Source organism: Streptomyces sp. NPDC046197 (genome assembly GCF_040646295.1).
In the GTDB taxonomy this organism is placed as follows: domain Bacteria; phylum Actinomycetota; class Actinomycetes; order Streptomycetales; family Streptomycetaceae; genus Streptomyces.
Map to the genome: position 1 here is coordinate 114,743 of NZ_JBEYZY010000005.1, position 53,961 is coordinate 168,703.

Annotated in this window: 46 protein-coding genes, 2 tRNA genes and 1 pseudogene (1 of these 49 running past the window's edge); 35 read left to right on the plus strand and 14 right to left on the minus strand. The window is 71.4% G+C overall.

Translation table 11 applies throughout. The annotated features are described in order from the left end of the window. The 4 genes in view from AB0A61_RS09200 to AB0A61_RS09215 are tightly spaced (at most 17 nt apart) and all read left to right on the plus strand, a layout consistent with a single transcriptional unit that may run on beyond the window. Window positions 1–525, plus strand: partial view of a carboxyl transferase domain-containing protein gene (locus tag AB0A61_RS09200; RefSeq protein WP_361288578.1) — the final stretch only. The gene continues 1,092 nt to the left of window position 1, outside the view; only the last 525 of its 1,617 coding nucleotides appear in the window; the start codon falls outside the window, past its left edge; the stop codon is at window positions 523–525. Between the two features lie 17 nt (window positions 526–542). Continuing rightward, a complete protein-coding gene (locus AB0A61_RS09205; RefSeq protein WP_361288581.1) occupies window positions 543–2,528 on the plus strand; it encodes an acetyl/propionyl/methylcrotonyl-CoA carboxylase subunit alpha in 1,986 nt (661 codons plus the stop codon). After that, window positions 2,525–3,472 carry a hydroxymethylglutaryl-CoA lyase gene (locus tag AB0A61_RS09210; protein WP_361288584.1) on the plus strand — a complete coding sequence of 316 codons (948 nt, stop codon included), beginning with the start codon at window positions 2,525–2,527 and terminating at the stop codon, window positions 3,470–3,472. The genes AB0A61_RS09205 and AB0A61_RS09210 overlap by 4 nt, the downstream gene beginning before the upstream one ends. Window positions 3,473–3,478: 6 nt before the next feature. Continuing rightward, window positions 3,479–4,639 carry an acyl-CoA dehydrogenase family protein gene (locus tag AB0A61_RS09215; protein WP_361288587.1) on the plus strand — a complete coding sequence of 387 codons (1,161 nt, stop codon included), beginning with the start codon at window positions 3,479–3,481 and terminating at the stop codon, window positions 4,637–4,639. A 131-nt stretch (window positions 4,640–4,770) separates the two neighbouring features. On the opposite strand, the gene AB0A61_RS09220 is transcribed toward AB0A61_RS09215, so the two are convergent. Continuing rightward, window positions 4,771–7,014 (minus strand): hypothetical protein, encoded by a 2,244-nt coding sequence (locus AB0A61_RS09220; RefSeq protein ID WP_361288590.1) that lies wholly within the window; start codon window positions 7,012–7,014, stop codon window positions 4,771–4,773. Window positions 7,015–7,398: 384 nt separating this feature from the next. Here AB0A61_RS09220 and AB0A61_RS09225 point away from each other — a divergent pair, with 384 nt between their 5' ends. The 6 genes from AB0A61_RS09225 to AB0A61_RS09250 all read left to right on the plus strand — a co-directional run bounded on the left by AB0A61_RS09225 (window position 7,399) and on the right by AB0A61_RS09250 (window position 14,589). Next, window positions 7,399–8,451 (plus strand): ABC transporter substrate-binding protein, encoded by a 1,053-nt coding sequence (locus AB0A61_RS09225; protein WP_361288593.1) that lies wholly within the window; start codon window positions 7,399–7,401, stop codon window positions 8,449–8,451. 140 nt (window positions 8,452–8,591) lie between these two features. Further along, on the plus strand, window positions 8,592–9,455 hold the full coding sequence (locus AB0A61_RS09230) for a siderophore-interacting protein (RefSeq protein WP_361288596.1): 864 nt from the start codon (window positions 8,592–8,594) through the stop codon (window positions 9,453–9,455). Window positions 9,456–9,532: 77 nt separating this feature from the next. Continuing rightward, window positions 9,533–10,999, plus strand: a complete 1,467-nt coding sequence (desA, locus tag AB0A61_RS09235; RefSeq protein ID WP_361288599.1) for a lysine decarboxylase DesA — start codon at window positions 9,533–9,535, stop codon at window positions 10,997–10,999. Beyond that, entirely contained in the window at window positions 10,983–12,275 is a 1,293-nt protein-coding gene (locus tag AB0A61_RS09240; protein WP_361288602.1) for a lysine N(6)-hydroxylase/L-ornithine N(5)-oxygenase family protein, read from the plus strand. Before desA ends, AB0A61_RS09240 begins: the two co-directional genes overlap by 17 nt. Continuing rightward, entirely contained in the window at window positions 12,272–12,820 is a 549-nt protein-coding gene (locus tag AB0A61_RS09245) for a GNAT family N-acetyltransferase (RefSeq protein ID WP_361288605.1), read from the plus strand. Before AB0A61_RS09240 ends, AB0A61_RS09245 begins: the two co-directional genes overlap by 4 nt. Continuing rightward, window positions 12,817–14,589, plus strand: a complete 1,773-nt coding sequence (locus AB0A61_RS09250; protein WP_361288608.1) for an IucA/IucC family siderophore biosynthesis protein — start codon at window positions 12,817–12,819, stop codon at window positions 14,587–14,589. The genes AB0A61_RS09245 and AB0A61_RS09250 overlap by 4 nt, the downstream gene beginning before the upstream one ends. A gap of 246 nt (window positions 14,590–14,835) precedes the next feature. Here the strand turns inward: AB0A61_RS09250 and AB0A61_RS09255 are convergent, their stop codons facing one another. Continuing rightward, complete coding sequence (locus tag AB0A61_RS09255) at window positions 14,836–16,413, minus strand: beta-N-acetylhexosaminidase (protein ID WP_361288610.1); 1,578 nt, start codon at window positions 16,411–16,413, stop codon at window positions 14,836–14,838. Window positions 16,414–16,540: 127 nt separating this feature from the next. Between AB0A61_RS09255 and AB0A61_RS09260 the strand changes: the two genes are divergently transcribed. Then, window positions 16,541–17,425: a DUF4429 domain-containing protein gene (locus AB0A61_RS09260; protein WP_361288613.1), complete on the plus strand. Its 885-nt coding sequence runs from the start codon at window positions 16,541–16,543 to the stop codon at window positions 17,423–17,425. A gap of 88 nt (window positions 17,426–17,513) precedes the next feature. On the opposite strand, the gene AB0A61_RS09265 is transcribed toward AB0A61_RS09260, so the two are convergent. Beyond that, a complete protein-coding gene (locus tag AB0A61_RS09265) occupies window positions 17,514–19,094 on the minus strand; it encodes a metallophosphoesterase family protein (protein ID WP_361288616.1) in 1,581 nt (526 codons plus the stop codon). A 165-nt stretch (window positions 19,095–19,259) separates the two neighbouring features. On the opposite strand from AB0A61_RS09265, the gene AB0A61_RS09270 reads away from it, so the two are divergent. Both AB0A61_RS09270 and glmS read left to right on the plus strand, forming a co-directional pair. Then, on the plus strand, window positions 19,260–19,517 hold the full coding sequence (locus tag AB0A61_RS09270; RefSeq protein ID WP_361288619.1) for a hypothetical protein: 258 nt from the start codon (window positions 19,260–19,262) through the stop codon (window positions 19,515–19,517). Window positions 19,518–19,531: 14 nt separating this feature from the next. Then, window positions 19,532–21,349: a glutamine--fructose-6-phosphate transaminase (isomerizing) gene (gene glmS / locus AB0A61_RS09275; protein WP_361288622.1), complete on the plus strand. Its 1,818-nt coding sequence runs from the start codon at window positions 19,532–19,534 to the stop codon at window positions 21,347–21,349. Window positions 21,350–21,525: 176 nt separating this feature from the next. On the opposite strand, the gene AB0A61_RS09280 is transcribed toward glmS, so the two are convergent. Both AB0A61_RS09280 and AB0A61_RS09285 read right to left on the minus strand, forming a co-directional pair. Further along, a complete protein-coding gene (locus AB0A61_RS09280; RefSeq protein WP_361288625.1) occupies window positions 21,526–22,089 on the minus strand; it encodes a GPR1/FUN34/YaaH family transporter in 564 nt (187 codons plus the stop codon). Window positions 22,090–22,251: 162 nt separating this feature from the next. Next, entirely contained in the window at window positions 22,252–22,779 is a 528-nt protein-coding gene (locus AB0A61_RS09285; protein ID WP_361288628.1) for a universal stress protein, read from the minus strand. 357 nt (window positions 22,780–23,136) lie between these two features. Between AB0A61_RS09285 and AB0A61_RS09290 the strand changes: the two genes are divergently transcribed. From AB0A61_RS09290 to AB0A61_RS09310, 5 genes are all read left to right on the plus strand, one after another. Further along, window positions 23,137–23,466 (plus strand): hypothetical protein, encoded by a 330-nt coding sequence (locus tag AB0A61_RS09290; RefSeq protein ID WP_361288631.1) that lies wholly within the window; start codon window positions 23,137–23,139, stop codon window positions 23,464–23,466. 378 nt (window positions 23,467–23,844) lie between these two features. Further along, window positions 23,845–25,077 (plus strand): helix-turn-helix domain-containing protein, encoded by a 1,233-nt coding sequence (locus AB0A61_RS09295; RefSeq protein ID WP_361288634.1) that lies wholly within the window; start codon window positions 23,845–23,847, stop codon window positions 25,075–25,077. A 670-nt stretch (window positions 25,078–25,747) separates the two neighbouring features. Beyond that, window positions 25,748–26,350: an oligoribonuclease gene (orn, locus tag AB0A61_RS09300; RefSeq protein ID WP_361288637.1), complete on the plus strand. Its 603-nt coding sequence runs from the start codon at window positions 25,748–25,750 to the stop codon at window positions 26,348–26,350. A 117-nt stretch (window positions 26,351–26,467) separates the two neighbouring features. Continuing rightward, window positions 26,468–26,543, plus strand: a tRNA-His gene (locus AB0A61_RS09305). Window positions 26,544–26,694: 151 nt separating this feature from the next. Further along, on the plus strand, window positions 26,695–27,003 hold the full coding sequence (locus tag AB0A61_RS09310) for a hypothetical protein (RefSeq protein WP_361288639.1): 309 nt from the start codon (window positions 26,695–26,697) through the stop codon (window positions 27,001–27,003). 41 nt (window positions 27,004–27,044) lie between these two features. Here AB0A61_RS09310 and AB0A61_RS09315 read toward each other — a convergent pair. Continuing rightward, a pseudogene (locus AB0A61_RS09315) lies at window positions 27,045–27,631 on the minus strand (hypothetical protein); the annotation flags it as partial. Window positions 27,632–27,824: 193 nt separating this feature from the next. On the opposite strand from AB0A61_RS09315, the gene AB0A61_RS09320 reads away from it, so the two are divergent. The 3 genes from AB0A61_RS09320 (at window position 27,825) to AB0A61_RS09330 (ending at window position 29,216) form a co-directional block, all read left to right on the plus strand. Continuing rightward, on the plus strand, window positions 27,825–28,397 hold the full coding sequence (locus AB0A61_RS09320) for a hypothetical protein (RefSeq protein ID WP_361289140.1): 573 nt from the start codon (window positions 27,825–27,827) through the stop codon (window positions 28,395–28,397). A 145-nt stretch (window positions 28,398–28,542) separates the two neighbouring features. Next, entirely contained in the window at window positions 28,543–28,797 is a 255-nt protein-coding gene (locus AB0A61_RS09325; RefSeq protein ID WP_361288642.1) for a type II toxin-antitoxin system VapB family antitoxin, read from the plus strand. Further along, window positions 28,797–29,216 (plus strand): PIN domain nuclease, encoded by a 420-nt coding sequence (locus AB0A61_RS09330; protein WP_361288644.1) that lies wholly within the window; start codon window positions 28,797–28,799, stop codon window positions 29,214–29,216. Before AB0A61_RS09325 ends, AB0A61_RS09330 begins: the two co-directional genes overlap by 1 nt. A 321-nt stretch (window positions 29,217–29,537) precedes the next feature. Here AB0A61_RS09330 and AB0A61_RS09335 read toward each other — a convergent pair whose 3' ends face one another. Next, window positions 29,538–31,031, minus strand: a complete 1,494-nt coding sequence (locus tag AB0A61_RS09335; protein WP_361288647.1) for an MDR family MFS transporter — start codon at window positions 31,029–31,031, stop codon at window positions 29,538–29,540. Between the two features lie 222 nt (window positions 31,032–31,253). On the opposite strand from AB0A61_RS09335, the gene AB0A61_RS09340 reads away from it, so the two are divergent. After that, a complete protein-coding gene (locus AB0A61_RS09340) occupies window positions 31,254–31,829 on the plus strand; it encodes a helix-turn-helix domain-containing protein (protein WP_361289143.1) in 576 nt (191 codons plus the stop codon). A 91-nt stretch (window positions 31,830–31,920) separates the two neighbouring features. Here AB0A61_RS09340 and AB0A61_RS09345 read toward each other — a convergent pair whose 3' ends face one another. Beyond that, the gene (locus AB0A61_RS09345; protein WP_361288650.1) at window positions 31,921–32,970 is read right to left on the minus strand and encodes a LacI family DNA-binding transcriptional regulator; all 1,050 of its coding nucleotides are present in this window, start codon (window positions 32,968–32,970) and stop codon (window positions 31,921–31,923) included. A gap of 448 nt (window positions 32,971–33,418) precedes the next feature. Here AB0A61_RS09345 and AB0A61_RS09350 point away from each other — a divergent pair, with 448 nt between their 5' ends. The 4 genes from AB0A61_RS09350 (at window position 33,419) to AB0A61_RS09365 (ending at window position 38,235) form a co-directional block, all read left to right on the plus strand. Next, entirely contained in the window at window positions 33,419–34,777 is a 1,359-nt protein-coding gene (locus AB0A61_RS09350) for an extracellular solute-binding protein (RefSeq protein ID WP_361288653.1), read from the plus strand. A gap of 5 nt (window positions 34,778–34,782) precedes the next feature. Further along, on the plus strand, window positions 34,783–35,808 hold the full coding sequence (locus AB0A61_RS09355; RefSeq protein WP_361289146.1) for a sugar ABC transporter permease: 1,026 nt from the start codon (window positions 34,783–34,785) through the stop codon (window positions 35,806–35,808). A 12-nt stretch (window positions 35,809–35,820) separates the two neighbouring features. Then, a complete protein-coding gene (locus AB0A61_RS09360; protein WP_361288656.1) occupies window positions 35,821–36,732 on the plus strand; it encodes a carbohydrate ABC transporter permease in 912 nt (303 codons plus the stop codon). Between the two features lie 66 nt (window positions 36,733–36,798). After that, the gene (locus AB0A61_RS09365) at window positions 36,799–38,235 is read left to right on the plus strand and encodes a GH1 family beta-glucosidase (RefSeq protein ID WP_361288659.1); all 1,437 of its coding nucleotides are present in this window, start codon (window positions 36,799–36,801) and stop codon (window positions 38,233–38,235) included. Window positions 38,236–38,321: 86 nt separating this feature from the next. On the opposite strand, the gene AB0A61_RS09370 is transcribed toward AB0A61_RS09365, so the two are convergent. The 3 genes from AB0A61_RS09370 to AB0A61_RS09380 all read right to left on the minus strand — a co-directional run bounded on the left by AB0A61_RS09370 (window position 38,322) and on the right by AB0A61_RS09380 (window position 42,003). Further along, window positions 38,322–39,788 carry a cellulose binding domain-containing protein gene (locus AB0A61_RS09370; RefSeq protein WP_361288662.1) on the minus strand — a complete coding sequence of 489 codons (1,467 nt, stop codon included), beginning with the start codon at window positions 39,786–39,788 and terminating at the stop codon, window positions 38,322–38,324. Between the two features lie 110 nt (window positions 39,789–39,898). Beyond that, the gene (locus tag AB0A61_RS09375) at window positions 39,899–41,302 is read right to left on the minus strand and encodes a HAMP domain-containing sensor histidine kinase (protein ID WP_361288665.1); all 1,404 of its coding nucleotides are present in this window, start codon (window positions 41,300–41,302) and stop codon (window positions 39,899–39,901) included. Further along, complete coding sequence (locus AB0A61_RS09380; protein WP_361288668.1) at window positions 41,299–42,003, minus strand: response regulator transcription factor; 705 nt, start codon at window positions 42,001–42,003, stop codon at window positions 41,299–41,301. Before AB0A61_RS09380 ends, AB0A61_RS09375 begins: the two co-directional genes overlap by 4 nt. A 108-nt stretch (window positions 42,004–42,111) precedes the next feature. Between AB0A61_RS09380 and AB0A61_RS09385 the strand changes: the two genes are divergently transcribed. Beyond that, window positions 42,112–42,636, plus strand: a complete 525-nt coding sequence (locus AB0A61_RS09385) for a hypothetical protein (RefSeq protein ID WP_361288671.1) — start codon at window positions 42,112–42,114, stop codon at window positions 42,634–42,636. A 73-nt stretch (window positions 42,637–42,709) separates the two neighbouring features. Here AB0A61_RS09385 and AB0A61_RS09390 read toward each other — a convergent pair whose 3' ends face one another. Then, window positions 42,710–43,579 carry a fused MFS/spermidine synthase gene (locus AB0A61_RS09390; RefSeq protein WP_361288674.1) on the minus strand — a complete coding sequence of 290 codons (870 nt, stop codon included), beginning with the start codon at window positions 43,577–43,579 and terminating at the stop codon, window positions 42,710–42,712. A 77-nt stretch (window positions 43,580–43,656) separates the two neighbouring features. Further along, complete coding sequence (locus AB0A61_RS09395; RefSeq protein ID WP_361288677.1) at window positions 43,657–44,109, minus strand: hypothetical protein; 453 nt, start codon at window positions 44,107–44,109, stop codon at window positions 43,657–43,659. Between the two features lie 281 nt (window positions 44,110–44,390). On the opposite strand from AB0A61_RS09395, the gene AB0A61_RS09400 reads away from it, so the two are divergent. Beyond that, window positions 44,391–45,836 (plus strand): hypothetical protein, encoded by a 1,446-nt coding sequence (locus tag AB0A61_RS09400; RefSeq protein WP_361288680.1) that lies wholly within the window; start codon window positions 44,391–44,393, stop codon window positions 45,834–45,836. 131 nt (window positions 45,837–45,967) lie between these two features. Here AB0A61_RS09400 and AB0A61_RS09405 read toward each other — a convergent pair whose 3' ends face one another. Next, window positions 45,968–46,564 carry a histidine phosphatase family protein gene (locus tag AB0A61_RS09405; protein ID WP_361288682.1) on the minus strand — a complete coding sequence of 199 codons (597 nt, stop codon included), beginning with the start codon at window positions 46,562–46,564 and terminating at the stop codon, window positions 45,968–45,970. Between the two features lie 213 nt (window positions 46,565–46,777). Here AB0A61_RS09405 and AB0A61_RS09410 point away from each other — a divergent pair, with 213 nt between their 5' ends. The 7 genes from AB0A61_RS09410 to AB0A61_RS09440 all read left to right on the plus strand — a co-directional run bounded on the left by AB0A61_RS09410 (window position 46,778) and on the right by AB0A61_RS09440 (window position 53,582). Then, window positions 46,778–47,770, plus strand: a complete 993-nt coding sequence (locus AB0A61_RS09410; RefSeq protein ID WP_361288685.1) for a phosphatase PAP2 family protein — start codon at window positions 46,778–46,780, stop codon at window positions 47,768–47,770. Between the two features lie 106 nt (window positions 47,771–47,876). After that, entirely contained in the window at window positions 47,877–48,965 is a 1,089-nt protein-coding gene (locus AB0A61_RS09415; RefSeq protein ID WP_361288688.1) for a hypothetical protein, read from the plus strand. Continuing rightward, window positions 48,956–50,599 carry a hypothetical protein gene (locus AB0A61_RS09420; protein ID WP_361288690.1) on the plus strand — a complete coding sequence of 548 codons (1,644 nt, stop codon included), beginning with the start codon at window positions 48,956–48,958 and terminating at the stop codon, window positions 50,597–50,599. The genes AB0A61_RS09415 and AB0A61_RS09420 overlap by 10 nt, the downstream gene beginning before the upstream one ends. Window positions 50,600–50,630: 31 nt before the next feature. Continuing rightward, the gene (locus tag AB0A61_RS09425) at window positions 50,631–51,998 is read left to right on the plus strand and encodes an AAA domain-containing protein (protein ID WP_361288692.1); all 1,368 of its coding nucleotides are present in this window, start codon (window positions 50,631–50,633) and stop codon (window positions 51,996–51,998) included. 293 nt (window positions 51,999–52,291) lie between these two features. After that, window positions 52,292–52,666 carry a hypothetical protein gene (locus tag AB0A61_RS09430; protein WP_361288695.1) on the plus strand — a complete coding sequence of 125 codons (375 nt, stop codon included), beginning with the start codon at window positions 52,292–52,294 and terminating at the stop codon, window positions 52,664–52,666. 132 nt (window positions 52,667–52,798) lie between these two features. Then, entirely contained in the window at window positions 52,799–53,518 is a 720-nt protein-coding gene (locus tag AB0A61_RS09435) for a bifunctional DNA primase/polymerase (protein ID WP_361288698.1), read from the plus strand. Then, a tRNA-Lys gene (locus AB0A61_RS09440) sits at window positions 53,509–53,582 on the plus strand. Before AB0A61_RS09435 ends, AB0A61_RS09440 begins: the two co-directional genes overlap by 10 nt. Window positions 53,583–53,961: the final 379 nt, after the last annotated feature.

Here is a 53,961-nt window from a genome sequence, read left to right on the forward strand (position 1 = left end):
CTGTGCGACCAGCGCGGGATCCCGCTGGTGTTCCTGCAGAACATCTCCGGCTTCATGGTCGGCCGGGACTACGAGGCGGGCGGCATCGCCAAGCACGGCGCCAAGATGGTCACCGCCGTGGCGTGCACCCGGGTGCCGAAGCTGACCGTCGTGGTCGGCGGCTCGTACGGCGCGGGGAACTACTCCATGTGCGGGCGGGCCTACTCCCCCCGCTTCCTGTGGATGTGGCCGAACGCCAAGATCTCCGTCATGGGCGGCGAGCAGGCCGCCTCCGTCCTCGCCACCGTCAAGCGGGACCAGATGGAGGCCCGGGGCGAGGACTGGCCGGCCGAGGAGGAGGAGTCCTTCAAGGCGCCCATCCGCGCGCAGTACGAGCGCCAGGGCAACGCCTACTACGCCACCGCCCGCCTCTGGGACGACGGCGTCATCGACCCGCTGGAGACCCGGCAGGTGCTGGGTCTGGCCCTGACCGCCTGCGCCAATGCCCCGCTGGGTGACCCCCAGTTCGGCGTCTTCCGGATGTGAGGGGGGACCTTACAACGATGTTCGAAACAGTTCTGGTGGCCAACCGCGGCGAGATCGCGGTCCGCGTCATCCGTACGCTGCGTGCGCTCGGCGTGCGCTCGGTGGCCGTCTTCTCCGACGCCGACGCCGACGCCCGGCACGTCCGGGAGGCCGACACGGCGGTCCGCATCGGGCCGGCGCCCGCCGCCGAGAGCTACCTGTCGGTGGAGCGGCTCCTTCAGGCCGCGGCCCGCACCGGCGCCCAGGCCGTCCACCCGGGGTACGGCTTCCTGGCGGAGAACGCCGGATTCGCCCGCGCCTGCGAGCGGGCCGGGCTGGTGTTCATCGGCCCTCCGGCGGACGCGATCTCCCTCATGGGCGACAAGATCCGCGCCAAGGAGACGGTGAAGGCCGCCGGTGTCCCGGTGGTCCCCGGGTCCAGCGGCTCGGGTCTCACCGACGGCCAACTCGCCGAGGCGGCCCGCGAGATCGGCATGCCGGTGCTGCTGAAGCCCTCGGCCGGCGGCGGCGGCAAGGGCATGCGGCTGGTGCGGGACGCCGGCCGGCTGGCCGACGAGATCGCCGCCGCCCGGCGCGAGGCCCGCGCCTCCTTCGGCGACGACACCCTCCTCGTCGAGCGGTGGGTCGACCGGCCCCGGCACATCGAGATCCAGGTCCTGGCCGACGGCCACGGCGGCGTCGTGCACCTCGGCGAGCGCGAGTGCTCGCTGCAGCGTCGCCACCAGAAGATCATCGAGGAGGCGCCCAGCGTGCTCCTCGGCGACCGGACCCGGGCCTCGATGGGCGAGGCGGCGGTCCAGGCGGCCCGCTCCTGCGGGTACCGGGGCGCGGGCACGGTGGAGTTCATCGTCCCGGGAGGCGACCCCTCCTCGTACTACTTCATGGAGATGAACACCCGCCTGCAGGTGGAGCACCCGGTCACCGAGCTGATCACGGGGCTGGACCTCGTGGAGTGGCAGCTGCGGGTGGCCGCGGGCGAGCGGCTGCCGTTCGCCCAGGAGGACGTGCGGCTGACCGGGCACGCCGTCGAGGCCCGGGTCTGCGCGGAGGACCCCGCGCGCGGGTTCCTGCCCTCGGGCGGCACGGTGCTGCGGCTGCGCGAACCGCAGGGTGACGGGGTACGCACCGACTCCGGGCTCACCGAGGGCACCGAGGTCGGCAGCCTGTACGACCCGATGCTGTCCAAGGTGATCGCGTACGGGCCGGACCGGGCGAGCGCGCTCCGCAAACTCCGCGCGGCCCTCGCGGAGACGGTCACGCTGGGCGTGCAGACCAACGCCGGGTTCCTGCGGCGGCTGCTGGCCCATCCGGCGGTCGTGAGCGGTGACCTGGACACCGGGCTCGTCGAGCGCGTGGTGGACGACCTCGTCCCCACCGACGTGCCGGAGGAGGTGTACGAGGCCGCTGCCGCCGTACGGCTCGACGCGCTGCGGCCCAGGGGCGAGGGCTGGACCGACCCGTTCTCCGTGCCGGACGGCTGGCGGCTCGGCGGGCAGGCCAGGCCGGTCGCCTTCCATCTGCGGGCCACCGACCCCGTGGAGCACACCCCGCGCGGCACCCACTCCGTCACCGACGACCGGGTGTCCGTCACCCTCGACGGCGTCCGCCACACCTTCCACCGCGCCGCCGACTGGCTCGGCCGCGACGGCGAGGCGTGGCACGTGCGCGACCACGACCCGGTGGCCGCCTCGCTCATCCGGGCGGCCCACTCGGGCGCCGACTCGCTCACCGCCCCGATGCCCGGCACGGTCACCGTGGTGAAGGTCGCCGTCGGCGACGAGGTGGCCGCGGGCCAGAGCCTGCTGGTGGTCGAGGCGATGAAGATGGAGCACGTCATCTCCGCCCCGCACGCCGGCACCGTCACCGAGCTGGACGTCACGCCGGGCACCACGGTCGCCATGGACCAGGTGCTGGCCGTGATCGCACCACACGACGCGGACAGCGCGGACAGCGCGGACAGCGCGGACAGCGCGGACAGCGCGGAAGGGACCGATACGGCATGACCACTCCCGAACCCGGTCTCCCCATGGTCGTCCCGGCCCAGGACCTGCCCGCGCGGGTCAGGATCCACGAGGTCGGCCCCCGCGACGGCCTGCAGAACGAGAAGGGCACCGTGCCGACCGAGGTCAAGGCGGAGTTCATCCGCCGGCTGGCCGACGCGGGCCTGACGACCGTGGAGGCCACCAGCTTCGTCCACCCGAAGTGGGTGCCCCAACTGGCCGACGCCGAGCAGCTCTTCCCGATGGTGAGCGAGCTGCCGGTGGCGCTGCCGGTGCTCGTGCCCAACGAGCGCGGGCTGGACCGCGCCCTGGCGCTGGGCGCCCGCCGGGTGGCCGTCTTCGCCAGCGCGACCGAGTCCTTCGCGAAGGCCAACCTCAACCGGACCGTGGACGAGGCGCTGGCCATGTTCGAACCCGTGGTGCGGCGGGCCAAGGACCAGCGGGTCCATGTCCGCGGCTATCTGTCCATGTGCTTCGGCGACCCGTGGGAGGGCACGGTCCCGGTCCATCAGGTCGTCCGGGTCTGCAAGGCGCTGATGGACATGGGCTGCGACGAGCTGAGCCTCGGCGACACCATCGGGGTGGCGACCCCCGGCCATGTCCTCGCCCTGCTGGCCGAGCTCAACGAGGAGGGCGTGCCGACGTCGGCGATCGGTGTGCACTTCCACGACACCTACGGCCAGGCTCTGGCCAACACGCTGGCCGCGCTCCAGCACGGTGTCACCACCGTCGACGCCTCCGCGGGCGGCCTCGGCGGCTGCCCCTACGCCAAGTCCGCCACCGGCAACCTCGCCACCGAAGACCTCGTGTGGATGCTGCAGGGTCTCGGCATCGACACCGGAGTCGACCTCGGCCGTCTGGTCGCCACGAGCGAGTGGATGGCCGGCCGGCTGGGCCGGCCCAGCCCGTCCCGTACCGTCCGGGCCCTCTCCCACAAGGAGCAGTGATCAACGATGGACCACCGTCTTTCCCCCGAGCTGGAGGAGCTCCGCCGCACGGTCGAGGCGTTCGCACACGACGTGGTGGCGCCCAAGATCGGCGACTTCTACGAGCGGCACGAGTTCCCGTACGAGATCGTCCGCGAGATGGGCCGCATGGGCCTGTTCGGGCTGCCGTTCCCGGAGGAGTACGGCGGCATGGGCGGGGACTACCTGGCGCTGGGCATCGCGCTGGAGGAGCTGGCCCGTGTGGACTCCTCCGTCGCGATCACCCTGGAGGCAGGGGTGTCGCTGGGCGCCATGCCGATACACCTCTTCGGCACCGAGGAACAAAAGCGCCAGTGGCTGCCCCGCCTGTGCTCGGGTGAGGTCCTGGGCGCCTTCGGCCTGACGGAGCCCGACGGCGGCTCGGACGCGGGCGCCACGCGGACGACGGCCCGCCTGGACCCGGACACCGACGAGTGGGTGATCAACGGCACCAAGTGCTTCATCACCAACTCCGGCACGGACATCACCGGGTTGGTGACGGTCACGGCGGTGACGGGCCGCAGGCCCGACGGCAGGCCGCTGATCTCCGCGATCATCGTCCCGTCCGGCACTCCCGGCTTCACGGTCGCGCCCGCCTACTCGAAGGTCGGCTGGAACGCCTCCGACACCCGTGAGCTGTCCTTCGACGACGTCCGGGTGCCGGCCGCGAACCTGCTGGGCGAGGAGGGCCGCGGCTATGCGCAGTTCCTGCGGATCCTCGACGAGGGCCGCATCGCCATCGCGGCGCTGGCCACCGGCCTGGCCCAGGGCTGCGTGGACGAGTCGGTGAAGTACGCCAAGGAACGCCAGGCCTTCGGCAGGCCCATCGGCGCGAACCAGGCCATCCAGTTCAAGATCGCCGACATGGAGATGAAGGCCCACACGGCCCGGCTCGCCTGGCGCGACGCGGCCTCCCGCCTGGTGGCCGGCGAGCCCTTCAAGAAGGAGGCGGCCCTGGCGAAGCTCTACTCCTCCACGATCGCCGTCGACAACGCCCGCGACGCCACCCAGGTCCACGGCGGCTACGGCTTCATGAACGAGTACCCGGTCGCCCGCATGTGGCGCGACTCCAAGATCCTCGAAATCGGCGAGGGCACGAGCGAGGTCCAGCGCATGCTGATCGCCCGGGAGCTGGGCCTGGTGAGCTGAGCGCCGCACAACCCGCGAAGAAACGGAAAACGCGTGTTCTCCGGCGGCATCGCCGCCGGAGAACACGCGTGTGACTGACTGTGATCACACCTGGACCGGACTACTGCCACGCGCGACCACTCGCCGTGGGGTTACTTTCGGTTGTGTCGTTTGCCCACGATGACGAGTCGGCCGTTGGCCGTTGCGGGTTGATGGGCCTGGTCTCCGTCGTAGGTGACGGTGTATCCGTTGTTGCTGAGGATCGCCCTCGCGCCGTCCTTGGGCTTGCAGGTCGCCCGCCCCTTGGCGTCGGTGGTGACGGTGCACAGCACCGTCGTGCCCGCGGTGAACGTGACGCGCTGCCCCGCAAGCCGCCGTCCGGTGTCGAGGTCGGTCAGCGTCGCGGTGGGATACGGACGTACCAGCAGAGGGTACGGGTACTTCTTCACGAAGGCCGGAGTGGCCGTCAGCAGCGTGCGATGGGCTGTCGGTGCGGTGACGGTGAGGGCGAAGTCGGTGCTGTGAGTCGCCGAGGCACCGGTACCGGTGAGGGTGATCGTGTACGTCCCCGCAGGGGTGCTCGCGGACGTGGACACCGACATCGTCGACGACCCGCCCGAGGTCACCGGGTTCGGGCTGAAGCTCACCGACGCCCCGGCAGGCAGACCTGAGGCCGAGAGACTGACGGACTCCGGGAAGCCCGACGTCACCGCGGTGGAGACCGTGGTGGTGGCCGTCGTACCCGCCGCCACCGTCGCCGAGGCCGGGTTCACCGACAGGGAGAAGTCGTTGACGCAGCCGGGCAGGACGAGGGAGGCGATCCGGGTGTGCCAGTTGAAGGTGCCGTTGGCGGGCTGGTACTGGTTCGTGTACCACAGCGTGCAGTCGTCCGACGGGTCGACCGCCATGGACGTGTAGTCGCCCCAGCGCAACGAGCCGGTCTGCGAGCCCGCGCCGGTCAGTACGGTGGTCTCGCCGAGCGGCAGGGTGCCCAGTGGATCCCCGGCCTGACGACCGGTGAACCGGATCGAGGGACTGGTGGTGCCGGACGACTGCGAGTACCCGAGCGCCATGTTGCCCACCCGGTCCTGGGCGGCGGAGCCCATCCACCGGTAGGTGGCGTCCGGGGCGTAGGTCCCCTGCTGGTAGACGGTCGGATTGCCGCCGGCCAGCCGCAGTTCGTACCAGCGCACCCCCGAGGAAGTGCCCGCCGTGACCGAGTGGTTGACCACCAGGGACTCGTGGTCGCCGAAGTTGCGGTAGGCGAGGCGGTACATCAGCCGGTCGGAGAGCGAGTCCAGTTGCTGGTTGGTGCCGCCCTGCGGCACGCACACCAGTCCGGGGTCGCTGCTGCAGGCGACGGTGTAGGGGGACACGGCCAGGGTCGCGGGGCCGGTGAAGGTGGAGTTTCCGGGGTTGGCCCAGTCGACGTGGAACTTCCAGTAGGCCAGTGTGCTGTTGCTGTCCAGGCCCACCACCACGTTCGGTGCGCCTGCGGGAGGCGGAGTGGAGCCGTCCAGGTCCGCGCCGAGAATGCCGCCATGGTCCGCGTCGGTGTCGAAGCACTGCTGAGTGGCCGCCGCCCCGGTCAGCATCTGCGCGCGGTCCAGGGCGCACACCTTGGCGCCCAGGAAGACGGTCTTCGCGGCGTTGAACATGTTGTAGGTGACGTAATAGGCGTCGGGCCACACCGAGAGCTTCGGGTAGTCGTTGAAGTCCGTGTAGCTGAAGGCGTACCGGTTGTAGGTGCCGGTCGCGTTCGCGCTCGTGGAGAGGGCCACGCACTCGTAGAACGGACCCGTCGTCGAGTCGGCGTTGGCGAACTGGGTGATGACCCAGCGACTGGCCAGGGTGTCCCAGCGCACGACCGCGTCACCGTCGTTGGTCGTCTCGCAGGGGCCGCCGAACCCCGCCCAGACCGTGTTGGTGCTGGTCGGCGGCATGACGGTGGCGCCGGTCTTGGAGAACACCGCGAAGGCGGTGTTGACCGTTTCCACGATCTGGGTGGTGCCGACCGAGGCGTTCGGGTCCGGCGGGACGAACTGCACGTTGTAGTTGTTCGATCCGATGCCGTCGAAGCTGGTGATGGCGGGAACCGCTGCCGCGCGGGCCCCGCGCCTCTTCTGTACGACGCGATCGGTCACCTTGGCCGCCGACGGGTGCGGCACCTCCAGGGCGGGATGCGAGCGCTGCTTGCCCACCGGGGTCGCGCGCAGGGTGCGCAGGGGTGGTGAGGTGTCGTGATGTGCCGCGGGACCCGAGTCGTCGGAGGGCCGCACGGCGGCGCGGGCGACGGCCGGCGTCACGGTCGCGGCCTGGGCCGCCGGAGCGACGGACAGGCCGGTGGCGACCAGCACGGCGGCGAGCAGGGCCGGGAGTTGGCCGAGTCTTCGCAATGGATCTCCTCAAAGGTGAATGAGCCACCCACAGCAACCCGTCCCGAAGACCGAACCGGTTGACGGGTCGGCAGGCTGCTGATCGCGGAGGGACGGGCCCACCGGTCGGACGCCGTCCGGGGATCCCACGGAACTGTGCTGTCCGTGCAATCCGTGACGGCAGATCACCTCATATCGGATACGGCGGCCGAAGTTCGCGTTGACCACGGTGTTCGGCAGGCCCGTATCACCCGCTCGGTCCCCTCCGCCCGGCCCCTCGGCGGTCAGCGGGGCCCTCCTCCCCGCCGCACCGCGCTCCACCCCTGGACAGACAGTAAGGTTAGGCTAACCTACCTCTGAATTGGTTCGGCGGACGCTCCGCCCCGTTCGAAGGCAGCCACACTCATGCCCAACACCCGTGCCCTCGCTGTCACTCGTCGCGGCATCCTCGCCGCCGGCGGCGCCCTAGGCCTCGGTGCCGTACTCGCGGCCTGCGGGGACGGCGACGGCAAAGCCGGCGGCACGGGCGGCAGCGGGGCGACGGACGCCAAGTCCGGCCCCTGGTCCTTCAAGGACGACCGCCGGCGGACGGCCGAGGCCGGCAAGGTCCCGGCGAACATCGTGGCGTTCGTCGGTGCCGCCGCCGCGCTGCACGACTACGGCATCCAGGCCAAGGCCGTCTTCGGCCCCACGAGGACCAAGGACGGCAAGGCCGATGTGCAGGCCGGGGACATGGACGTCAGCAAGGTGACCGTCCTCGGCAACGAGTGGGGCCAGTTCAACATCGAGAAGTACGCGGCCCTCGCTCCGGATGTGCTCGTCTCGACGATGTTCGACAAGGCCGGCACCCTCTGGTACGTCCCGGAGGAGTCGAAGAGGAAGATCCTCGCCGTCGGCGCCCCGACCGTCGGGATCTCCGTCTACGACCGCCAGTTGACCGAGCCGCTGCGGCGCATGCTCGACCTCGCGAAGTCGCTCGGCGCCGATGTCACCACCGACAAGGTCAAGCAGGCCAAGAAGCGCTTCGAGGACGCGTCCGCCCGGCTGCGCGCCGCCGCCAGGGCCAAGCCGCACATCAAGGTGATGGCCGCTTCCGCGAGCCAGGACCTGTTCTACGTCTCCGGCACCAACCTCTCGGTCGACCTGGAGTACTTCAAGGCCCTCGGGGTGAACTTCGTCGAGCCCCCCGAGCAGGCCAAGGCCAAGGGCGGCGGCTGGTACGAGTCCCTGAGCTGGGAGAACGTCGACAAGTACCCGGCGGACATCATCATGATGGACAACCGCACCTCGGCCATCCAGCCGGCCGACATCACCCAGGGCACCTGGAAGAAGCTGCCCGCGGTCAGGGCCGGGCAGGTCGTCGCACGCAATCCGGAGCCGATTCTGTCGTACGACAAGTGCGTGCCCCTGGTCGAGGACCTCGCCGATGCCATCGAAAAGGCGAGGAAGCTCAGCTGACGCGCGCCCGAGGAAGGGGCGTCGAGCGCTTGGGGCGGCCGACGTCGTCCGTGGCCGGTCGCGCAGTTCCCCACGCCCCTTCAGGTCGGCCGCCCGCAGGCCCGTCCCCGTATGACTCAGGAGCCCTGAAAGGAGCCCTGGTGACCACCGCCGTAGCCGCCCCCTTCCGTTTCTTCTCCCTGCAGGTCGTACGGACGAGGCGGCTCGGTCCGTCTCTCGTCCGGGTCACCTTCGCGGGGCCCGACCTGCGCTTCTTCCACTCCGACGGACGTGATCAGTCCCTGTCGCTGTTCCTGCCGCCCCCCGGCCGGCCCGAGCCCGTCGTCCCGTTGGAGCTCGGCGACGGATGGTGGCAGGCGTGGCGCGAACTCCCGGACGACGTACGGGCGGTGATGCGCTCGTACACCCTTCGGGCGCTCAGGCGCGACCCCGGCGAGATCGACATCGACTTCGCCCTGCACGGGGTCGGGCCGGCGGCCACGACCCCGGCCGGGCCCGCCTCCCGCTGGGCCGCGCGCGCCACGCCCGGAGCCCGTGTCCTGCTGCTCGGCCCGGCCGTCGCGGACAACCGGGCGATCCGTTTCCGCCCGCCCGAGGACAGCGACCTGGTGGTGATGTGGGGCGACGAGACCGCCGTACCCGCCGCGACCGCGGTTCTGGAGTCGCTGCCGGCCGGCACCCGGGTGCGCGCCTGGCTGGAGGTGGGGCACGCCGGGGACATCCAGGACGTGGTGACCGAGGCCGACGCCGAGGTCACCTGGCTCGTCCGCGACCCCGGCCGCACGGCGGGATCCCCCATGGCCCTCAGCCCGCTGCGTGACACCCGGCTGCCTCCCGCCGAGCGCCCGTACGTCTGGCTGGCGGGCGAGTCGGGATGCGTGAAGGCCCTGCGGCGGCACTTCGTGGGTGAGCGCGGGATCGACCGTCGGAGGGTCACCTTCGTCGGCTACTGGCGGCACGGCCTGAGCGAGGAGCAGCTGCGCACCGAGGGTGACTTAGGTTAGGCTAACCTAAGTTGATGTCGCTGCGACTCCGCCCTTCATTCGCCCCGCACGGACCGTCCCCACCGGAGGACCCCCACATGCGCTCGCACCTGCTCAATGACCTCACCGCGGAGCACTACCGCCGCTCGGTGACCGAAGGAGTCGAGCGGGTGGCCGCCCAACTCACCGCCATGGACCGTCCGTTCAGCGGTGTCTCCGCCGACGCCCTCGCGCCCCGCATCGAGCGGATCGACCTGGACCGGCCGCTGCACGACACCTCGGCGGCCCTCGAGGAGCTGGAGGAGGTCTACCTGAGGGACGCGGTCTACTTCCACCACCCCCGCTACCTCGCCCACCTCAACTGCCCCGTGGTGATCCCGGCGGTGCTCGGCGAGGCCGTCCTCTCCGCCGTCAACTCCTCCCTCGACACCTGGGACCAGTCGGCCGGCGGCACCCTCATCGAGCGCAGGCTCATCGACTGGACGGCCGCCCGCATCGGTCTCGGTCCGGCCGCCGACGGCGTGTTCACCTCCGGCGGCACCCAGTCCAACCTCCAGGCGCTGCTGCTCGCCCGCGAGGAGTCGAAGCCGGGGCGGGCCGGATGGGAAGCGTCGGACGCCCACGCCAGGCTGCGGATCTTCGTCTCCGAGGCCGGCCACTTCAGCGTCCGCAAGTCGGCGAAACTGCTCGGCCTGAGTCCCGAGTCGGTGGTGCCGGTCCCGGTCGACCACGACAAGCGCATGCAGACGGTGGCGCTCGCCCACGAGCTGGAGCGCTGCCGGGCGGCCGGTCTGGTCCCCATGGCCGTGGTCGCCACCGCCGGCACCACCGACTTCGGCTCCATCGACCCGCTGCCCGAGATCGCCGAGCTGTGCGAGCGGTTCGGGACCTGGCTGCACGTGGACGCGGCCTACGGCTGCGGCCTGCTGGTCTCCCCCACCCGGCGCCACCTGCTCACCGGCATCGAACGCGCCGACTCGGTCACCGTCGACTACCACAAGTCCTTCTTCCAGCCCGTCAGTTCGTCGGCCGTGCTGGTCCGGGACGCCTCGACCCTGCGCCACGCCACCTACCACGCGGACTACCTCAACCCCCGCCGCATGGTGACCGAGCGCATCCCCAACCAGGTCGACAAGTCGCTGCAGACCACACGCCGCTTCGACGCCCTCAAGCTGTGGATGACGCTGCGGGTGATGGGCGCCGACGGCATCGGCCACCTCTTCGACGAGGTGTGCGACCTGGCGCGGCAGGGCTGGGGACTGCTCGCCGCCGACCCGCGCTTCGACGTCGTCGTCGCACCGGCCCTGTCCACCCTGGTCTTCCGCTGCATCCCGGCGGCCGTCACCGACCCGGCCGGGATCGACCGCGCCAACCTCTACGCCCGCAAGGCGCTGCTCGCCTCCGGAGACGCGGTCGTGGCGGGCACGAAGGTCGGCGGCCGCCACTACCTGAAGTTCACCCTGCTCAACCCCGAGACCACGACGGACGACCTGACCGCCGTCCTCGACCTGATCGCCGGCCATGCCGAGCAGTACCTGGGAGAGTCCCTTGACCGTGCCTGCTGAATCCGCCGAAGTCTCCGGCGCTCCCTACGACTTCGTAGGGATCGGCCTCGGCCCCTTCAACCTCGGCCTCGCCTGCCTGACCGAGCCGATCGGCGAACTGAGCGGCGTCTTCCTGGAGGCCAAGCCGGACTTCGAGTGGCACTCGGGGATGTTCCTCGACGGCGCCCACCTGCAGACCCCGTTCATGTCGGACCTGGTCACCCTGGCCGACCCGACCTCCCCGTACTCCTTCCTCAACTACCTGAAGGAGCGCGGCCGGCTGTACTCGTTCTACATCCGCGAGAACTTCTACCCGCTCCGGGTCGAGTACGACGACTACTGCCGGTGGGCCGCGGCCCAACTGGGCAGCATCCGCTTTGGCACGACGGTGACCGAGGTGACGTACGACGAAGGAGCCGAGCTCTACGTCGTGCACACGCACACCGGCGCCACCTACCGCGCCCGCCACCTGGTGCTCGGCACCGGCACCCCGCCCCACGTCCCGGGGGCCTGCCGCGACCTGCCCGGCGGCTTCCTGCACAACTCCCGCTATCGGGAGCACAAGGCGGAACTCCAGCGCAAGAAGTCGATCACCCTGGTCGGCAGCGGCCAGTCCGCCGCCGAGATCTACCACGACCTGCTCACCGGGATCGACGTCCACGGCTACCGGCTGAACTGGGTGACCCGCTCCCCGCGCTTCTTCCCGCTGGAGTACACCAAGCTGACGCTGGAGATGACGTCCCCGGAGTACATCGACTACTACCACGCGCTGCCGGAGCAGACCCGCTATCGCCTCACCGCCGCGCAGAAGGGCCTGTTCAAGGGCATCGACGGCGACCTGATCGACGCGATCTTCGACCTGCTCTACCAGAAGAGCCTCGGCGGCCCGGTCCCCACGCGCCTGCTCACCAACTCCGAGCTGACCGGGGCACGGTACGACGACGGCACGTACACCCTGACCTTCCGGCAGCAGGAGCAGGAGAAGGACTTCGAGCTGCGCTCCGAGGGCCTGGTCCTGGCCACCGGCTACCGCTACACCGAACCGGAGTTCCTCGGTCCCGTCCACGACCGCCTGCGCCGGGACTCCCGGGGCAACCTCGACGTCGCCCGCAACTACGCCGTCGACGTCACCGGCCGGCGCGTCTTCCTGCAGAACGCCGGCGTCCACACCCACAGCGTCACCAGCCCCGACCTGGGCATGGGCCCCTACCGCAACAGCTACATCATCCGCGAGCTGCTCGGCAGGGAGTACTACCCGGTCGAGAAGACGATCGCCTTCCAGGAGTTCGCCGTATGAGCACCACCGAGACGCGAATCGGCACCTTCGCCTTCCGTCCCCTCGACCCGGTCGGGGACGCCGGGCTGCTGCACGCCTGGGTCACCCACCCCAAGGCCGCCTTCTGGATGATGCAGGACGCCCGGCTCGAGGACGTCGAGCGGGCGTACCTGGAGATCGTCGCGGACGAGCACCATCACGCGCTGCTCGGGCTGCACGACGGCGAACCCGCGTTCCTGATGGAGAAGTACGACCCCGCCCACCGGGAACTGGTCGGGCTGTACGAGGCCGAGCCGGGTGACGTCGGCATGCACTTCCTGGTCGGGCCGGCCGACCGGCCCGTGCACGGGTTCACACGGGCCGTCATCACCGCTGTCATGCGGCACCTCTTCGACGACCCCGCAACCGCCCGGGTCGTCGTCGAGCCGGACGTGCGCAACACGGCGGTGCACGCCCTGAACGAAGCCGTCGGGTTCGTCCCCGCACGGGAGATCCACAAGCCGGAGAAGAAGGCGTTGCTGAGCTTCTGCACACGCGCGCGGTTCGAGAAGGCGGTGGCTGCATGATCCACGCCGACGCCGTGGCCCACCTGTCCCCCGAGCGCTGGGAGCAGGCCAATCGCCTCCTCGTGCGCAAGGCGCTCGCCGAGTTCGCACACGAGCGGCTGATCAGGCCCGAGCCGGAGGACGGCGGCCGCTACGCCGTCCGCGGCGACGACGGCCGCACCGTGTACCGCTTCGCCGCCGGCCGCCGCGCCCTGGACCACTGGCAGGTGGAACCGGAGTCCATATCCCGGCACCGGGACGGCACCGAACTGCCGCTCGCCGCACTGGACTTCTTCGTCGAGCTGCGCGGCACGCTGGGACTGAGCGACGAGATCCTGCCCGTCTACCTGGAGGAGATCTCCTCCACCCTCTCCAGCACCTGCTACAAGCTCGCCAAGCCGCAGCTCACCTCGGCCGAGCTCGCGCGCAGCGGTTTCCAGGCCATCGAGACCGGGATGACCGAGGGCCACCCCTGCTTCGTCGCCAACAACGGGCGCCTGGGCTTCGGCGTGCACGAGTACCTGTCCTACGCGCCGGAGACCGCGAGCCCGGTACGGCTGGTGTGGCTGGCCGCGCACCGCTCGCGGGCGGCCTTCACGGCGGGCGCCGGGATCGAGTACGAGGCGTTCGTGCGGGACGAACTGGGCGCGGCCACCGTCGAGCGCTTCCACCGGCAGCTCACCGGCCAGGGCCTGGATCCGGCCGACTACCTCCTCATACCCGTCCACCCCTGGCAGTGGTGGAACAAGCTGACCGTCACCTTCGCGGCCGAAGTCGCCCAGCGGCGCCTGGTCTGCCTGGGCGAGGGCGACGACGAGTACCTGGCCCAGCAGTCCGTCCGGACCTTCTTCAACACCTCCCACCCGCACAAGCACTACGTCAAGACGGCCCTGTCCGTCCTCAACATGGGCTTCATGCGCGGGTTGTCGGCCGCCTACATGGAGGCGACCCCGGCCATCAACGACTGGCTGGCCCGGCTCGTCGACAACGACCCGGTGCTGAAGGCCACGGGCCTGTCGGTCATCCGGGAGCGGGCCGCGGTCGGCTACCGGCACACCGAGTACGAGGCGGCCACGGACCGCCACTCGCCGTACCGCAAGATGCTGGCCGCGCTGTGGCGGGAGAGCCCGGTGCCCTCGCTCCAGGAGGGCGAGTCACTGGCCACCATGGCCTCGCTCCTCCATGTGGACCACGCGGGCGCGTCCTTCGCCGGGGCCCTGATCGAGCGGTCCGGGCTCGCCCCGAAGGAGTGGCTGCGCCGCTATCTGCGGGCCTACTTCACGCCTCTCCTGCACAGCTTCTACGCCTACGACCTGGTCTTCATGCCGCACGGCGAGAACGTCGTGCTGGTGCTGAGGGACGGTGTCGTGCAGCGCGCGGTCTACAAGGACATCGCCGAGGAGATCGCGGTGCTGGACCCCGACGCCGCGCTCCCGCCCGAGGTACGGCGGATCCGGGTGGAGGTGCCGGAGGACAAGAAGCTCCTGTCCGTCTTCACCGACGTGTTCGACTGCTTCTTCCGCTTCCTGTCGGCCCAGCTCGCCTCGGAGAAGGTCCTGCCGGAGGACGACTTCTGGCGTACGGTCGCCGAGGTGGTGCGGGACTACCAGGAGTCGGCACCGGAACTGGCCGACCGGTTCCGCCGGTACGACATGTTCGCGCCCGAGTTCGCCCTGTCCTGCCTCAACCGGCTCCAGCTGCGCGACAACAGGCAGATGGTCGACCTGGCCGACCCGTCCGGCGCACTGCAGCTGGCCGGGAACCTGAAGAACCCCATCGCGGGGCGCTAGGGGGTGTCGTTTGGATCACCGCGGGTCCGCGACGCCTGGCACGGCACCTCGCCGCGTTGTCGCATCACCCGAGTACGCCCGGTACGCGGGTCATGCTCCGCCTTGCGATGCACCGCACCATGCGCGCCGCGGCCTGATCCGCGCTGATCCAAACGACACCCCCTAGACGCCGGCACAGACGGACGGGCACCCCGGAGTACGGTCCTCCCGGGTGCCCGTCAGCGTGTGCGGGGCACTGTGTGCGGGTCAGCGTGTGCTGCTCGGCCAGGGCACCTGCGGCGACCGGTAGTAGCCGATGCCCAGCGCGTCCCAGCGCGGTGCCTGTGCCGCCAGGCGGACCTTGTAGGTGTCCCAGTCGTGCGTGGCCGCGGGGGACCAGCCGAGTTCGGCCGCGCCCGGCAGTCTCGGGAAGGCCATGTAGTCGATGTGGGCGGAGGTGGAGAGGGTCTCCGACCACAGCGGGGCCTCGACGCCCCGGACGGCCGACGCGGGCGCGCCCGGGAGGTAGGCGCCCGGGTTCCAGTCGTAGGCCCTGCGCACCTCGACGTAGCCCGCCCAGGAGAGTCCCAGCGGGGTGTCCTTGGTGTACTTCATGTCGAGGTAGATCCGGTCCGCCGGGGACAGGATCAGCCCGGTGCCGTTCTGCGCCGCCTTGGCGACCTGCGCCTTCTCGGCCGCGCTGGTGGAGTCCAGGCCCCAGTACTGGGCGAGGGCGCCCTTGGCCGGGGTGGCACTGGTCAGCTGGTGCCAGCCGATCACCGTCTTGCCGTACTTGGCGACGATCGGCTGTACGCGGTCCATGAACTTCACGTAGTCGTCGTGGCTGGTGGAGTGCGCCTCGTCGCCGCCGATGTGGAGGTAGCGGCCGGGGGTGAGGGCCGCCAGTTCCCGTACGACGTCGTCCAGGAAGCGGTACGTGACCTCCTTGGGCACGCACAGCGAGCTGAAGCCGACGTTGGTGCCCGTGTAGAGCGGGGGCGCGACACCGTTGCAGTTCAGCTCGGCGTAGGAGGCGAGGGCCGCGTTGGTGTGGCCGGGCATGTCCACCTCGGGCACGACCTCCAGATAGCGGGAGGCGGCGTAGCGGACGATCTCCTGGTAGTCGGCCTTGGTGTAGTAGCCGCCCTTGCCGCCGCCGACCTGGGTCGAGCCGCCGTAGGTCGCCAGGCGCGGCCAGGAGTCCACGGCGATGCGCCAGCCCTGGTCGTCACTGAGGTGCAGGTGCAGCTCGTTGATCTTGTAGAGGGCGAGTTCGTCGATGTAGCGCTTGACCTGCGCGACGGTGAAGAAGTGACGGGCGACGTCGAGCATCGCCCCCCGGTAGGCGTAGCGGGGGCTGTCCTGGATGGTGCCGGCCGCGACGAGCCACGGGCCGGGCTGCACGGTGTCCTTCTCGACGGTGGCCGGCAGCAGCTGGCGCAGTGTCTGCACGCCGTGGAAGAGGCCGGCCGGCTCCCGGGCGGTGATCGTCACCCCATTGCTTCCGCTGTCGAGGCGGTAGCCCTCGGCGCCGTAGGCGCCCTTGGTCAGGCGCAGTTGGATGCCGGCCTGGCCGTGCGTGGTCAGGGGCAGGCGGTAACCGGTCGAAGGACGGAGGATGCCCGCCAGATACTCGCCGATCCGCACCGCGGCACGGGAGTCGTCGACGCGGATGCGGGTGTCGCGGGTGAGGTGGTACGGGGCTCCGCCCGCCCGCACCGAGGCGGGGGCCGGGACGACCTGGCCCAGCGGTGCCGCGGCCCGCGCTTGTCCGGCGGGTGCGGCGCCGCCGGCGAAGACCCCGGCCGCCGCCACGAGCAGCAACGAACCCAGGGCGCGGGTCACACGGGTAGTAGGGGGAGTCGTTCTGTGGTGCCGTCTCACATGGGCTCCCTTCACGCGACTCGGGGGCTCGATGAGCCCCCGACGGGTGTAGACCACTGTCTCGCACATGCGGTGAAACAATCCCCCCATGGCGGAAATCATCCAGAAGGACGGCACGTGGGCATTCGATGGCGACGCCGTGCGGCTGACCCCGGGACGGGACAAGAACGTCAGTCTCTTCCGCAGGACCCTGGGTGAACTCGTCGTTCCGCTGGGGGCGCTGGCGGGCGTCTCGTTCGAGCAGGGCAGGAAGGCGGGGCGGCTCCGGCTGCGGCTGCGGGAGGGCGCCGACCCGATGCTGCACGCCACCGGCGGGCGGCTGACCGAGCTCAACGATCCCTATCAGCTGCTCGTCGACTCCGACCGCTACGGCGTCGCCGAGTACTTCGTGGACGAGGTCCGCAACGCCCTGCTGCTGGACGGGGTGTCGGCCGATCCGGTGACGGAGTATCTGCTGCCCGGACCGGCCGTGCCGCTGTCGGTGTCCGCCGGGGACGGCACGGTGAGCTTCGACGGCGAGCTGGTCCGCCTGGAGTGGAACTGGAAGACGGAGGACGCCAAGGCCGCCGCCGGCCCCCGCACTCTCACCCTCGCCGACATCGTCTCGGTCGAGTGGCTGCCGGCGGCCGGGCTGGAGAACGGCTGTCTGCGCTTCACCGTGCGCGACGCGCCCACCAAGGCCCCGCCGAAGCTCGACCCGAACGCCGTCGACCTGTGGGGCTTCAAGAAGGACCCGCTGATGGCGCTTGTCGCGGCGGCCGTGCAGGCACGGCTGCCGCATCCGTCGGCGGCCGCCGAGGACGCCCCACGGACCGTGCGGCCCGAGCCCGCCGAGCAGCCCGCGCCGGGCGGGGAGGACGACCACGACGCGCTGTTGCGGCGGCTGCGCGAGCTCGGGGAGCTGCACCGCACGGGGGTGCTGACGGACGAGGAGTTCACCATGGCCAAGCAGGCGGTCCTCAAGCGCATGTAGGCAGGCAGGGGCCCCCGACCCGCGTGCGCGGATGAGGACCGTCTGCGTGCCGTGAGCGCCGTGCCCGGTCCTCCGGGCGGCGCCGCGGTTACTTCGCCCGGCGGGCCACCGTGAAGTGGTCGATCCGGTCGCCGGTCTCGGCGATGCCCTGGACCTTCAGGGTGGTGTAGCGGCCCTTCGGCGCGGGCGTGACGTCCACGCGCAGGAAGGAGTAGTTGAGGTAGCGCACGCGCGACCAGGTGACGGTCTCGTTCTGCTTGCCGTCCTTGAGGTTGATGAACGAGGCCACCGAGTCGACCTCGTGCTCGTGACCCTCGTAGGAGTCCGGGGCGCTGAAGGCGTACAGGCTGCGGCCGGCCGCGCCCGCCGTCACGTAGACCACGCCCTCGGTCTCCGAGTACGCCGTACCGCCGATCGGCAGCTTCTTGGTGACCTCGTTGCCCTTGATGACGTCCGTGCGCTCGTACTGGTGGTTGTGGCCGTTGATGACGAGGTCGACCTGGTACTTGTCGAACAGCGGCACCCACTCCTGTCGCACGCCCCCCTCCGAGGCGTGCGCGGTGGAGGTGCAGTAGGCGCAGTGGTGGAAGAAGACGATGATGAAGTCGACGTCCTTCGAGGCGCGGAACTTCTTCAGCTGGGCCTCGAACCACTTGGTCTGGGTGCCACCGGAGATTCCGAGGTTGGCCGGGATCTCGAAGGAGACGTCGTTGGGGTCCAGCGAGATGACCGCCGTGTTGCCGTAGACGAAGGAGTAGACGCCCGGGAGGTTCTTCTGGTCCGGGCCGTTGTCCGGGAGCGTCCAGCGGGCTTCCTCGCCGCCGTAGCCGTTGGGCGAGTACCAGGCCTCCATGTCGTGGTTGCCGTAACTGACCATCCACGGGATCTGCTTGGCGACCGACTCGGTCTGGTACAGGAACTGGTCCCAGGTGCGCGAGTCGAAGCCGGTGTCGGTGGTCTTGCCCGCACCGGACGGGTCGCCGTAGGCGATGTCGCCGGCGTGCAGGTGGAAGGCCGGGTTCTGGCCGAGGATCAGGCTGTCGTTGGCCAGGGCGTGGTAACTGACGCCCTGGTCGCCGAAGGCCGTGAAGGTGAACGGTTCCTTGTGCGAGGGAGCGGTGGTGAAGGTGCCCAGGGTGCCGAGCAGGTGTCGCTCGGCCGGGTCGAAGCCCTGGTGGCCGACGCCGTAGTAGTACGTCCTGCCGGGGCGCAGGTTGGTGAGCTTGGCGTGCAGGTAGTACTGCGTGTGGTCGCCGCCGGCACCGACGCCGGCCGGGGTGTGGAGGGTGCGGACCTCGGCGGGGATCCTGCGGGACAGGTCGCAGGGGTGGGCGCCGATGCGGATGAACGGCTTCTGCACGGCGACCGGGACCTGCCAGGAGACCGTGATCTCGGTGCGGGGGTCGTTGCCGAAGGCGAGGTGACGGCCGAAGGGCGCGACGAGCGCGCCGTCGACCGTCTCGGCGGCGGAGGCGGTGCGCTGGGTGGGGACCGCGGCCCGGGCGGTCGCGGCCTGGGCGGTGGCACCCGGCACGAATGCGCCACCCGCGACGGCGCCCAGCGTGACCGCGCCGCCTCTGATCATCGTGCGCCGCGAGAATCTCGCCCGCAGGTACTCGTGCTGCTCGGCCGTGCTCATGCGCTCGGCGAGCTTCTCAGGTACTCCCATGCGTGGAATGTCCATGGCGACTGAAAGTGCTCCACATCTGCAACGAGACGCAAGACACACGATGGACAGCTTGGAAACAGCGGTTCATAACAAGACGAACAGCAATCTGCCCGAAATCGGGCAGGCTCCTTGCGAAAGTCTCGGCGGTACTCCAGGATCTACCGGGTGCACGACGAACTCCTTGATCATTTGGCGCGCTCCACGTCCCTGACCCGGGGCGAGGCGCTGCGTGTGATCCAGGACGTGCTCGCCTACTTCGACGAGACGACCGAGGAGTACGTCCGTCGCCGCCACCGCGAGCTCCAGGCCCAGGGCCTGGTGAACGCGACGATCTTCGAACGGATCGAGGCGGACCTGAAATACCGCGCGGTGGCGCCGCCGGAGCTCTCCCTCCGGCAGCTGCGACGCATCGTCTACGGCTGAGGGAATACGTATATATGTGTGGAATCGTCGGATACATCGGGAAGCGTGACGTCGCCCCGCTGCTCCTGGAGGGCCTGCAGCGCCTCGAGTACCGCGGCTACGACTCCGCGGGCATCGTGGTCACCTCGCCCAAGACGGCCGGCCTGAAGATGGTCAAGGCCCAGGGCCGGGTCCGCGACCTGGAGGCGAAGGTCCCGGCGCGGTTCAAGGGCACCACCGGCATCGCGCATACCCGCTGGGCCACCCACGGCGCCCCCTCCGACGTGAACGCCCACCCGCACATGTCGGCCGACAACAAGGTCGCCGTCGTGCACAACGGCATCATCGACAACGCCTCCGACCTGCGCCGCAAGCTGGAGGCCGACGGCGTCGAGTTCCTCTCCGAGACGGACACCGAGGTCCTCACCCACCTCATCGCCCGCTCCCCGGCCGAGAAGCTGGAGGAGAAGGTCCGCGCCGCCCTGCGCCTGGTCGAGGGCACCTACGGCATCGCGGTCATGCACGCCGACTTCTCCGACCGCATCGTGGTGGCCCGCAACGGCTCCCCGGTCGTCCTCGGCATCGGCGAGAAGGAGATGTTCGTCGCCTCGGACATCGCCGCGCTGGTCACCCACACCCGCCAGATAGTCACCCTCGACGACGGCGAGATGGCCACCCTCAAGGCCGACGACTTCCGCACGTACACCACCGAGGGCACCCGCACCACCGCCGAGCCGACCACCGTCGAGTGGGAGGCCGCCTCCTACGACATGGGCGGCCACGACACCTACATGCACAAGGAGATCCACGAGCAGGCCGACGCCGTGGACCGTGTGCTGCGCGGCCGCATCGACGACCGGTTCGCCACCGTGCACCTCGGCGGCATCAACCTCGACGCCCGCGAGGCCCGCGCGGTGCGCCGGGTGAAGATCCTCGGCTGCGGCACCTCGTACCACGCGGGCATGATCGGCGCCCAGATGATCGAGGAGCTGGCCCGCATCCCCGCCGACGCCGAGCCCGCCTCCGAGTTCCGCTACCGCAACGCGGTCGTGGACCCCGACACCCTGTACATCGCGGTCTCGCAGTCCGGTGAGACGTACGACGTGCTGGCGGCCGTCCAGGAGCTCAAGCGCAAGGGCGCCCGGGTGCTGGGCGTCGTCAACGTCGTCGGCTCGGCGATCGCCCGTGAGGCGGACGGCGGCATCTACGTGCACGCCGGTCCCGAGGTGTGCGTGGTGTCGACCAAGTGCTTCACGAACACCACCGTCGCCTTCGCGCTCCTCGCGCTGCACCTCGGCCGCATCCGCGACCTGTCGGTCCGCGACGGCAAGCGGATCATCGACGGTCTGCGCAAGCTGCCGGAGCAGATCTCCGAGATCATGAAGCAGGAGGAGGAGATCAAGAAGCTGGCCGAGAGCTACGCCGACGCCCGCTCGATGCTCTTCATCGGCCGGGTCCGGGGCTACCCGGTGGCCCGCGAGGCCTCCCTGAAGCTCAAGGAGGTCTCGTACATCCACGCCGAGGCCTACCCGGCCTCCGAGCTCAAGCACGGTCCGCTGGCCCTGATCGAGCCCGCCCTGCCGACGGTCGCGATCGTGCCGGACGACGACCTGCTGGAGAAGAACCGGGCGGCCATGGAGGAGATCAAGGCCCGCAGCGGCAAGATCCTCGCCGTCGCCCACCAGGAGCAGGAGAAGGCCGACCAGACCATCGTGGTGCCGAAGAACGAGGACGAGCTGGACCCGATCCTCATGGGCATCCCCCTGCAACTCCTCGCCTACCACACGGCGTTGGCGCTGGGCCGGGACATCGACAAGCCGCGCAACCTCGCCAAGTCGGTGACGGTGGAGTAAACGCTCCGGCTCAGGCCGGACAAGCCGAGGCCCGACAAGCCGAGGCCCGACATGAGAACGGACCCCCACGTGTTGCCACCAGACACGCGGGGGTCCGTTCCATCGCCGGGTTCGCCCTCCCCCGAGTTCTCGACTTCGCTCGAACAGGGGGCCCCGTCCCCGGCGTCGGCTGCCGTTCAGCCGGTGGCCGTCACCCCCCGGCCGGCAGCGCGTCGCGGAAATGCCGTGGGCCAGTGGGCCAGAGCCGCGGTCGCCGCGTACCAGGCCACCGCTCCCGCCGCCACGGCGAACCAGCCGCCCACCTTGGCGAGGCTGCCGTTGTCGGCGAAGCGCGCGACGGCGAGCAGGAGCAGCGAGACGAAGAACAGCCCGTAGGTGCCCTGGCCGAGCACGTCGCCGCCCGCGAGGGTCAACGTGAGGGCGACGAGGGCGAACAGGAGCAGGAAGAGTCCCGCGCCGTTGCCGGAGATCTGGTTGCCGGCCGAGACGGCCCAGGTGAACCACAGGGCGCCGAGTGCGGAGAAGGCCGTACCGGTCACGGTGTCGCGGTCGCGCAGGGCGAGCAGTCCGGCGACGAACAGCGCGACGCCGCCCACGTAGTGAGCGAGTGTCACGGCGTCGTCCGCCGTGACGCCGTCGATGATCCTGGTGTACCCGAGGCCGAAGGCCAACAGCGTGACACCGAGGGCGAGTCGGCCGACGATGGTGGTGGTGCTTCCCGCGGAGACGTCGTTGTCCACGGCGGGCTCCCTTCATGCATGTGCAGTTGTGCGGTGACCGATATATGCCCTTCACAAGGGCACAAACACCTCTACGCGCGGGTAGGTTCAGACGGTCACGGAAGCCGGAGCGGAAGTCGGAACGGCGTTCCCACGGCTCATCCCGCCTGGGACAACGGCGAGTTACGGAATGACGACGACGGGGCGCTGCGCGCGCTTGGCGAGTCGTCCGGCGACGGAGCCGAAGATCCGGCCGACGATACCGTGCGTGGAGCCGACGACGATCGCGTCCGCCTCGTACTCCTTGCCGACCTCTTCGAGCTCGTGGCAGATGTCGCCGCCCCGCTCGACCAGGATCCAGGGCACCTCGGCGAGGTAGTCCGCACAGGCCAGTTCGAGCCCGAGGACCTCGGTGCGGTGGTCGGGCACGTCCACGAAGACCGGGGGCTCACATCCCGCCCACACCGTGGTGGGCAGCCGGTTGGCGACATGCACGATGATCAGCCCCGAGCCGGAGCGCTGGGCCATGCCGATCGCATAGGCGAGGGCGCGCTCGCTGGAGGTCGATCCGTCGAAGCCGACGACGACGCCGTGCTTGAACGCCGGATCGCAGGAGGGGCGTGGCTCTTCCGCCGCCAGGGGATCGGCCGCCGTGGGATCGGCAACCGGCCGCTTGCGGTCCGCGGGTTCGAAGAATTCGTGACCGGCCATGGCTGTCTCGGCGATGTGATCCTTTATCGGGGACGACAGTGTGCGGCGGAGCTGTGTCCGGGAAGGGTCTTCCCGTCCCCATACCCCCAAGGGTACGGCGGCACGCCTCCTTAGCCCAGATCCCGCCCACGCTCCTCGGCGGTTCCCCGGAGCATGCACGAGCGGCGCACGTAACGCAATGGTTGCTGCCCCGTACAGGCGGTTTGCAACAGGATTCACTTGCCGGGCCGGATGATCGCGCCCCCCTGGCGCCGCCCCCTTTCCCCGGTGCCGCGGGAAAGGCCGTCCGGCGCGCACAGTGACCGAGTGATCGAACACGCGTTGAACCCGTTGAACCGCCGCCGTAGGGAGCACGCCGTGTCCGGACCCCGCACAGATCAGCGACGCCCCTCGCCGCCCCCCGCGACCGACACCGCGAGCGACGTGGTGCGCTGGGCTGCCTTCAGTTGCACCCTCGTCCCCGTGGTCCTGCTCTGGTACGGCAGCTCGCTCGCCGGCGCGACGGGCGCGGCCCTGGGCCTCGCCGCCGTCACCGCGGTCTGCCGGATCCTGCTGCGCCAGTCCGAACGCGGGGCGGCCCGGCTGCTCGCCGAGGAACGGGCCCCGCACCGTGGCCGTCATCACAGGACCGGCACGGGTGCACACAGAGGCGGACGTCACTCGGGAGCGACGACACCGGTCGACTGACCGGTTTCCGCGCACGCGCCCGTATCTTTTCAGCCAACTTCTCGAACCTGTGCATTCCCGGGCCGAAGCACCCTTCGCCCCCCGTTTGACCTGCACGGAAAGGGCCCCGAGGGGCCTGCGCACCCTACGGGGATTGGCCACTGCGACAAGGCGCACTTCCCTGCACGCCCCACGAGTGCAACGCTTCGTGATCGAATGCTTCACGCCAAGTTGCCATGTCGACAATGCACCGGGTGCCGAACTGGTCATCCGGGCACGGCGGGACACAGTAGATTCGATCTTGACTGTCGTACGGCGGGGGACTCGTGCAGGACCAAGGGGAAACGTGCAGGAGCGACACAATCGAGGAGCCGCGACCAACGAGGGGGGCTTAGCAGTATGAGCCACGACTCCACTGCCGCGCCGGAAGCCGCGGCCCGGAAACTTTCCGGGCGACGTCGCAAGGAGATCGTTGCGGTGCTGCTGTTCAGCGGCGGCCCCATCTTTGAAAGTTCCATTCCGCTTTCGGTGTTCGGGATTGACCGCCAGGACGCCGGAGTGCCGCGCTACCGACTACTGGTGTGCGCCGGCGAGGAAGGCCCGCTGCGGACCACAGGGGGCCTGGAACTCACCGCACCACATGGCCTGGAAGCGATCTCACGCGCGGGCACGGTCGTCGTACCGGCCTGGCGTTCGATCACTTCTCCGCCACCGGAAGAAGCGCTCGACGCACTGCGCCGGGCGCACGAGGAGGGTGCCCGCATCGTCGGGTTGTGCACCGGCGCCTTCGTGCTCGCGGCGGCGGGCCTGCTGGACGGACGTCCCGCCACCACGCACTGGATGTACGCGCCGACGCTGGCCAAGCGCTATCCGTCGGTGCACGTGGATCCAAGAGAGCTGTTCGTGGACGACGGGGACGTGCTGACGTCGGCCGGTACGGCCGCCGGGATCGACCTGTGCCTGCACATCGTGCGGACGGACCACGGCAACGAGGCGGCCGGCGCGCTCGCCCGGCGCCTCGTCGTGCCGCCGCGCCGCAGCGGAGGTCAGGAACGCTATCTCGACAGGTCTTTACCCGAAGAGATCGGCGCCGACCCGCTGGCCGAGGTCGTCGCCTGGGCGCTGGAGCACCTCCACGAGCAGTTCGACGTGGAGACGCTGGCGGCGCGGGCGTACATGAGCAGGCGTACGTTCGACCGCCGCTTCCGCTCGCTCACGGGGAGCGCGCCGCTGCAGTGGCTGATCACCCAGCGGGTGCTGCAGGCGCAGCGCCTCCTGGAGACATCGGACTACTCGGTGGACGAGGTCGCCGGGCGCTGCGGCTTCCGCTCGCCGGTGGCCCTGCGCGGGCACTTCCGCCGGCAGCTGGGCTCGTCCCCGGCCGCGTACCGGGCGGCGTACCGGGCGCGCAGGCCGCAGAGCGAGAGGCCGGGGGACGGCGACGGGCCGGTGGCGGGGATCGGGGGCTCGGCCGGATCCGCCGGTACGGCGCCCTCCACGGGGCCGCTCGGCATGCCGAGCCAGACGGCCCATACGCCGTCACTGCACCCCGAGGGGCCGCTGCCGCACCAGACGCGACGCACCCCGGCAGCCCTGTCGGCAAGCCTCCCGGGCCCACGCACCGGAAGCTGACGCCCGAGAGCGGACGGGCACTCCCTCGCCCACCCACCCGACTCGACGGTGGGTGGGCAACCCACCCCCGCGGCATCGCCCACCCACCCGACTCGACGGTGGGTGGGCAACCCACCCCCGCGCCATCGCCCACCCACCCGACTCGACGGTGGGTGGGCAACCCACCCCCGCGCCATCGCCCACCCACCCGACTCGGTCGGAGGAGGACCACCCCGCCCTGGGCTCCGTCCGGGCCCCGGCGGGGACACCGTCCCCCGCGTCCCTGGGAAACTCCGGCCGCGGCACCTCCGGGGACACCGTCCCCCAGACTCTGGCGGACACCAGCCCTCCCGCCGCGTGGCTCGGCCCCGCAGCCCGGCGCATTGCCCACCCACGAAACGACATCCGCGACGTCCGGAAGACCGAAGACCTCAGCGGTGCCGGGGACGGAGTTCTCGCCAGGGTGCGGGGTGGAGCCCCAAGGCGACGGGAGCCGACATCCGCCGGGGCCCGGGAAGTCCCCGTCGGGGGCCGGGGCGGAGCCCCGGGGCGGGGGCCATTTCTCCGACCGAGTCGGGTGGGTGGGTGAGTGGGCGATGCCCCCGGAGATGATCAGCCCGCCGCCCTTCGGCGGTGATCATCCCGTGCACGGCCGGCCCGCGGAGCGGCAACGCGCCGTAAGGTTAGACACATGAACGACCGCATGGTGTGGATCGACTGCGAGATGACCGGCCTCTCGCTGTCCGACGACGCTCTCATCGAGGTGGCCGCCCTCGTCACCGACTCCGAGCTGAACGTACTCGGCGAGGGCATCGACATCGTCGTCCGGCCGCCGGACTCGGCACTGGAGACGATGCCGGAGGTGGTGCGCCAGATGCACACCGCGTCCGGCCTGCTCGCCGAACTGTCCGGCGGCACGACGCTGAAGGACGCCGAGGAGCAGGTCCTCGCCTACGTACGGGAGTACGTCAAGGAACCCGGCAAGGCGCCCCTGTGCGGAAACTCCGTCGGCACGGACCGCGGCTTCCTGCTGCGTGACATGCCGGCGCTGGAGAGCTACCTCCACTACCGGATCGTGGACGTCTCCTCCATCAAGGAACTGGCCAGGCGCTGGTACCCCCGGGCGTACTTCAACAGCCCGGAGAAGAACGGCAACCACCGCGCCCTCGCCGACATCCGCGAGTCCATCGCCGAGCTGCGCTACTACCGCGAGGCCATCTTCGTCCCGCAGCCCGGCCCCGACTCCGACACCGCCAGAGCGATCGCCGCGAAGCACGTTCTGCCTGCGCAGTAGGCGTTCCGGAGCCCCGCAAAGGGGCGCCGCGAAAGCCTGGCGCGAGCACCCCTTCGGACCCTGTACACTTTTTCTCGGCCGGTCGGGGAAACCACGGAAGTCCAACCGCCGGTCATGGTGGGTGTAGCTCAGCTGGTAGAGCACCTGGTTGTGGTCCAGGATGTCGCGGGTTCGAGTCCCGTCACTCACCCCACGTAACAGGCCCATTACCTGCGGAAACGCAGGTAATGGGCCTGTCTGCCGTTCGGCCACGGCCGAACCACGGCCCATCCGCCCGCGATTCGAGTCGTCCGGGGAAGAGCGACAGCCGTCACGTGGCGGGGATCGACTGGTGACAGAGGCTCGTGGAGCAGACCCGCGACGGGACGCAGCGGACGTGGTGGCTGCCGCGCGCTGTGGTCAGGCTGCTCGACGCGGCCGAGCACACCGAAACGCAGTGGCTGCAAGCCGCGCGGACCCGCCAGGCAAGCGCGGGCGCCACCGAGCCGCCCTCCCACCCTCGGCAGGCCCGGGACGCCGGCGGTCGGCAGACGACGAGCCCCGAGGGCCCCACCGCCTCACTGCGCCCGTACAACAAAGAGCTGGAAGGCCAGCTGTACCCACCGGTCCAGAACTGGGTGACACTCTGTTTCAGTCGCGGCCCCCTTGCATGAGTCGGCCAAGGAGCGTGGCCGCTTGACGCAGCGCCTCCTCGGGGGGGCAGGCGGGTGCCGTGGTCGAAGGCCTGTGTGAAGTCCGCGTCGCCCAGGGTGGTGCGGGCTGCGTGGGTGATGCGGTCGACGTCGGTGCGTTCGGCCGGGGGCAGGGGGGCGCCGACGCTGCGGCGGGCTCCGTCGGCGGCGCCGAGCAGCAGGGCCGCGCAACTGGCGGCCGACTGGGTGCCGTGCAGGGCTGCCGCGCCGGCGAGACCTTCCAGGGACAGCGCGAGGGCGCGCGGTTCGCCGAGTGCGCGTGCCACGTCCAGGCCGCGCTGTCGCCTGCGGCGGTGAACAGCTTCAGCGCCCGGTCATTCAGCTCACCGCTGTCGGCGGCAGCTCCCGCGCTGAACAGGCCGTACGCGCACAGCCACAGCGCTCGCGCGCGGCGCGCCGGGTCGGGGACGGCGTCGCCGTCCGGCGTGCCGGTAGCCGCGTCGTGATCGCCGGTGAGCAGGGCGAAGGCGGCATCCAGCAGGGTCTGTTCGGCGTCGGATTCCGCTGTGGCGGCCGTGGTGGCGTCCAGGACCGCGCGCAGACTGCGGCGTGCCTGGACAAGCCGTCCGCGCAGCAGTCACCAATCGCTCCGCTGGTCGAGCCGAGCGGTCAGCGCGTGCTGCCCGAGCGGCAGGTGCTCTTACCCGCGTCGGCGATACAGGGACTGCACCAGTTCATCAACGCCAGTCCGTGGGACTGGAAGCCGGTGCGCCGCAGACTCGCCCTGCACGCACGTCGCGGCGAGTGCGGCGCCGTATGCCTGGACGGTCGCCGAACTCTTCATCCCGAAGACCGGCAGGCACTCCGTTGGCGTGCACCGCCGCCTGGACACCGTCACCGGACGCGAAGTCAACTGCCAGCGGGCGCTGGGCCTCTATCTGGCGGGCGAGCTCCACTCCTTTGGCGCCGCACTACGACCCCGGTCGACTGGAGCCTGGTGCTCAACGGCCCCTGGGACTGGGACCCGCAGCGCAGGCGCGGAGCCGGATACCGGAGGAAGAGAGGGAGCGCCCGGTCGGCGCCTCTGTCCTCGACCATGCCGCGGACGCGGTCACACTGCCGCATGCGGCCGGGCTGCCCTGGGTCCTCGATCTGACCCGGTGCGACGACGCAGCCGGCGTGCCGGCAGGACTGGCCCGGGAACGGCTGGATGTGGTGTGCGAGGTCGACCCCGGACAGGTCGTGCTCGTCGGACAGCACACGCCGACCGTGAGCACGGCGGGCGCGGTGATGGGGACACGGCACGCGCGGCAGCCGCATGTGATGGTGCGACAGACCCGGGAGGGCGGCGCCAAAGCAGTGCCGATCTACGCTTACGCCGACACGGTCCGACTGCCGCAACTCACGGTGGGTGAACCTCGCTGCGGCGCGCCTTCCCCAGCCCTGCCGCGGTGCCGGGATCGTCCCTCCACGATGAGACCTCCGACCGAAACGACATCTATTTTGGACAATAAAAGGTATCGTTTCACTGGCAGGGCTAACAGCGGAGGGACCATCCACATGGCCAGAACAGTCATCGACCTCGATGAAGACATGGTCACCGAGGCCATGCGCATCTTTGGAGCCAAAACGAAGGCCAAAGCCGTCCGCCTCGCCATGGAAGACGCCGTCAAGAGGCACCTGCGACAAGAGGGCTTCGACGCCATGGAGGCCGGCGAGTTCGACTTCAGTGAGATTGTCGAGAACACCGGCCCCCGCAACGCTGACGGCTCCCTCAAGCACGACGGCGACCGCGACGGAGGCCGGGCCGCCTGATGCAGGACCACTACCTGATCGACAAGTCCGCCCTCGCCCGCTGGACGAAGCCGAGTGTCAAGGAGGTACTCAAGCCCCTTCACGAGCGTTACCTCCTCGCAGTGTGCCAGCCCACCGAGTACGAGATGATCCACTCTGCGCGGGACGGCTCCGAGGCGACCCGGATCAGTACCTGGCTCCATGCCTTCGACTACATCCACGCCGACGACCGCACCTTCGTCCGCGCCCTGGAAGTTCAGCGCCACGCCCTCAACGCAGGCTTCCACCGCGCGCTGTCCCTCCCCGACCTACTGATCGCCGCCACGGCAGAACTGCACCAGCGGACAGTCCTCCACTACGACGGCGACTTCGACATGATCGCTTCTCTGACGGGACAACCCGCCGAATGGGTCGTACCACCCGGCAGCGCCGACCGTTGAGCGGGCCGCCCGTCTACCGGGCGAGGTCGGCGGCCGGAAGCCTCGAGTCACACGTTCCGTAGCGACAACAGCCATGCCAGGTCCGCCGCGGCCTGACTGCGGACCGCCTGTTCACGGGTGAATCCGGATCTCCGTCCGGCACGTGGTGCGCATGGGCACGATCTCAACGCTCATGCGCATCCATCGTCCGACCGGAGCGTTTGGCCATGGCCAAACCGGATGCCGCACAGCGTCATCACCCGTCGCCCGTACGCCCGGATTTGCCCACGTGCACGGCAAAGACGCAGGTCACGATAGTGATACGAACAGGTTCGAGTCCCGTCACTCACCCTGAGTGGTCAGTCGGCGACTCTGTACGACAGAGTCACCGGCTGCTTCCTTTTCCGGCGCGGCCGGCCTGCCGCGCAGCGGCACCTCCCTGATCGAGACCGCCGCGAGGAAGCCCACCGCGCACAGGGCGGCAGCCGCCAGGAAGACGTGCCGGGTACCGGTGGCCACCTCGTGGAGGTACGCCTGCCCCACGGCCCCCGGGCGGACGGCCCGGGTGAACAGGCTGCCGAAGACCGCCACCCCGAGCGACCCACCGAGCGTGCGGAACAGGTTGGTCGCCGCCGAGGCCGCACCCATGTCCCGCAGTCCGACGCTGTTCTGGGCGATGGTGGCGGCCATCTGCATCGTCAGGCCCAGCCCCAGTCCGGCCACCGCCATCCAGCAGCCGGTCAGGGCGCGCGAGGTGCCCGTGTCCATCGTGGACAGCAGCAGCATGCCCACGGCCAGCAGCACGGTACCGGCGACCGGGAAGACCTTGTAGCGGCCGGTGCGGGACATGATCTTCCCGGCGACGTTCGAGGCGATGACGACGGGGATCATCAGCGGCAGCAGCAACAGACCGGAGCCGGCCGCCGACGCGCCCTGCACCGTCTGCTGGAACAGCGGCAGGTAGAGCGCCGACCCGAACATCACCACGCCTGCGGTCAGCAACAGCACCGTGGCGAGCGGGAAGTTGCGGTGACCCGTGAAGATCCGCGGCGGCAGCAGCGGTTCGGCGCCGCGCCGCTCGACCGCCACGAAGGCGGCCGTGGTGACGACGGCCACCGCGGCGAGCGCGAGGATCTGCCAGGACGTCCAGGCGTACGTCGTACCCGCCCAGGTGGCCGCGAGGACGACCGCGCTGATCCCGGCGGTCAGCAGGACGGCGCCCGCCCAGTCGATCCGGGCCCTCACCCGCTGCTCGGGCAGCCGCAGCATCGACTGGACCCAGACGAGGGCGACCACCCCCAGCGGCAGGTTGACGTAGAAGGCCCAGCGCCAGCCGAGGTGGCCGGTGACGAACCCGCCGACGAGCGGTCCCCCGATGACGCCGGCCGCCATCACGGTGGCCGTCATGCCCTGGTAGCGGCCGCGCTCCCGCGGTGACACCAGGGTGCCGATCAGGGCGAACGCCCCGGCGGCCAGCCCGCCGGCGCCCAGACCCTGCAGGGCGCGGAACTCGATCAGCTGGACCATCGAGTGCGCGGCGCCGGCGAGCAGCGAGCCGATCAGGAACACCACGATCGACGCCAGGAAGAGGCGCTTGCGGCCGTACAGGTCACCGAGCTTGCCCCAGAGGGGAGTTGAGACGGCGGTGGCCAGTGTGTACGCGGTGACGACCCAGGAGATGTGCTCCAGGCCGCCCAGGTCACGGACGATCGTCGGCATCGCCGTACCGACGATGTTGTTGTCGAGCATTCCCAGCAGCATGGCGAGCATGACGCCAAGCAGGGTCCAGCGGACGTTCACGGGCGGTTTCGAGGTATCCGAGGCGGGCGTGGGCATGACGGGTCACCCCTTTCCAGGAGGACGTGGAAGGAAGTACGGAGCTGCGGCCGGGGCTGCGCCTCACCGGCCGCCGACCCAAGAAAAGCACACCGACCCAATAAGTGCAACGACTCAACTTTTTGGGTTAGACAACTCGGTCGGGGTAGGCTGCCCAACATGACCGAGACGACGACCGGAGCGACGACCGGACCGGCGCCCGGACCGGCGCCCGGACCGGCGATGGGCCGCCGCGAGCGCAAGAAGGCCGCCACCCGGCAGGCACTGGCCGACGCGGCACTGCGCCTGTTCCTCGAACACGGCTACGACCAGGTGAGCATCAAGGACGTCGCCGAGGCCGCGGACGTGTCCACCACGACCCTGTTCAAGCACTTCCCGAGCAAGGAGGCGCTGGTCTTCGACCTGGACGCCGACCAGGAGGCCGCTCTGGTCGCCGCGGTCCGCGACCGGGCGCCCGGCACCTCCGTCCCCGAGGCGCTGCGGGAACACGTACTGCGCTCGCGTCTGTTCGCGCCCGAGTACAGCGAGGAGATCGCCACCTTCCGTGAACTCATCCGCGGCACACCAGCGCTGACCGACTACCACCGGCGCATGTGGATGCGACACGAACGCGCGCTGGCCGAGGCCGTCGCCACCGAGCTCGGCGCCCCCGCGGACGACCCGGCCTGCGCCGCCCTCGCCCACTTCGCCCTGGAGGCCCGCACCCTCAGCAGCACCTCCCCCGATCCCCGCAGGGCGGTCCACGCCGCCTTCGACCTGCTGGAACGCGGCTGGAACGCCGTGCACCCCCAGGGCTGAGGACCACGACCGCCGGCCGCCACGACAGCCCGCGGCCGTGGTCGGCGACCGCGGCCGCTGCCGCCGCCAACGGCTGCCCGGACCCGGCCCGCTACGACGACGTACGCGCCACCAGCTCGGTGGGCAGCACCATGTGCCGCCGCTCCGGGCCGCGTGCGGCCGCCGGGCGGCGGTCGGCGATCTCGGCCTGGAGGAGGTCGATCATCGCCCGGCCCATCTCCTCGATCGGCTGGCGGACGCTGGTGAGCGGCGGGTCCATGTGGCGGGCGATGGCCGAGTCGTCGTAGCCGACCAGGGCCACGTCGTCGGGGATGCGGCGGCCCGCCTCGCGCAGCACCTGGCGGGCACCGGCCGCCGTCACGTCCGAGGCCGCGAAGACCGCGTCCAGGCCGGGGCGGCGCTCCAGCAGCCGTGCCATCGCGCGGCGGCCTCCCTCCTCGGTGAAGTCGCCCGGTTCGACGAGGAGTTCGTCCACTTCGTGACCGGCGTCGCGCAGGGCGTCCCGGTAGCCGTCGACGCGGCACTGGGCGCCGTAGACGTCCAGGCGCCCGGTGATGTGGGCGATCGTACGGCGGCCGCGCGCCAGCAGGTGCTCCACGGCCGAGCGGGCTCCGCCGTAGTTGTCCGAGTCCACCGAGGGCAGTGCCTCCCCCGCCGACCGCGGGCCGCTGACCACCGCCGGGATCTCCAGCTGGGCGAGGAGGTCGGGCAGCGGGTCGTCGGCGTGCACCGACACCAGCAGCACGCCGTCGACCCGGTGCGCCGCCAGGTACTGGGCGAGCCGCTGCCGCTCCCGGTCGCTGCCCGCGAAGATCAGCAGCAGCTGCATCTCCGTCTCCGACAGCTCGGCGCCCACACCCCGCAGCATGTCGGAGAAGTACGGCTCGGCGAAGAAGCGGGTCTCCGGCTCGGGCACGACCAGGGCGATCGCGTCCGTCCGGTTGGCGGCCAGGGCACGGGCCGCCGTGTTGGGCACATAGCCGAGTTCGGCGACCGCCGCCTCGACGGCGGCCCGGGTGGCGTCGCTGACCCGGGGCGAGCCGTTGATCACCCGCGAGACGGTGCCGCGGCCGACGCCGGCACGCGCGGCGACCTCTTCGAGGGTCGGCCGACCGCCGCCCCGCGCTCCGCGGCTTGCCATGAGCTCCGCCCTTCGCCGTGAATCCCGCTCGGCCTGGAATTTAACAGTCCCGTCGGCCGGGACGACCGTCCCCGGAACGACCGTCCCGAGACCGCCGTCCCAGGCCCCCGCTCCGGCCCGGAGCGGTCCGGACGGCCTCGCCCTCGATCACCGAACGGCCTCGCCTTCGATCGCCGGGCCGGCCGGACGATGCGGCCGCGGCCCTCCAGGGCACCGCCTTTTCAGTTCCCCTTAACAGGCAGACAACTGAACGCAGTTCGCCCCTCCCACTCCCTTGACACCCTTGCCCGAAGCCGCGACCCTTCAACACATCATCGGTGGGAGCGCTCCCACACTACCTGACACATACACTTCCCGCACGTTCCCCGCCCGAGCCGCCGCGAGAACATACGGGCCCAACCATGCAGTTGGCCGGGGGGTCGGCACGTCAGGGCAACAGGAGGACGCAATGCGAGCACGTACCCTCCCTCACTCTCGACTCGGCTCGAGCCGGGGGACCCCCATCTCCCGCAGGGCGGCGGCCCTGGCGGCGGTCGCGGCGTTGGGCACCGGACTGCTGGCCGGCTGCGCCAAGGACAGTGGCGACAAGTCCGGCTCGTCCGACGGCGGTGGCGGCGGCAGGACCACGATCACGCTGGGACTCTTCGGCACCCAGGGCTTCAAGGAGGCCGGCCTCTACGCCGAGTACGAAAAGCTCCACCCCGGCATCAGGATCCAGGAGAACGTCACCGAGCGGAACGAGAACTACTACCCGGCGCTGGTCAACCACCTCACCACCAACAGCGGTCTGATGGACGTCCAGGCCGTCGAGGTCGGCAACATCGCCGAGGTGGTCGGCACCCAGGCGAGCAAGCTGGAGGACTTCTCCAAGGTTCCGGGAGTGAACAGGAGCAACTGGCTGGACTGGAAGTGGCAGCAGGCCACCGCCAAGGACGGCCGGACGGTCGGGCTCGGCACCGACATCGGCCCGATGGCGATCTGCTACCGCAAGGACCTCTTCCAACAGGCCGGTCTGCCCACCGACCGCGAGGCGGTCGGCAAGCTGTGGGCGGGCGACTGGAACAAGCTCGTCACGGCCGGTGAGACGTACAAGAAGAAGGCACCCGGCGGCACGTACTTCATGGACTCCCCCGGTGGTCTGCTCAACGCGGTCCTCAGCAGTGAGAAGGACAAGTTCTACGACTCCTCCGGCAAGGTCGTCTACAAGACCAACCCGGCCGTCAGGAACGCCTTCGACCTGACCGCCAAGGCCGCCCAGGAGGGCGTGGTCGGCGCCCAGACCCAGTTCCAGCCGGCCTGGGACCAGACGATCGCCAACAGCAGGTTCGCCGCGGTCGCCTGCCCGCCGTGGATGCTCGGCTACCTCAAGGGCAAGTCGAAGCCGCAGGCCGCCGGAAAGTGGGACGTGGCCCCGGCGCCCAAGGCGGGCAACTGGGGCGGCACCTTCCTGGCCGTCCCCAGGAACGGCAGGCATGTGAAGGAGGCGGAGGCGTTCGTCGCCTGGCTGACCGCCCCGGCCCAGCAGGCGAGGCTGTTCAGCGTCCAGGGCAGCTTCCCGAGCGCGCCGGGCGCCTACAGCCTCCCCCTGGTCACCGGCGCCAAGAACGCGATGACCGGTGACGCGCCGATCGGCACGATCTTCGCCGAGGCCGCCAAGTCCATTCCGACCCAGGTGATCGGGCCGAAGGACGGGATCATCCAGCAGGGTCTGACGGACAACGGCGTCATCCTCGTGACGCAGGGCAAGTCGGCCGCCGAGGCCTGGCGGACGGCCACCAGGACCATCGACAACAACCTGGAGAAGTGACCGGTATGGCCACCCGGCACGAGACCGCCGCGCCCCCCGCGAAGGAGGGGGGCGCGGCCCCGGCCCACCCGCGCGCCGACGCCGTCTCCGCCGAGGCGGAGCAGCGGCGCCGGGCCCGGCTGTCCCGCCGCTGGCAGCGGGACGTGCGCTGGAGCCCGTACGCGTTCGTCTCGCCGTTCTTCCTGCTGTTCGTCGCGTTCGGCCTGTTCCCGCTGATCTACACCGCCTGGGCGTCACTGCACACGGTGGAGCTCACGGCGCCCACCGACATGCAGTGGGCGGGGCTGCGCAACTACACCAGGCTCTTCGACGACGACTTCTTCTGGAACGCGGCGAAGAACACCCTGACCATCGGCGTCATCTCCACGGTTCCGCAGCTGCTGATGGCGATGGGCCTCGCGCACATCCTGAACTACAGGCTGCGGGCGTCGACCTTCTACCGGGTCGTGATGCTCGCGCCGTACGCGACCTCGATCGCCGCCGCCTCGCTGGTCTTCGTGCTGCTCTTCGGGCGCGACTACGGAATGATCAACTGGGCGCTGCACCTCGTCGGCGTCGACAAGATCGACTGGCAGGGCGACAAGTGGCCCTCGCAGATCGCGGTGTCGTCGATCATCATCTGGCGCTGGACCGGCTACAACACGCTGATCTATCTCGCGGCGATGCAGGCCATCGGGCAGGACCTGTACGAGTCGGCGGCGCTGGACGGCGCCAACCGCCGGCAGCAGTTCTTCCACGTCACGCTGCCCCAGCTGCGGCCGACGATCCTGTTCACCGCCGTGGTGTCGACGATCGGCGCCAGCCAGGTCTTCGGCGAGCCGCTGCTGTTCGACGCCAACAAGGGCGCCTCGGGCGGCGCCGAGCACCAGTTCCAGACACTGGGCCTGTACCTGTACGAGCAGGGCTGGGTCAACCAGCACCTCGGGCGGGCCTCGGCGATCGCCTGGATGATGTTCCTGATCCTCATCGTGATCGGCATCGTCAACCACGTCATCTCGCGCCGGCTGCGCGCCGGCGGTTCCAGTGGTTAAGGAGTACCGGCCGTGACGACGACCCTGACGAAGCCCGGGACGCCGGATGCCGAGCCGCGCCGGATGCGCCGGATGCGCCGGCCCAAGGCCGCCCGCGCGGGCGGGCAGCTGCACGCCGGCCCGATCGCGTACGTGATCCTGACCCTGTTCGCCATCGGGTCGCTGTTCCCACTGGTGTGGACGGCGATCGCCGCCTCCCGTGACAACAACCGCCTGGCGCAGACGCCGCCGCCCTTCTGGTTCGGCTCGAACCTGACGCACAACCTCTCGGTCGCCTGGTCGGACGCCAATCTGGGCAAGGCGTTCCTCAACACCACGATCGTGGCCGGGGTTTCGGCCGCGACGATCGTGTTGTTGTCGACGATCGCCGGCTTCGCCTTCGCCAAGCTGCGGTTCAGGGGCCGGGGCGCCCTGATGCTGATCGTGATCGGCACGATGATGGTGCCTCCGCAGCTGAGCATCATCCCGCTGTACATGATGGTGGCCAAGCTGGACTGGACCGACCAGCTGCAGGCGGTGATCCTGCCGTCGCTGGTCAGCGCGTTCGGCGTGTTCTTCATGCGGCAGTACCTGGTCCAGGCGCTGCCGGACGAGATCATCGAGGCGGCCCGGGTGGACGGGGCCGGCAGCTGGCGCGTGGTGTGGCACGTGGTGTTCCCGGCGGCGCGGCCCGCGATGGCCGTCCTCGGGATGCTGATGTTCGTGCAGACCTGGAACGACTTCCTGTGGCCGTTCCTGGTGCTGACCCAGACCGGCAACCCGACCGTGCAGGTGGCCGTGGCGGGACTGGGCCGCGGCTACACGCCCGACCAGTCCCTGATCATGGCGGGCGCGCTGCTCGGCACGCTGCCGCTGCTGCTGGTCTTCGCGGTCTTCGGCAAGCAGATAGTGGGCGGCATCATGCAGGGCGCGGTCAAGGGCTGACGCGCCCGCTCTCTTCTCTCCCCTCCAACCTGTCGGTCTTTCACGACCCCCTATGGGAGCGCTTCCATGTCTGAGTCCGCACAGCCGGTGACCCCGGTGACCTTTCCTCCTGCCTTCCTCTGGGGCGCCGCGACATCGGCGTACCAGATCGAGGGCGCGGTGCGGGAGGACGGCCGTACGCCCTCGATCTGGGACACCTTCAGCCATACGCCGGGCAGGACGGCCGGCGGCGAGACCGGTGACATCGCTGTCGACCACTACCACCGCTACCGCGAGGACGTGGCCCTGATGGCGGAGCTGGGTCTGGGCGCCTACCGCTTCTCGGTGTCCTGGCCGCGGGTGCAGCCCACCGGCCGGGGCCCCGCCGTACAGGTGGGCCTGGACTTCTACCGCCGCCTGGTCGACGAACTGCTGGCGCACGGCATCAAGCCGGCGATCACGCTCTACCACTGGGACCTGCCGCAGGAGCGGGAGGACGCGGGCGGCTGGCCGGAGCGGGACACGGCGTTCCGCTTCGCCGAGTACGCGCAGATCGTGGGCGAGGCGCTCGGCGACCGGGTGGAACAGTGGATCACGCTCAACGAGCCGTGGTGCAGTGCCTTCCTGGGTTACGGCTCCGGGGTGCACGCCCCCGGCCGGACGGACCCGCTCGCCGCGCTGCGCGCGGCCCATCACCTGAACCTGGCGCACGGCCTCGGGACCTCGGCGCTGCGCTCGGTGCTGCCGCCCCGCAACACGGTCGCCGTGAGCCTCAACTCCTCGGTGGTCAGGCCGCTCTCGCCGGACCCGGCGGACGTGGCCGCGGCCCGGAGGATCGACGATCTGGCCAACGGCGTCTTCCACGGCCCGTTGCTGCACGGGGCCTACCCGGCCACGCTGCTGGAGGCGACCTCGTCGATCACCGACTGGTCCCACGTCCTCGACGGCGATCTGCGGACCATCGGCCGGTCGTTGGACGCGCTCGGCCTCAACTACTACACACCGGCGCTGGTGTCGGCGGCGGACTCGGCGCGGCGGGGCCCGCGCGCCGACGGCCACGGCGCGAGCGCGTACTCGCCCTGGCCCGGCGCGGACGACGTGGCGTTCCACCGGCCGCCGGGCGACCGCACGGAGATGGGCTGGACGATCGACCCGACCGGCCTGCACGAGCTGATCATGCGGTACACGCGGGAGGCGCCGGGGCTGCCGCTGTACATCACCGAGAACGGTGCGGCCTACGACGACAAGGTGGACGCCGACGGCCGCGTGCACGACCCGGAGCGCATCGCCTACCTGCACCGTCACCTGTCGGCGGTGCGCCGGGCCATCACGGAAGGTGCCGATGTGCGCGGGTACTACCTGTGGTCCCTGATGGACAACTTCGAGTGGGCCTATGGTTACGGCAAGCGGTTCGGCGCGGTGTACGTCGACTACGCCACGCTCGCCCGGACGCCGAAGTCCAGCGCCCACTGGTACGGCCGGGTGGCCCGGACCGGTGAACTCCCCGCGGCGGACGCCGTCTGACAGGCGGTGCGGGCCGTACGCGTGTGCGCGCCCCGGCCGGATGGGGGGTGGGCCGGCCGGGACGCGATCCCCGTGTTCGGTGAGGGTCAGTTGAAGGCGCCGAGCGCCTTCGAGAAGGCGAACTTGTCCTGGGTGACCGAGCTGCAGGTGGCGTCGGCGGTGGGCTTGGTGCCGCCGGCGCACTGCTTGTCACGGGCGGCCGACCACATGGAGAGCCCGCCGAGGCCCTTGGACTTGGCGAAGTTCACCAGCTGCGTGGCGTCGTCCACCGTGAAGACCTCGGAGGAGACGTCGTTGACCCCGATCATCGGGGTGACGGCGACCGTCTTCCAGGCGGCGCTGTCGGACAGGCCGAGGACGCTCTTGATCTGAGCCTGGGTGGCGGTGGCGGCCTGCTCGGCGAGGGTCCCCATGTCACCACTGAACGAGGGGCCGTAGTCCATCGCCATGATGTTGACGGCGGAGATCTTCACGCCGTTGGACTTGGCGTCCGCCACCAGGTTGACGCCGTCCTGGGTCAGGCCCTGGGGCAGGACGGGGAGGGTGAAGGAGACGTCCAGGCCGGGGTGCTGCTGCTGGAGCTTGGCGATGGCCTGCGCGCGGCGCGTGTTGGCGGCCGCGTTGGGCAGCGCGCCGCCCTCGACGTCGAAGTCGACCTTGGTGAGCTTGAACTGGTCCACCGCCTTGCCGTAGGCCGCGGCCAGCGCGTCCGCCGAGGAGCAGGTGGTGGCCAGTTCGGATCCGGAGGCGCCGCCGAAGGAGACGCGCACATCGCCGCCCTTGGCGCGCAGCGCGCCGATCTGGGCGGCCACCCCGTCGCTCGCCAGGTCGGTCACCCCGCCCCACTTCGGGGTGCAGCCGCCGCCGTCGGTGACGAAGGCGAGGTTGTAGTTCTTCACACCGGTGGCGTCGGCGCTCGCGAGCAGGTCGAAGGCCGGGAACAGCGAGGTGTCGACGTACGGCGCGAAGCCGGCGTTCGCCTTCGTGCCGGTGCCGGTGCTCTGGGAGGGGGACGCGGTGGGCGTCGGGGTGGCGGTCGGGGTGGGCGTGGCGGACTTGGTGGGGGTGGGTGCGGGGGTGGCGGGCGCGGTGCTGGCGGGGCGGCCGCTCGGCTCCGGGGTGGCGCCGCCGTCCGTCGAACACGTCCCGTTGTCGATACGACAACCGGTCGGATCGCCACTGCCGTTGACGACGAAGCCGACGGTGACCGACTTGCCGGGGGCGAGGCCCTCGGTGTCCCACTTGGCCGGCTTCACCGTGACGTGCTGCCCGCTGACGGTCGACTCCGCGTTCCACAGGGAGCTCAGCCTGGCACCCGCGGGCAGGTCGAACTCCAGCGTCCAGCTCTTCTCCTGCTGGCCGCTGTTGTTGGTGACCACGTACTGCGCGGTGTAGCCGGTGGACCAGTCGCTGGTCCTGGTGTAGGCGGCACCGACGCCGGCCGCCTGCGCGATGCCGGTGAACAGGAGCGCGCCGCCACCGACCACGGCCGCGGCGACGAGGCCGCCTATCGCCTTGTTCCTGCCACTGACCTTGCGCCGGTGCGTGCTCATCGCGTGCCTGCCTTCGCTGTTCCGAGGGGGTGGGGTGCGGCAGCACGCTAGCGGCCCGGAATCGGGCAAAAGGCTTGATCCGGGCGGACGTTGGGGATCTTAGGGTGCGCTTAAGGAAGGGATCGGGGACGGTTAAAGGTAGATACCAATTTGCCCTGCCGACGGCGGCGCACGGCCCCGCGGTGCCCCGTGCGCACCGGCTTGCGCCCGTCCAGCTGGATCCAGATCCGCACCTCCGTGCCGCCGAGCACCGACGAGCCGATGCGGACGTCACCGCCCGTGGACTCCGCGAGACGGCGCACGATGTCCAGGCCGAGTCCTGTGGAGCCGTCGGTGCCGGAGCCCCGGCCGCGCGCCATGGCCGCCTCCGGGTCCGCTATGCCGGGGCCGGCGTCGGAGACGAGCACGATCACCGCGTCCTCCCCGTTGTGCACGTCGACCGCGAACGCCGTGCCCTCGGCGGTGTGCCGGAACACGTTGCCCAGCAGGGCGTCCAGCGCGGCGGCCAGGTCGGCGCGGGCCACCGGTATGCGCACCGGCCGTTCGACGCCGGCCACCCGCCACTTGCGGCCCTCGTCCTCGGCGAGCGCCGACCAGAACTCCATGCGCTGCCGCACCACCTCGGCCGCGTCGCATCCGGCGCCCGGCCCGGCGGCCGCCGTCTGCGGCTTCGCCTCGCGGGCCGTACGGATGATCTTGTCGACCTCGCGCTCCAGCTGGGCGACCGCCGCCCGGGTCTGGTCGGCGGCCGGTCCCTCGCCGAGCGAGGCGGCGTTCAGCCGCAGCACGGTCAGCGGTGTACGCAGCCGGTGGGACAGGTCTGCCGCCAGCTCCCGCTCGTTGGCCAGGAGTTGGACGACCTGGTCGGCCATGGAGTTGAACGCGACCGCCGCGAGGCGCAGTTCGGTCGGCCCTTCCTCCCGCACCCGCGCCCCCAGCCTGCCCTCACCCAGGTCGTGCGCGCCCTTCACCAGCCGCTGCGCCGGCTGCACCATGCGCACGCCCAGCCGGTCGGCGACGGCCACCGAGCCGACCACCAGTGCGGCGCCCACGGCGGCGAGCACCGCCCAGGCCGTGCCCACGCCGTTGCTGACCTCGGTCTCGGGGACGTACACCTCCACGACGGCGATCGCACCGGAGCTCAGCGCGACGGGCTGCAGGAGCGTGGAGCCGCCGGGCACCTCGGTGGTGGAGGCGCGTCCCATCCTCCGCACGGCCGCGATGTCCGCGTCGGCCGCTCGCCGGCGGCCGATGTCGACGGCGGCCTTGCCGTCGATGGCCGGTATGTGCACGGCCATTCCGGTGTCCGCGCCCGCCGAGGCGACGACCCGCTCCAGCTGGTCACGCTGGGTGGTGATGGACAGGGCGGGGGCGACCGCGGCGGCCTGGCGCTCGGCGTTGGAGAAGGCCCGGTCCCTGGCCATCTCCTTGATGACCAGCCCCAGTGGGACCGCGAAGGCGACCACGACCATGGTGGTGACCGCGAGGCAGACCTTGACCAGTGCCCATCTCATCGCGGCGGCTCCGCTCCGGGCGGCTCCAGCTTCACGCCGACGCCCCGCAGGGTGTGCAGATAACGGGGCCGGGCGGCCGTCTCGCCCAACTTCCGCCGCAGCCAGGACAGATGGACGTCGATGGTCTGGTCGTCGCCGTACGACTGCTGCCACACCTCGGCCAGCAGCTCCTTGCGCGGTACGACGACGCCGGGCCGGCCGGCCAGGAAGGCGAGCAGGTCGAACTCGCGGCGCGTCAGGTCGAGGCGGACGCCGTCCAACTCGGCCTGGCGCCGCAGCGGGTCGACGGTCAGGCCGCCGACCCGGATGACGGTGGACGGCGGGGCCTCCCCGACCGCGGCGCGGGCCCGGCGCAGCACGGCGGCGATCCGCGCGGACAGGTGCTCCACCGAGAACGGCTTCGTCAGGTAGTCGTCCGCCCCGGCGTTGAGCAGCCGGACGACCTCCGCCTCGTCGTCCCGCGCGGTGGCGATGATCACCGGGACGTCCGTGATGCCGCGCAGCATCTTCAGGGCCTCGGAGCCGTCCAGGTCGGGCAGTCCGAGGTCCAGGATGACCACGTCGAAGCGGATATGGGCGACCTCGCGCAGCGCTTCCAGCGCCGTACCGACACTGCGCACGGTGTGCGCGGCGTCGGTCAGATGCCGGATGAGCGCCGAGCGTACGAACTGGTCGTCCTCGACCACGAGCACACTTGCCATGCGCCGCACCGTACGCCATGCGGGCGAGCCCGGTGCGCGCCTGTGGACAACTCCTCCCCCGCTCCGTTCGGGCGACACCAGTGGGGCGCGTGAGGCACTATGGCCGAGATGCACAGAGGACTCGTTCACGTACTTGCGTGGTCGCTCGCCACCGGCGCGGCGGTCACGCTGTCGTGGTGGGGCGTGCACACGGTGATGGCGGGCACGGCCTACGACCCGCCCCGCGCGCTGCCCATCACGGCGGCCGGCGCGGCAGCGCGGGAGGCGGCGCCGCAGGCCTCCTCGACCCAGCGGCCGGGACCGTCGCGGAGCCCGTCGGCGAGCACGAGCCAGTCCCCCCGCACGCCGGCTGCCGGTCCCTCGAAGCGGACCACCGCGGCGAGCGGCCCCGGCCCTTCGCCCGGTGCCTCCGGCCAGGTGAAGAGCTACGACACGGCGGGCGGCCGGGCCGTCTTCGACCTCGGGACCGCCTCCGCGTCGCTGGTGTCGGCGACGCCGGGCACGGGCTGGTCGATGCAGGTGTGGAAGACGGAGACCTGGATCCGTGTGGAGTTCACCTCCGGCGCGGACCGGGTGTCGGTGATCTGCACATGGCACGACGGGCCGCCGCATGTGGAAGTGGGCAACTACTGAGACGGGCGCCCCCGTTGACTCCATCGCTCCCATTACCCCATTACTCCTGTTGCCCATTGCCCGTGTTGTCGGGTCAGCGGAAGACGGAGGGCGGTGGTGTCGGTGAGGCGACGGCGGCCGCGTCCGTCACCGGGACGGCGCCGCCGGAGAAGTCGGTGAGCGCCCTGCCGTGCTCGACCCGGGCCGGGTGCGGGTCGGAGGCGGCCCGGCGGGTCAGTTCGGCGACCGGGAGCGGCAGGTCGGACGCGACGAGCACCGCGTTGCCGAACCGCCTGCCGCGCAGCACGGCCGGATCCGCGACCAGCGCGAGGTGGGGAAAGCGGGCCGCGGCGGTGGCGATCTGGCCGCGCAGATGGGCGAGCGGTGGCCCGTCGGCGAGATTGGCGGCGAACAAACCGCCCGGCCTCAGGGCCCGGCGGACCTCGTCGAGGAACTCCGTCGAGGTGAGGTGGGCGGGGGTGCGGGCCCCGCTGAAGACGTCCGCGACGATCAGATCGGCCCAGCCGTCCGGCACCTTGGCGAGCCCTTCCCGGGCGTCCGCCGCACGCACCCGGATCCGGGCGTTCGGATCCAGCGGCAGTTCCCGGCGCACCAGTTGCACGAGCTGCGCGTCCCGCTCGACGACCTGCTGGGTGGACCGGGGGCGGGTGGCGGCGACGTACCGCGCCAGCGTGAGTGCCCCGCCGCCCAGGTGCACCGCGTGGATCGGCTTTCCGGCAGGGGCGGCGAGGTCGATGACGTGCCCGAGACGCCGCTGGTACTCGAAGGAGAGGTACGCCGGGTCGTCGAGGTCGACGTGCGACTGCGGAGCCCCGTCGATCAACAGCGTCCACCCCCGCGCCCGATCCCGATCGGGTATGAGCTGAGCCAGCCCGCCGTCGACCTGCTCGACGACGGCCTCGGCGGCTCCGCGCCCACGGCGTGGATTCCTCGACCTTCCCATCAATCCATTATCGGTGGCCGGAAAGGGGGCGGCGATCGGCGGCGATCGGCGCCCCACGCCTCGGCCGTCGGCACAGATCAGCGGCAGCTGTCGGCCGCCTCGATCATCCGCGCGGCCTCGCCCAACGCCCGCCGGAGCACCGCGGGGTCCGTCGCGAGGTCCGCCTCCCCGGGGGGCACCAGCCAGTCCGACCCCTCCACCGGCGGCTCCGGGGCCAGCCGCAGCCCCCGCCCGTCGGTCTCCATGCACGTGCTCCCCGGCACGTCCCACCCCGCGGCCGTCCCCGCCGGGACCACGAACCCCAGCGTGTCGCCCCCGTCGTCGTGCAGTACGGGTCCCACCGCCTCGCCCGCACCCCGGCGCAGGATGTCGACCGCCTCCAGCCCCTGCCGCGCCGGCACCGTGACCAGGTCGCACGCGGAGTCCGGCGCCGAGGCCCCGCCGCACCCCGGGGCCGTCACCTGCCCCACCGCCGCAGCCGCCGTACAGGGATCGGCACTCTGGTTGCTCTCCATCCCGGCCTCCACCACGGAACCCTCCTCGTAACGAGCGGGTCGGGAGTCGGGCGGCTCCCGGTCCACAGGACTCAACGCGCCGACGCGTCAACGGCTACGGCGGAAGTCAGCCGCAAAGGATGGCAGTTCATGGCAGATCACGCATGAGATATCCGGTTTGTAGCCAAACACAGCGTGGCGGACCGGACACAGCAGGTACGTTCTTGCTCGCCGGAAACAGGGCATCACTTGGACGACACGGACAACTCACCCTGAAACCCGGCATGGTTCGACGGTTCGCACGAGAGGGCCCGGCCATGGCGTCGTCAATGGTGACCTCGTCTCAGTTCCCCCAGCCACCACGGCCGAATCTCGCCTTCCGGCGGCTGCGCGGCCGGCGCTCGCCGGCGGAGTTCGCCGCGGCGGTACGGCGGGCCGCGCGCGAGATCGGTGAGCGGGTCAGCTGTGATGCCCGCTACATCGGCCGGGTGGAGGCCGGCGAGATCCGCTGCCCCAACTACGCGTACGAACGGGTGTTCCTGCACATGTTCCCCGGCCGCACGCTCACCGACCTGGGGTTCGCGCCACGCTCGTCCGTTCGCGGACGCGGGGCGCGCGCCACTGTGGACGACGCGCCCCCCGGGTGCACCACGAACCCGGCATGCGCCCCGCATGAAGCGCGGGGGGTGTGCCACTCGTATCCATCGCAGGACCCGTACCACCCGCACGAAGACCACGAGGAGAGCGACGTGCTGCGTCGCGCATTCATGACCCGCGGGGGCGCCACGGTGGCCGCCGCCTCGCTGAGCCCCCTGGGGCTCACCTTCGACGCATCGGCCGCGGACCGTCCCGTCCGCCGGGCCGGAGCGAGCGATGCGGCCGCCCTGGAGGAAGCCGTCCGCAGAATCCGGCTGCTCGACGACCGACACGGCGCGGACGGTCTCTACCGGCGTGCTGCGGAGCCGCTGCGCGCCGCCTACGCGCTGCTCGACGCCGGGGCGACCCGGCAGACCACCGCCGACCGGCTGCACTCGGGCGCCGGTGAACTGGCCATCTCCGTCGGCTGGCTGGCCCACGACTCGGGGCGCTTCGACGACGCCCGCTCCCACTACGCCGAGGCACTGGCCACCGCGCGGATGACCGGGGACGCGGCCCTGGAGGCACACGCGTTCTGCAACACGGCGTTCCTCGCCCGGGACACCGGCCGGCCGCGGGAGGCGGTGCGGGCGGCGCAGGCCGCCCAGCGCGTCGGGCGCGAAGTCGGGTCCGCGCGCCTCATGTCGCTGCTGGCGTTGCGCGAGGCGGGCGGCTGGGCCGGGCTCGCCGACCGCACCGGCTGCGAGCAGGCGCTCACCCGGGCCCAGGCGCTGTTCGAGCGCGGGCCCTGCGACGCCGACCCGGAGTGGATGAGCTTCTACGGCGAGGCCGAACTGGAGGGGCTGGAGGCGCAGTGCTGGTCGGCGCTGGGCGACTGGCCGCGGGCCGCCCGGCACGCACGTCGTGCCGCGCATCTGCAGGATCCCCACTTCGCCCGGAACACCGCCCTGTACACGGCCGAGTTGGCGGACGACCTGGCACGCGGCGGACGTCCCGACGAGGCGGCGGTGGCCGGCTTGCGGGTGCTCGACCTGCTGGAGCAGGTGCAGTCCTCCCGCATCCAGACCATGCTGGCGGGAACGGCACGGGTGCTGCTGCCGCACCGGCGGGCGTCGGGGGTGTCGGAGTTCCTGGAAAGGCACGCGAGCCGGCCGCGGATGGCGTGAGGGTGTGAGGCAGTCCGGCAGAACAGCGTGGGCGGCAAAACAGCGTGAGCGGCAGAACAGCGTGGGCGGCAAAACGGCGTCGGCAGCAGAACGGGGTGGGCCGCCCGGACGCCCGGGCGGCGTGACGCCGTCTAACCGGCCAGGTGTCCCAGGTCGTTCCAGCTCTCGATCGCCGGTTCCCCGTACGCCCAGCCCAGGACCGACAGGGACGTCGGGTTCAGACGTATCCGCGCCGCGAAGTCCAGCGGCAGGCCCAGCCAGCGCGCGCCGATCGACCGCAGGATGTGCCCGTGGGCGAAGACCAGCACATCGCGGTCCTCGGCGCGCGCCCACGCCACCACCTCGTCCGCGCGGGCGGTCACCTCGGCCAGGGACTCGCCGCCCGGGACGCCGTCCCGCCAGATGAGCCAGCCCGGCCGGGCGGCCTGGATCTCGTCCGGCGTCAGGCCCTCGTAGGCGCCGTAGTCCCACTCCACGAGCGTGTCCCAGACCGTCGCGCGGTCGCCGAAACCGGCGAGCTCGCACGTCTCACGCGCGCGTGCCAGTGGGCTCGTGCGGACCTCGACCGCGGACAGGCCGTCGAACGGCGGCCGGTGCAGCCGTTCGCCGAGGAGTTTGGCGCCGCGTCGGCCCTCCTCCAGGAGAGGGACGTCGGTCCTGCCGGTGTGCTTGCCGGACAGCGACCACTGCGTCTGTCCGTGCCGGGCCAGCAGGATGCGCGGTGCCATGAGGGGCCTTTCCGGGAGAAAGAGGATTCGGCGGAGAACCCCTCCATCATCGCGCACCCCGTGCACGGGCAACCCGGGGGGCGATCTCTGCGTCTTTGAGGTCCGGGGGCGCTCCACGGGGGTGTGCGCGTAGACCGTAAAGTGGCACGCCCGTCCGGACAGCGCCGGACGCAGCAGCGACGAGCACAGGGCGAGAAGGGGGAGGGGCATCGGATGCCGCAGACCGAGGCAGCGCGCATCGAGACGGCCCCGCGGACCCGGTTGCGCTGGTGGACCGAGCTGCCGCTGATCATTCTGGTGTACGGGTGCTACTCGGCCGGCCGGCTGCTGGCCCGCGGCGACGTCTCCGACGCCGTCGGCCACGGCCTGGCCATCCTGCGAGCCGAGAAGCTGCTGCACCTCAACGCCGAGCAACCCCTCAACCGCTTCCTCACCCGAGAGGCATGGATCGGCGTCCCGGCCGACTTCTGGTACGCGTCCCTGCACTACCTGGTCACCCCCGTGATCCTGGTCTGGCTCTTCCGTTCGCGCGCCGCGCAGTACCGCCGGGCCCGCACCTGGCTGATGACGTCCACCTTCATCGGGCTGATCGGCTTCACGCTGATGCCGACCTGCCCGCCCCGCCTGCTCTCGGCCGGGCACGGCTTCGTGGACACGATGGCCCAGTACAGCTCGTACGGCTGGTGGGGCGGCCAGGCCAGCGCACCGCGCGGCCTGGGAGGCATGACGAACCAGTACGCGGCCATGCCGAGCCTGCACGTGGGCTGGGCGCTGTGGTGCGGAGTGATGCTGTGGCGTCATGGCGGCACGCGCACCGCGAAGACCGTGGCCGTCGCCTATCCGCTGGTGACCGCACTGGTGGTGATGGGCACGGCGAACCACTACTTCCTGGACGCGGTGGCGGGTGTGGCGGTCATGGGCGTCGGACTGCTGCTGACGCCGTTCGTCACGCGCGTCGCGGAGCGGGTCGGGGCGGCACTGGCCGCCCAGGCCGCGGCCGTCACAGGACGCTCTCACGCCGCAGGTTCCTCGATTGTCAGTGGCGGATGCCAGACTTCGGCGGGTGAACGAATTCCACGGCAGCGCGCAGCCCGGGCCGGTTCCGGAGCCGAGCCGAGTGCCTCCCCCGAGGACGCGGGGGACGGCGCTCCGGAGTGGGGCCTCCGCGGCTCGAGCGAAGTCGAGAGCCTGGGGAAAGCTCGCTGAGCTGCGCGGCCCGGGCGTACCGGCCAGGGCGCTGGACGCCCGTGCCCTCGCGGCGCTCGCCGCGAACCCGGGCTGCAACCGGCGCGCGCTCCTGGACGGCGCCGGGGTGGACAAGGCGGCCCTGGCGCGGGCGCTGGGCGCACCGTCGGCCTTCGGGCAGTCGCAGTTCGCCTTCATGCGGGGGAACGCGTTCGAGGGACGGGTCAAGGCGGACGGCGGCGCGGAGCTGCTGCGGCTGGTGCACCAGAAGCTGGACCCGGGCGCCGAACCCCCGCAGCAGGCCCACGTTCCCGACCTGACCGCCGTCGGCCCCGAGGGCCGCACCGCACGCACGGCGCTGGCGCTGCGCGAGGCCACTCCGGCGGGCGCCTGGACGCTGCTCGACCATCCGATGCTCGCGCTGGACGTGGCGGGCTCCCCCGCCTTCCTGGAACCGGACGCGGTCGTGGTGCACCCGGACGGCAGCTGGACGGTCGTGGAGATCAAGTCCTTCCCGATGCTGGACGGTTCCGCGGACCCGGCGAAGGTGGGCGCGGCCGCACGGCAGGCGGCGGTGTACGTGCTGGCGCTGGAGGAGGTCGCCGCGCGTGTGGCCCCCGTCCCACGGGTACGGCACCGGGTCCTCCTGGTGTGCCCCAAGGACTTCTCCAACCTCCCCACGGCCTCGGCGGTGGACGTTCGCAAGCAGCGCGCGGTGACCGCGCGCCAGCTGACCCGCCTGACCCGCATCGAGGACATCGCCGCGGTCCTGCCCGAAGGGGTGTGTTTCTCCCCCGAACTGCCCGCCGAGGAGCTGACGGCCGCCGTCGAGGCGGTTCCGGCGACGTACGCGCCCGAGTGCGTGTCCGCCTGCGAGCTCGCCTTCCACTGCCGGGCGCGGTCCCGCGCGGACGGCGCGGTGGCCTCCCTCGGCCGCTCACTCCGCGCCGAACTGGGCGGTCTGACCACGGTCGAGGAGGTCCTGGCGGCGGCCCACGGGGAGGCCGGGGACCCGGACGATCCGGCGGTGGCCGCGCTGCGGCGGGCGGCCGCGCTGCGGGCCGAGGCGCTGGCGGGGGCCGAGGCGCCGGCGGGGGCCGGGCGTGGGACCGCTGACGGAAGCGGCCACGGAATGCCGGGTTCCGCCGGGCCGGAGGCAGCGAACACCGCGGCCCGGGGCGCGGATACCGGCCGGGAGGTGACCTCTTGTCGCTGATCGCCACCCTCGGCCGGCTGGAGGCCGTGCGCGCCGGGGTCGCCCAGCCCGCGGCCACCGTCCGGCACCGGCATCTGTCCGCGCGGCCCCTGGTCCTCGTGCCGCTCACCACCGCCGGTGAGGCGGGCGCCCCGCTCGGCGCGCTGGCCGGCACGGACCGTCACGCGCCGCGGCTGCTCGTCGTGGCCCAGCCCCGCGACCGCGACCTCAGGTCCGCGTTCCTCGCCGAACTGGCCGACGTCGTCCTGCCGTACATCGACGCCCACGCCGAGGTCGTCGAGGCCGCCGAGCGCGGCGAGACCGATCCGGTGACCGGCAAGCGGGTCAAGGTCGAGGTCGAACTGTGCGCCGACGCACCGCAGTTGATCGTGCCGAGTCGCGCGGGCATCGACCTGGTACGGCTGCTCGGGCGCTCCGTGCGCTTCCGCCGTACCGCGGAGCAGGATCCGCAGGTGCCGCACCCGGCCCCGCCCCGGGTGCCGTTGCTGGGGCGGTGGCTGACCCACTTCGGGGAGCGGGCCCGGGTGCCCGGCTCCTCGCTGCTGCTGGCCCTGACCGACCTGCTGGCCCGGCACTGGACGACCGGCCAGTCCAGCCTGGAGGACCAGCACCTGGGGGCACTGCTGTCCTGGATCGACCCGCCACCGGGCCTCTCGGGCGCCGAGGCCGCGCTGCGGGCCGAGCTCGCGCGGGACGCGGACGGCCAACTGCTGTGCCCCCCGGCGGGCCCGGCCACCGACCCCGCGTTCGACAACAAGCTGCTCGCCCCGGCCATCGAGCGCTACGACCGTGCCCGCGGCGCGCTCGCCGCCGCGGAGGACGGCCTGGAGGCGGACGACCGGCTCGGTGCGCTCACCGCGGCCGAACACGACATCCGCGCCCTCGTCGAAAGCCGCACGCGCCCGACCTGGGACGCGGTGTGGCACGGCCTCGACCTGCTGCGGGCGCTGCCCGAGGGCGCGCATGTCGAGGAGCGGTGGACGCGCGACCGCTGGTCCTTCACCGGCCACCGCGACCGAGTGCTGGCCGGTGAACCTCCGCAGCCGCGCCGCGACGACGCGGTCACGGCAGCCAACAAGCTGGCCACGCGCGAGCGTGAACAGGCCCGCCTGGACGCCCAGGAGGCGCTGGACGACCCGCTGGTCATGGCGGGGCGGCGGCTGGCCGGCGAGGCGTTCGCGGGCGAGGTCACGGACGTCGTCATGGCCCGCAGCGAGGGCAGGCGCCCGAGCCCCCGCCCGCTGGTGACCGTGCGTACGGACGACCGGCCGCACCTGGGCGAGCGGGCCAGGGTGTACCGGTCGCTGGGCGGGAAGCCCCAGTCGGCGGAGTTCGTCGAGTACGTCGAGTACGTCGGGGACGTGGGGGAGGTCGGGGACGGCACCGGCGGCGAGGGGGGCGGGGCACTGGTCACCCTGCGGATCCTCGACAAGATGGGCCGCGGCAAGGAGCCCGAGGCCGGGTCCGTGCCGGAGAAGGGCGACCGGGTCTGTTTCACGCTCTTCGAGCACGAGCAGCGCGGCGGGGCGAAGCTGCCCGAGCCGGAGGAGACGCCGTGGACGCACGGCGGCCCGCCGGGTGAGCAGACCGCGCCGGAGGGCGCCGACCCGGTGACCGAGGAGGACATCCTGTGACCGCTCAGGCCATCACCCGGGAGGAGTCCTCGTGACCGCGCCCACCGCACCCGCCGCCTCCGGACCGCCGGAGTCCGCGTTCGACCCCGGTGCCGCGGCCGCCCGGGCCACCGAGGCGATCCTGCACGACACCCTGCACGGCACCCAGCGGGGTGTCGTCGTCGATTCCCCGCCCGGCGCGGGCAAGTCGACGCTCGTCGTCCGCGCCGCCCTGGAACTGGCAGCGGCCGGGCGTCCGCTGATGGTGGTCGCGCAGACCAACGCCCAGGTCGACGACCTGGTCCTGCGGCTGGCGGAGAAGAACCCCGAACTGCCCGTCGGACGGCTGCACAGCAGCGACTCCGACGCCTACGACAAGGCGCTCGACGACCTGCCGAACGTGCGGAAGTCGGCGAAGGCGGCCGACCTCGCCGGTCTGGACGTCGTACTGTCGACCGCCGCGAAGTGGGCGCATGTGAAGACCGACGAGCCATGGCGGCACGCGATCGTCGACGAGGCGTACCAGATGCGCTCGGACGCGCTGCTGGCCGTGGCGGGACTGTTCGAACGAGCGCTGTTCGTGGGCGACCCGGGCCAGCTGGACCCGTTCGCGATCGTCGGCAGCGAGCAGTGGGCGGGGCTGTCGTACGACCCGTCGGCGTCCGCCGTGTCCACGCTGCTCGCGCACAACCCCGAGCTGCCCCAGCACCGGCTGCCGGTCTCCTGGCGGCTGCCGGCCTCCGCGGCGCCGCTGGTCTCGGACGCTTTCTACCCGTACACCCCGTTCCGCAGCGGCACGGGCCACGGCGACCGTCGTCTCACCTTCGCCGTGCCGTCCGACGGCTCCGGACCCGACCGGGTGATCGACGAGGCGGCCGAGTCGGGCTGGGCACTGCTGGAGCTGCCCGCGCGGCACACCCCGCGGACCGACCCGGAGGCGGTCCGGGCGGTGGCGGCCGTCGTACGGCGCCTGCTGGAGCGGGACGGTGCGGGAATCTCCGAGCGGTCGCCCGACCCCACGCCGCTGACCGCCGACCGGATCGCCGTCGGCACCGCGCACCGGGACCAGGCGGCGGCCGTCCGGGCGGCGCTCGCGCAGCTGGGGGTCGTGGACGTGACCGTGGACACGGCGAACCGGCTGCAGGGCCGGGAATTCGACGTCACGGTGGTCCTGCACCCCCTCTCCGGGCGCCCCGACGCCACCGCCTTCCACCTGGAAACCGGCCGCCTGTGCGTCCTCGCCTCCCGGCACCGGCACGCGTGCATCGTGGTGTGCCGCGCGGGGGTGAGCGAGCTGCTCGACGAGCACCCGTCGACGGAACCGGTGCAACTGGGGGTGACGGTGAAGTTCCCGGACGGGTGGGAGGCGAACCACTCGGTGCTGAGCCACCTGCGGGAACATCGGGTGGCCTGGCCATGAGCGGCGCTTGCGGTCGTGACCGGCGTCGTGGCAGTCGGCCGACCAGGGCTGAATCCGAGACCGCCCCTCCGCCGGACGGAGTCCGGCACGCCGCCGGAGGCGGCCGATGGATACAGCCCCGGACGGGTGGGAGGCGAACCATGCGGTGCTGAGCCACCTGCGGGAACATCGGGTTGTCTGGGGGCCTTGAGAACTCCGGGGTGCGCAGCCCCGCCCCCTTGCGCCCGCGCGAGACAATGGACGGTGGCCCTTCCACAAGGCGGCGCCACCGAACCATACGAGGAGGAGAAGACATGGCGGAGCCCACGCCGCGTCGCAACGAACCGCGGCTACGCCCCGCGCCCCTGCTCTTCGAGCCCGCCGCGGCGGCCGCGGACCCGGAGCACTTCTTCGACCTGGAGTCGATCGACGACCCCCGGGCGCTGCTCACGCGTGCGACGGAGCTGACGCAGGCGTTCCGGGCGGCGACCGACCGCGCGGTGGAGTTCCAGGCGATCGCGGCGGCGCAGCTCGCCGATCCGCGGCGGTTCGACCGGCTGACCCCTGCGGACATCGCCGAACGGGCGGAGTGGACCGAGGACTACGCCAAGAAAATGGTGGAGTACGGGCAGGATCTGCTGCGCGGCTCCGAGGGCGGCGGCCACGCCAGCCCCGCCGATCCCATGTGACCCTGCCCCATCGACCCGCCCCGATCGAACGGCATATGCCGACCGGGCAAGATACCCCCTCCCGTACCCGCCTGTCTCCCCTTTCCGCAACCGTGCGAAGGCGCGCACTCACGCCCGGTATATGTATCCGTCATGCGCCGCACAGGGAACGAACCGTTCGTCGATCGCCCCGCGACCACTGGCGAGTGCCACCGGTCCGACGCCTTGGGCGTCACCACGGAGGGGGCGGCCTGGCTCGCCTCGGCAGGAACGTATCCGCGCAGCACGCTCGCCCTCTGGCGGGAGCGCCCCGACGCCCTGGTGGTGCTGCCCTGCGGCTCCGTCTTCGACGTCGTCAGCGCACCGGCCATCTTCGGGCGCCGGATGCTGGACCGGCTGTGGGACGAGGGCCCCGGTTCCGGCCCGGTGGCCGTCCACCGGGGGCGGATGCTGCTGTTCGCCGCGCCGGGCACGGCACAGCGGCTGCCGTCGCTGCTGGAGTGGGAGGAGCGGGGTACCCAGGGGTCCCGGGAGTCCCCTTACTCCCGCGGCTCCCATGGTTCCCGTGGCTCCCAAGACGCTCATGACTCCCAGGACCCCCGGACCGGCTCCGGCCGTACGGGAGGCGTTCCGCCGCTGCTGTGTCACGGCAATGGCGACGCGGTGACCGTGCCGGCTCTGACCGACGACGCCTCCCCCCACTGGCCGGCCTCCCGCTGGCTGGTCGCTCCCGACACCCGTCACCCATGGCTGCCGGGCCCGGAGATCCTGCTCTGGGCGGCCGTGCGCGCGGCCAGGGCAGCCGTGCGGATATCGATTTTTCCTCCCACCGATCAAAGTGCTAAGGTCTACGACGTCAGCAGGCGCCGCTAGCTCAGTTGGTTAGAGCAGCTGACTCTTAATCAGCGGGTCCGGGGTTCGAGTCCCTGGCGGCGCACGATGGCGATGGCGAGGCGTGTTCGCGGAAAGCGCGAGCCGTCTCGCCATCTCTGTTTTTGCGCGGCTTCGCCGCGCGTTGTGGGGGCTTCGCCACCCACACCCCCGTCGCCGTGGGGACAGTGGGCGCCGGGTGAGGGCGTGGGGCCTCGCCACCCACACCTCCATCGCCGTGGGGACAGTGACCGCCGGTGAGGGGGTGGGGCTTGGCCAGCCACGCCCCCGTCCCCGCGGGAACAGAGACCGCCGGACGAGGGGGCGGGGCCTCGCCGCCCACACCCCCACCCCCGCGGGAACAGAGACCGCCGGACGAGGGGGCGGGGCCTCGCCACCCACACCCCCACCCCCGCGGGAACAGAGACCGCCGGACGAGGGGGCGG

Coding starts and splice junctions, on each gene's coding strand:
- AB0A61_RS09205 (WP_361288581.1), top strand. CDS start 543: ATGTTCGAAACAGTTCTGGTGGCCAACCGCGGCGAGATCGCGGTCCGC.
- AB0A61_RS09210 (WP_361288584.1), top strand. CDS start 2,525: ATGACCACTCCCGAACCCGGTCTCCCCATGGTCGTCCCGGCCCAGGAC.
- AB0A61_RS09215 (WP_361288587.1), top strand. CDS start 3,479: ATGGACCACCGTCTTTCCCCCGAGCTGGAGGAGCTCCGCCGCACGGTC.
- AB0A61_RS09225 (WP_361288593.1), top strand. CDS start 7,399: ATGCCCAACACCCGTGCCCTCGCTGTCACTCGTCGCGGCATCCTCGCC.
- desA (WP_361288599.1), top strand. CDS start 9,533: ATGCGCTCGCACCTGCTCAATGACCTCACCGCGGAGCACTACCGCCGC.
- AB0A61_RS09245 (WP_361288605.1), top strand. CDS start 12,272: ATGAGCACCACCGAGACGCGAATCGGCACCTTCGCCTTCCGTCCCCTC.
- AB0A61_RS09250 (WP_361288608.1), top strand. CDS start 12,817: ATGATCCACGCCGACGCCGTGGCCCACCTGTCCCCCGAGCGCTGGGAG.
- AB0A61_RS09260 (WP_361288613.1), top strand. CDS start 16,541: ATGGCGGAAATCATCCAGAAGGACGGCACGTGGGCATTCGATGGCGAC.
- AB0A61_RS09265 (WP_361288616.1), bottom strand. CDS start 19,094: ATGGGAGTACCTGAGAAGCTCGCCGAGCGCATGAGCACGGCCGAGCAG.
- glmS (WP_361288622.1), top strand. CDS start 19,532: ATGTGTGGAATCGTCGGATACATCGGGAAGCGTGACGTCGCCCCGCTG.
- AB0A61_RS09285 (WP_361288628.1), bottom strand. CDS start 22,779: ATGGCCGGTCACGAATTCTTCGAACCCGCGGACCGCAAGCGGCCGGTT.
- AB0A61_RS09295 (WP_361288634.1), top strand. CDS start 23,845: ATGAGCCACGACTCCACTGCCGCGCCGGAAGCCGCGGCCCGGAAACTT.
- orn (WP_361288637.1), top strand. CDS start 25,748: ATGAACGACCGCATGGTGTGGATCGACTGCGAGATGACCGGCCTCTCG.
- AB0A61_RS09325 (WP_361288642.1), top strand. CDS start 28,543: ATGGCCAGAACAGTCATCGACCTCGATGAAGACATGGTCACCGAGGCC.
- AB0A61_RS09330 (WP_361288644.1), top strand. CDS start 28,797: ATGCAGGACCACTACCTGATCGACAAGTCCGCCCTCGCCCGCTGGACG.
- AB0A61_RS09335 (WP_361288647.1), bottom strand. CDS start 31,031: ATGCCCACGCCCGCCTCGGATACCTCGAAACCGCCCGTGAACGTCCGC.
- AB0A61_RS09340 (WP_361289143.1), top strand. CDS start 31,254: ATGGGCCGCCGCGAGCGCAAGAAGGCCGCCACCCGGCAGGCACTGGCC.
- AB0A61_RS09345 (WP_361288650.1), bottom strand. CDS start 32,970: ATGGCAAGCCGCGGAGCGCGGGGCGGCGGTCGGCCGACCCTCGAAGAG.
- AB0A61_RS09350 (WP_361288653.1), top strand. CDS start 33,419: ATGCGAGCACGTACCCTCCCTCACTCTCGACTCGGCTCGAGCCGGGGG.
- AB0A61_RS09355 (WP_361289146.1), top strand. CDS start 34,783: ATGGCCACCCGGCACGAGACCGCCGCGCCCCCCGCGAAGGAGGGGGGC.
- AB0A61_RS09365 (WP_361288659.1), top strand. CDS start 36,799: ATGTCTGAGTCCGCACAGCCGGTGACCCCGGTGACCTTTCCTCCTGCC.
- AB0A61_RS09370 (WP_361288662.1), bottom strand. CDS start 39,788: ATGAGCACGCACCGGCGCAAGGTCAGTGGCAGGAACAAGGCGATAGGC.
- AB0A61_RS09375 (WP_361288665.1), bottom strand. CDS start 41,302: ATGAGATGGGCACTGGTCAAGGTCTGCCTCGCGGTCACCACCATGGTC.
- AB0A61_RS09380 (WP_361288668.1), bottom strand. CDS start 42,003: ATGGCAAGTGTGCTCGTGGTCGAGGACGACCAGTTCGTACGCTCGGCG.
- AB0A61_RS09385 (WP_361288671.1), top strand. CDS start 42,112: ATGCACAGAGGACTCGTTCACGTACTTGCGTGGTCGCTCGCCACCGGC.
- AB0A61_RS09390 (WP_361288674.1), bottom strand. CDS start 43,579: ATGGGAAGGTCGAGGAATCCACGCCGTGGGCGCGGAGCCGCCGAGGCC.
- AB0A61_RS09400 (WP_361288680.1), top strand. CDS start 44,391: ATGGCGTCGTCAATGGTGACCTCGTCTCAGTTCCCCCAGCCACCACGG.
- AB0A61_RS09405 (WP_361288682.1), bottom strand. CDS start 46,564: ATGGCACCGCGCATCCTGCTGGCCCGGCACGGACAGACGCAGTGGTCG.
- AB0A61_RS09410 (WP_361288685.1), top strand. CDS start 46,778: ATGCCGCAGACCGAGGCAGCGCGCATCGAGACGGCCCCGCGGACCCGG.
- AB0A61_RS09430 (WP_361288695.1), top strand. CDS start 52,292: ATGGCGGAGCCCACGCCGCGTCGCAACGAACCGCGGCTACGCCCCGCG.
- AB0A61_RS09435 (WP_361288698.1), top strand. CDS start 52,799: ATGCGCCGCACAGGGAACGAACCGTTCGTCGATCGCCCCGCGACCACT.